This is a genomic window from Catenulispora sp. GP43 (assembly GCF_041260665.1).
Taxonomy (GTDB): domain Bacteria; phylum Actinomycetota; class Actinomycetes; order Streptomycetales; family Catenulisporaceae; genus Catenulispora.
This window is the reverse complement of record NZ_JBGCCT010000001.1, coordinates 516026-571620: the sequence shown is the minus strand read 5'-3', so window position 1 is coordinate 571620 and position 55595 is coordinate 516026. Positions and strand designations below refer to the sequence as shown.

At 70.7% G+C, this 55595-nt stretch carries 61 protein-coding genes and 1 riboswitch (2 of these 62 running past the window's edge); of the genes, 45 read left to right on the top strand and 16 right to left on the bottom strand.

The window, feature by feature from the left end; all coding sequences use genetic code 11:
* Nucleotides 1–8, top strand: partial view of a proline--tRNA ligase gene (gene proS / locus ABH926_RS02575; RefSeq protein ID WP_370363597.1) — the final stretch only. 1435 nt of this gene lie to the left of the window's left edge; only the last 8 of its 1443 coding nucleotides appear in the window; its start codon lies off the left edge, out of view; its stop codon occupies nt 6–8.
* A gap of 57 nt (nt 9–65) precedes the next feature.
* Here proS and ABH926_RS02570 read toward each other — a convergent pair whose 3' ends face one another.
* The 3 genes from ABH926_RS02570 to ABH926_RS02560 all read right to left on the bottom strand — a co-directional run bounded on the left by ABH926_RS02570 (nt 66) and on the right by ABH926_RS02560 (nt 3444).
* Nucleotides 66–887 carry a 1,4-dihydroxy-6-naphthoate synthase gene (locus ABH926_RS02570; RefSeq protein ID WP_370363596.1) on the bottom strand — a complete coding sequence of 274 codons (822 nt, stop codon included), beginning with the start codon at nt 885–887 and terminating at the stop codon, nt 66–68.
* An 8-nt stretch (nt 888–895) separates the two neighbouring features.
* Entirely contained in the window at nt 896–1543 is a 648-nt protein-coding gene (locus ABH926_RS02565) for a futalosine hydrolase (RefSeq protein WP_370363595.1), read from the bottom strand.
* A gap of 104 nt (nt 1544–1647) precedes the next feature.
* Nucleotides 1648–3444 carry an MFS transporter gene (locus tag ABH926_RS02560; RefSeq protein ID WP_370363594.1) on the bottom strand — a complete coding sequence of 599 codons (1797 nt, stop codon included), beginning with the start codon at nt 3442–3444 and terminating at the stop codon, nt 1648–1650.
* A 132-nt stretch (nt 3445–3576) separates the two neighbouring features.
* Between ABH926_RS02560 and ABH926_RS02555 the strand changes: the two genes are divergently transcribed.
* The 9 genes from ABH926_RS02555 (at nt 3577) to ccsB (ending at nt 12871) form a co-directional block, all read left to right on the top strand.
* Nucleotides 3577–4602, top strand: a complete 1026-nt coding sequence (locus ABH926_RS02555) for a DUF3027 domain-containing protein (protein WP_370363593.1) — start codon at nt 3577–3579, stop codon at nt 4600–4602.
* Nucleotides 4603–4619: 17 nt separating this feature from the next.
* The gene (locus tag ABH926_RS02550; RefSeq protein WP_370363592.1) at nt 4620–6059 is read left to right on the top strand and encodes a sugar MFS transporter; all 1440 of its coding nucleotides are present in this window, start codon (nt 4620–4622) and stop codon (nt 6057–6059) included.
* A gap of 18 nt (nt 6060–6077) precedes the next feature.
* On the top strand, nt 6078–6497 hold the full coding sequence (locus ABH926_RS02545) for a hypothetical protein (RefSeq protein ID WP_370363591.1): 420 nt from the start codon (nt 6078–6080) through the stop codon (nt 6495–6497).
* A 52-nt stretch (nt 6498–6549) separates the two neighbouring features.
* Complete coding sequence (gene hemL, locus ABH926_RS02540) at nt 6550–7869, top strand: glutamate-1-semialdehyde 2,1-aminomutase (protein ID WP_370363590.1); 1320 nt, start codon at nt 6550–6552, stop codon at nt 7867–7869.
* 40 nt (nt 7870–7909) lie between these two features.
* Entirely contained in the window at nt 7910–8563 is a 654-nt protein-coding gene (locus ABH926_RS02535; protein ID WP_370363589.1) for a histidine phosphatase family protein, read from the top strand.
* A 106-nt stretch (nt 8564–8669) separates the two neighbouring features.
* Complete coding sequence (locus tag ABH926_RS02530) at nt 8670–9254, top strand: TlpA family protein disulfide reductase (RefSeq protein WP_370363588.1); 585 nt, start codon at nt 8670–8672, stop codon at nt 9252–9254.
* Nucleotides 9255–9264: 10 nt separating this feature from the next.
* A complete protein-coding gene (locus ABH926_RS02525) occupies nt 9265–10089 on the top strand; it encodes a cytochrome c biogenesis CcdA family protein (RefSeq protein WP_370363587.1) in 825 nt (274 codons plus the stop codon).
* 20 nt (nt 10090–10109) lie between these two features.
* The gene (locus ABH926_RS02520) at nt 10110–11825 is read left to right on the top strand and encodes a cytochrome c biogenesis protein ResB (protein WP_370363586.1); all 1716 of its coding nucleotides are present in this window, start codon (nt 10110–10112) and stop codon (nt 11823–11825) included.
* A gap of 47 nt (nt 11826–11872) precedes the next feature.
* Nucleotides 11873–12871, top strand: a complete 999-nt coding sequence (ccsB, locus tag ABH926_RS02515) for a c-type cytochrome biogenesis protein CcsB (protein WP_370363818.1) — start codon at nt 11873–11875, stop codon at nt 12869–12871.
* Nucleotides 12872–12931: 60 nt separating this feature from the next.
* On the opposite strand, the gene ABH926_RS02510 is transcribed toward ccsB, so the two are convergent.
* Complete coding sequence (locus tag ABH926_RS02510) at nt 12932–13630, bottom strand: DUF4230 domain-containing protein (RefSeq protein WP_370363585.1); 699 nt, start codon at nt 13628–13630, stop codon at nt 12932–12934.
* Nucleotides 13631–13909: 279 nt separating this feature from the next.
* Between ABH926_RS02510 and ABH926_RS02505 the strand changes: the two genes are divergently transcribed.
* Nucleotides 13910–15355: a hypothetical protein gene (locus ABH926_RS02505; protein WP_370363584.1), complete on the top strand. Its 1446-nt coding sequence runs from the start codon at nt 13910–13912 to the stop codon at nt 15353–15355.
* A gap of 123 nt (nt 15356–15478) precedes the next feature.
* On the opposite strand, the gene ABH926_RS02500 is transcribed toward ABH926_RS02505, so the two are convergent.
* Nucleotides 15479–15880 carry a PLDc N-terminal domain-containing protein gene (locus ABH926_RS02500; protein WP_370363583.1) on the bottom strand — a complete coding sequence of 134 codons (402 nt, stop codon included), beginning with the start codon at nt 15878–15880 and terminating at the stop codon, nt 15479–15481.
* Between the two features lie 110 nt (nt 15881–15990).
* On the opposite strand from ABH926_RS02500, the gene ABH926_RS02495 reads away from it, so the two are divergent.
* The 7 genes from ABH926_RS02495 (at nt 15991) to ABH926_RS02465 (ending at nt 21340) form a co-directional block, all read left to right on the top strand.
* Nucleotides 15991–17472 (top strand): menaquinone biosynthesis decarboxylase, encoded by a 1482-nt coding sequence (locus tag ABH926_RS02495; protein ID WP_370363581.1) that lies wholly within the window; start codon nt 15991–15993, stop codon nt 17470–17472.
* Nucleotides 17473–17501: 29 nt separating this feature from the next.
* On the top strand, nt 17502–18443 hold the full coding sequence (gene mqnP, locus ABH926_RS02490) for a menaquinone biosynthesis prenyltransferase MqnP (RefSeq protein WP_370363580.1): 942 nt from the start codon (nt 17502–17504) through the stop codon (nt 18441–18443).
* A gap of 38 nt (nt 18444–18481) precedes the next feature.
* Nucleotides 18482–18703 carry a hypothetical protein gene (locus ABH926_RS02485; RefSeq protein ID WP_370363579.1) on the top strand — a complete coding sequence of 74 codons (222 nt, stop codon included), beginning with the start codon at nt 18482–18484 and terminating at the stop codon, nt 18701–18703.
* On the top strand, nt 18700–19035 hold the full coding sequence (locus ABH926_RS02480) for a type II toxin-antitoxin system PemK/MazF family toxin (protein WP_370363578.1): 336 nt from the start codon (nt 18700–18702) through the stop codon (nt 19033–19035). Before ABH926_RS02485 ends, ABH926_RS02480 begins: the two co-directional genes overlap by 4 nt.
* 30 nt (nt 19036–19065) lie before the next feature.
* Nucleotides 19066–19704: a UbiX family flavin prenyltransferase gene (locus ABH926_RS02475; RefSeq protein ID WP_370363577.1), complete on the top strand. Its 639-nt coding sequence runs from the start codon at nt 19066–19068 to the stop codon at nt 19702–19704.
* A 70-nt stretch (nt 19705–19774) separates the two neighbouring features.
* The gene (locus ABH926_RS02470; RefSeq protein ID WP_370363576.1) at nt 19775–20260 is read left to right on the top strand and encodes a DUF3291 domain-containing protein; all 486 of its coding nucleotides are present in this window, start codon (nt 19775–19777) and stop codon (nt 20258–20260) included.
* 609 nt (nt 20261–20869) lie between these two features.
* Nucleotides 20870–21340, top strand: coding sequence for an Lrp/AsnC family transcriptional regulator (locus ABH926_RS02465; RefSeq protein ID WP_370363575.1), 471 nt, complete (start codon nt 20870–20872; stop codon nt 21338–21340).
* An 87-nt stretch (nt 21341–21427) separates the two neighbouring features.
* Here the strand turns inward: ABH926_RS02465 and ABH926_RS02460 are convergent, their stop codons facing one another.
* Complete coding sequence (locus ABH926_RS02460; RefSeq protein WP_370363574.1) at nt 21428–22351, bottom strand: hypothetical protein; 924 nt, start codon at nt 22349–22351, stop codon at nt 21428–21430.
* A gap of 127 nt (nt 22352–22478) precedes the next feature.
* Here ABH926_RS02460 and mqnE point away from each other — a divergent pair, with 127 nt between their 5' ends.
* The 5 genes from mqnE (at nt 22479) to ABH926_RS02435 (ending at nt 26019) form a co-directional block, all read left to right on the top strand.
* The gene (mqnE, locus tag ABH926_RS02455) at nt 22479–23639 is read left to right on the top strand and encodes an aminofutalosine synthase MqnE (RefSeq protein ID WP_370363573.1); all 1161 of its coding nucleotides are present in this window, start codon (nt 22479–22481) and stop codon (nt 23637–23639) included.
* Nucleotides 23640–23812: 173 nt separating this feature from the next.
* A complete protein-coding gene (locus ABH926_RS02450; RefSeq protein ID WP_370363572.1) occupies nt 23813–24040 on the top strand; it encodes a hypothetical protein in 228 nt (75 codons plus the stop codon).
* Nucleotides 24018–24566: an N-acetyltransferase family protein gene (locus tag ABH926_RS02445; protein ID WP_370363571.1), complete on the top strand. Its 549-nt coding sequence runs from the start codon at nt 24018–24020 to the stop codon at nt 24564–24566. Before ABH926_RS02450 ends, ABH926_RS02445 begins: the two co-directional genes overlap by 23 nt.
* A gap of 46 nt (nt 24567–24612) precedes the next feature.
* On the top strand, nt 24613–25026 hold the full coding sequence (locus tag ABH926_RS02440) for a DUF4229 domain-containing protein (protein WP_370363570.1): 414 nt from the start codon (nt 24613–24615) through the stop codon (nt 25024–25026).
* A gap of 102 nt (nt 25027–25128) precedes the next feature.
* Entirely contained in the window at nt 25129–26019 is an 891-nt protein-coding gene (locus ABH926_RS02435) for a menaquinone biosynthetic enzyme MqnA/MqnD family protein (protein ID WP_370363569.1), read from the top strand.
* 47 nt (nt 26020–26066) lie between these two features.
* Here the strand turns inward: ABH926_RS02435 and ABH926_RS02430 are convergent, their stop codons facing one another.
* Both ABH926_RS02430 and ABH926_RS02425 read right to left on the bottom strand, forming a co-directional pair.
* Nucleotides 26067–26318, bottom strand: coding sequence for a type II toxin-antitoxin system RelE/ParE family toxin (locus ABH926_RS02430; RefSeq protein WP_370363568.1), 252 nt, complete (start codon nt 26316–26318; stop codon nt 26067–26069).
* Nucleotides 26315–26572, bottom strand: a complete 258-nt coding sequence (locus ABH926_RS02425; protein WP_370363567.1) for a type II toxin-antitoxin system Phd/YefM family antitoxin — start codon at nt 26570–26572, stop codon at nt 26315–26317. Before ABH926_RS02425 ends, ABH926_RS02430 begins: the two co-directional genes overlap by 4 nt.
* A gap of 157 nt (nt 26573–26729) precedes the next feature.
* On the opposite strand from ABH926_RS02425, the gene ABH926_RS02420 reads away from it, so the two are divergent.
* From ABH926_RS02420 to ABH926_RS02365, 12 genes are all read left to right on the top strand, one after another.
* Nucleotides 26730–27284: a PaaI family thioesterase gene (locus ABH926_RS02420; RefSeq protein WP_370363566.1), complete on the top strand. Its 555-nt coding sequence runs from the start codon at nt 26730–26732 to the stop codon at nt 27282–27284.
* Between the two features lie 66 nt (nt 27285–27350).
* Nucleotides 27351–28313, top strand: a complete 963-nt coding sequence (locus ABH926_RS02415) for a DUF1152 domain-containing protein (protein WP_370363565.1) — start codon at nt 27351–27353, stop codon at nt 28311–28313.
* Nucleotides 28314–28367: 54 nt separating this feature from the next.
* Complete coding sequence (gene mqnC / locus ABH926_RS02410) at nt 28368–29582, top strand: cyclic dehypoxanthinyl futalosine synthase (protein WP_370363564.1); 1215 nt, start codon at nt 28368–28370, stop codon at nt 29580–29582.
* An 84-nt stretch (nt 29583–29666) separates the two neighbouring features.
* The gene (locus ABH926_RS02405) at nt 29667–31211 is read left to right on the top strand and encodes an AMP-binding protein (protein WP_370363563.1); all 1545 of its coding nucleotides are present in this window, start codon (nt 29667–29669) and stop codon (nt 31209–31211) included.
* A 118-nt stretch (nt 31212–31329) separates the two neighbouring features.
* The gene (locus ABH926_RS02400; RefSeq protein ID WP_370363562.1) at nt 31330–31632 is read left to right on the top strand and encodes a hypothetical protein; all 303 of its coding nucleotides are present in this window, start codon (nt 31330–31332) and stop codon (nt 31630–31632) included.
* A complete protein-coding gene (locus ABH926_RS02395) occupies nt 31629–32807 on the top strand; it encodes a hypothetical protein (RefSeq protein WP_370363561.1) in 1179 nt (392 codons plus the stop codon). The genes ABH926_RS02400 and ABH926_RS02395 overlap by 4 nt, the downstream gene beginning before the upstream one ends.
* Before the next feature lie 18 nt (nt 32808–32825).
* Nucleotides 32826–33617, top strand: a complete 792-nt coding sequence (locus ABH926_RS02390; protein WP_370363560.1) for a hypothetical protein — start codon at nt 32826–32828, stop codon at nt 33615–33617.
* The gene (locus tag ABH926_RS02385; RefSeq protein ID WP_370363559.1) at nt 33614–34261 is read left to right on the top strand and encodes a hypothetical protein; all 648 of its coding nucleotides are present in this window, start codon (nt 33614–33616) and stop codon (nt 34259–34261) included. Before ABH926_RS02390 ends, ABH926_RS02385 begins: the two co-directional genes overlap by 4 nt.
* A 175-nt stretch (nt 34262–34436) precedes the next feature.
* A complete protein-coding gene (locus ABH926_RS02380) occupies nt 34437–36110 on the top strand; it encodes an alkaline phosphatase family protein (RefSeq protein WP_370363558.1) in 1674 nt (557 codons plus the stop codon).
* A gap of 140 nt (nt 36111–36250) precedes the next feature.
* Nucleotides 36251–37516 carry an amidohydrolase family protein gene (locus tag ABH926_RS02375; RefSeq protein ID WP_370363557.1) on the top strand — a complete coding sequence of 422 codons (1266 nt, stop codon included), beginning with the start codon at nt 36251–36253 and terminating at the stop codon, nt 37514–37516.
* A 42-nt stretch (nt 37517–37558) separates the two neighbouring features.
* Complete coding sequence (locus ABH926_RS02370; protein ID WP_370363556.1) at nt 37559–38254, top strand: demethylmenaquinone methyltransferase; 696 nt, start codon at nt 37559–37561, stop codon at nt 38252–38254.
* A gap of 4 nt (nt 38255–38258) precedes the next feature.
* Nucleotides 38259–39884 carry a N,N-dimethylformamidase beta subunit family domain-containing protein gene (locus ABH926_RS02365; protein WP_370363555.1) on the top strand — a complete coding sequence of 542 codons (1626 nt, stop codon included), beginning with the start codon at nt 38259–38261 and terminating at the stop codon, nt 39882–39884.
* A 55-nt stretch (nt 39885–39939) separates the two neighbouring features.
* Here the strand turns inward: ABH926_RS02365 and ABH926_RS02360 are convergent, their stop codons facing one another.
* Nucleotides 39940–40401 (bottom strand): dienelactone hydrolase family protein, encoded by a 462-nt coding sequence (locus ABH926_RS02360; RefSeq protein WP_370363554.1) that lies wholly within the window; start codon nt 40399–40401, stop codon nt 39940–39942.
* 112 nt (nt 40402–40513) lie between these two features.
* On the opposite strand from ABH926_RS02360, the gene ABH926_RS02355 reads away from it, so the two are divergent.
* Nucleotides 40514–41824, top strand: a complete 1311-nt coding sequence (locus ABH926_RS02355) for a geranylgeranyl reductase family protein (RefSeq protein WP_370363553.1) — start codon at nt 40514–40516, stop codon at nt 41822–41824.
* A 33-nt stretch (nt 41825–41857) separates the two neighbouring features.
* Nucleotides 41858–41947: riboswitch (ZMP/ZTP riboswitch) on the top strand.
* Between the two features lie 25 nt (nt 41948–41972).
* On the top strand, nt 41973–42812 hold the full coding sequence (locus tag ABH926_RS02350) for a bifunctional 5,10-methylenetetrahydrofolate dehydrogenase/5,10-methenyltetrahydrofolate cyclohydrolase (RefSeq protein WP_370363817.1): 840 nt from the start codon (nt 41973–41975) through the stop codon (nt 42810–42812).
* A 25-nt stretch (nt 42813–42837) separates the two neighbouring features.
* Here the strand turns inward: ABH926_RS02350 and ABH926_RS02345 are convergent, their stop codons facing one another.
* Together ABH926_RS02345 and ABH926_RS02340 are read right to left on the bottom strand one after the other, a co-directional pair.
* Nucleotides 42838–44088, bottom strand: a complete 1251-nt coding sequence (locus tag ABH926_RS02345) for a PQQ-binding-like beta-propeller repeat protein (RefSeq protein WP_370363552.1) — start codon at nt 44086–44088, stop codon at nt 42838–42840.
* 55 nt (nt 44089–44143) lie between these two features.
* Nucleotides 44144–44860, bottom strand: a complete 717-nt coding sequence (locus tag ABH926_RS02340) for an IclR family transcriptional regulator (RefSeq protein ID WP_194909796.1) — start codon at nt 44858–44860, stop codon at nt 44144–44146.
* 129 nt (nt 44861–44989) lie between these two features.
* Here ABH926_RS02340 and leuC point away from each other — a divergent pair, with 129 nt between their 5' ends.
* The 4 genes from leuC (at nt 44990) to ABH926_RS02320 (ending at nt 48250) form a co-directional block, all read left to right on the top strand.
* Nucleotides 44990–46396 (top strand): 3-isopropylmalate dehydratase large subunit, encoded by a 1407-nt coding sequence (gene leuC, locus ABH926_RS02335; RefSeq protein WP_370363551.1) that lies wholly within the window; start codon nt 44990–44992, stop codon nt 46394–46396.
* A gap of 21 nt (nt 46397–46417) precedes the next feature.
* Nucleotides 46418–47017, top strand: coding sequence for a 3-isopropylmalate dehydratase small subunit (gene leuD / locus ABH926_RS02330; protein WP_370363550.1), 600 nt, complete (start codon nt 46418–46420; stop codon nt 47015–47017).
* A 107-nt stretch (nt 47018–47124) separates the two neighbouring features.
* Entirely contained in the window at nt 47125–47409 is a 285-nt protein-coding gene (locus ABH926_RS02325) for a hypothetical protein (protein ID WP_370363549.1), read from the top strand.
* A gap of 130 nt (nt 47410–47539) precedes the next feature.
* Nucleotides 47540–48250, top strand: coding sequence for an HU family DNA-binding protein (locus ABH926_RS02320; RefSeq protein ID WP_370363548.1), 711 nt, complete (start codon nt 47540–47542; stop codon nt 48248–48250).
* Nucleotides 48251–48355: 105 nt separating this feature from the next.
* On the opposite strand, the gene ABH926_RS02315 is transcribed toward ABH926_RS02320, so the two are convergent.
* Nucleotides 48356–48574: a hypothetical protein gene (locus ABH926_RS02315; protein ID WP_370363547.1), complete on the bottom strand. Its 219-nt coding sequence runs from the start codon at nt 48572–48574 to the stop codon at nt 48356–48358.
* A 7-nt stretch (nt 48575–48581) separates the two neighbouring features.
* On the bottom strand, nt 48582–49292 hold the full coding sequence (gene cofC / locus ABH926_RS02310) for a 2-phospho-L-lactate guanylyltransferase (RefSeq protein ID WP_370363546.1): 711 nt from the start codon (nt 49290–49292) through the stop codon (nt 48582–48584).
* 74 nt (nt 49293–49366) lie between these two features.
* Between cofC and ABH926_RS02305 the strand changes: the two genes are divergently transcribed.
* Together ABH926_RS02305 and ABH926_RS02300 are read left to right on the top strand one after the other, a co-directional pair.
* Entirely contained in the window at nt 49367–50167 is an 801-nt protein-coding gene (locus tag ABH926_RS02305) for a lysophospholipid acyltransferase family protein (protein WP_370363545.1), read from the top strand.
* Nucleotides 50164–51171, top strand: a complete 1008-nt coding sequence (locus tag ABH926_RS02300) for an NAD(P)H-dependent glycerol-3-phosphate dehydrogenase (protein WP_370363544.1) — start codon at nt 50164–50166, stop codon at nt 51169–51171. Before ABH926_RS02305 ends, ABH926_RS02300 begins: the two co-directional genes overlap by 4 nt.
* 6 nt (nt 51172–51177) lie before the next feature.
* On the opposite strand, the gene ABH926_RS02295 is transcribed toward ABH926_RS02300, so the two are convergent.
* Nucleotides 51178–52470, bottom strand: coding sequence for an MFS transporter (locus tag ABH926_RS02295; RefSeq protein ID WP_370363543.1), 1293 nt, complete (start codon nt 52468–52470; stop codon nt 51178–51180).
* A gap of 53 nt (nt 52471–52523) precedes the next feature.
* Here ABH926_RS02295 and ABH926_RS02290 point away from each other — a divergent pair, with 53 nt between their 5' ends.
* Complete coding sequence (locus ABH926_RS02290) at nt 52524–53696, top strand: D-alanine--D-alanine ligase family protein (protein ID WP_370363542.1); 1173 nt, start codon at nt 52524–52526, stop codon at nt 53694–53696.
* Nucleotides 53697–53741: 45 nt separating this feature from the next.
* On the opposite strand, the gene ABH926_RS02285 is transcribed toward ABH926_RS02290, so the two are convergent.
* On the bottom strand, nt 53742–54329 hold the full coding sequence (locus ABH926_RS02285) for a DUF3515 family protein (RefSeq protein WP_370363541.1): 588 nt from the start codon (nt 54327–54329) through the stop codon (nt 53742–53744).
* A gap of 57 nt (nt 54330–54386) precedes the next feature.
* Nucleotides 54387–54626, bottom strand: a complete 240-nt coding sequence (locus ABH926_RS02280) for an Lrp/AsnC family transcriptional regulator (RefSeq protein ID WP_370363540.1) — start codon at nt 54624–54626, stop codon at nt 54387–54389.
* Nucleotides 54627–54757: 131 nt separating this feature from the next.
* On the opposite strand from ABH926_RS02280, the gene ABH926_RS02275 reads away from it, so the two are divergent.
* Nucleotides 54758–55595: the 5' portion of a thiamine-phosphate kinase gene (locus ABH926_RS02275; RefSeq protein WP_370363539.1), read on the top strand. Its footprint extends 170 nt past the window's final position; the window shows 838 of its 1008 coding nt (coding positions 1–838); it begins with the start codon at nt 54758–54760; the stop codon falls past the right edge of the window.

The window sequence follows — 55595 nt, the reverse complement described above, 5'->3', positions numbered from 1 at the left end:
CCTACTGAGCCGTGCGGAAAGCCGCGGCCCCGACGCCGATCCTGTCGGGGCCGCGCTGCGAGCGGCTACTTCGCGAGCAGCGCCTCGACCGCCGCGAGCCCGTCCGGGCCCAGATCCCGGGTGAAGTCGTTCACGTACAGCCCGATGTGCTGCCGCGCGACCTCCGGGTCCATCTCCTGCGCGTGCTCCATCACGTACTCGTGCGAGGCCTTCGGGTCGGCCCAGGCCGCGTCCACCGAGGCCCGGATGAGCCCGCTCAGCTCGGCCAGCGCCTCGGCCCCGAGATCCCGGCGGGCCACGATCGCGCCCAGCGGGATCGGCAGGCCGGTCTCGGCCTCCCACCATTCGCCGAGGTCGGCGTGGCAGGTCAGGCCGAAGTTCTGGTAGGTGAAGCGGGCCTCGTGGATCACCAGGCCGGCGACCGCCTCGCCGGCCGCGACGGCGGGCATGATCTCGTGGAACGGCAGGACCTTGATGTCCACGCCGCCCGGCACGTTCTTCTCCGCCCACAGCTCGAACAGCCGGTAGGCGGTGGACAGCAGGCTCGGCACCGCGACCGTGCCGCCGGCCAGGTCCTGGGCCGACACCGCGCCCTGGGACAGCACCAGCGGGCCGCAGCCGCGGCCCAGCGCGCCGCCGCAGTGCAGCAGCTCGTAGCGGTCCCGGACCAGTGGCAGGGCCGGGAAGGAGATCTTCAGGACGTCGGGCGCGTCGTCCTTCTGCACCCAGTAGTTCGTGACGTCGATGTCCGCGAAGGTCACGTCGAACGCCGGCGCCCCGGGCACCAGGCCGTGGGTCAGTGCGTGGAAGACGAACGTGTCGTTGGGGCACGGCGAGTAGGCGATGGACAGCTTCTCGGGCAGGACGGTCACTGGAGCGTCAGACATATCGCCGATTATGCGACGCCCGGCGCCTGGAGGGCGGCCAGGGTCTGCCCGACGGTCGCCAGGACGTCCATGGCTTCACCGATCCGCCACGATTCCCGGTCCCGCGGCCCGACCACGTTGGAGATCGCGCGGATCTCCACGAAGGGCAGCTCGGCCATCGTCGCGGCGCTGGCCACGCCGAAGCCCTCCATGCCCTCGGCGGCCGCGTCCGGGTGCCGGGCCAGCAGTTCCTCGGTGCGCTCGGCGGTGCCGGTCACCGTGGCCACGGTCAGCACGGCGCCGTTGACCACGTGCAGGCCGGCGCCGCTGAGCGCCGAGCCGATCAGCGCGGCCCAGGCCTCGTCCGGCTGCTCCACGTGCGGGGCGAAGCCCAGCTCCTCGATCGGCAGGAAGCCCTCGGGGGAGTCCGCGCCCAGATCGGCGGCGACCACCCGGGTGGAGACCACGACCGAGCCGATCGGGGCGCGCGGGGCGAAGCCGCCGCCGATGCCGACTGAGACGGCCAGTTTGTAGGGCTCGGAGGCCAGGACCCAGGCCGCGCCGGTGCCCGCGGCCGCGGGGCCCGCGCCGGTGACTATCACCGTCAGGCCGTCGGCGTGCCTTTGGAGCGCGTCGCGCTCGGCCCCGACGGCCGTCGCCAGCAAGAACTCGTACATTCGGTCACTCCCCGTCGTCCCGTGGATTGCATGCGTGTCCGTGTCCGGCCATGCCGGAAACGTACCCGGCATCCGGGCTCCGTCCCCACATGTCCGCCGAGTCTTTAGACTCCGAGACTCTGCGCGGGGTTGGGCGCCACGAAACGCAAGTCCGACAGAGCCTTCAAGGTCACCACGCAGACCGCCAGCAAAGCCACGGCCGCGACGACGAACGCGAAGGTCCCGTTGCCGTTGCCCGGGAACGACATGGCGATCCCCAGGCCTCCGCCGACCACCCAGGCCAGCTGCAACAGTGTCTCAGACCGGGCGAAGGCCGACGTGCGCACACGTTCGAGGGTGTCGCGCTGCAAAAGGGCGTCCAGGGACAGTTTGGCCAGCGCAGCGCTCATGGCCGCGACGGCCGCTACGGTGAGTACCGTGATCAGGTTGTAATAGAACGCGCACGCCAGGACCGCGCCGGTGGTCAGCGCCAGCATCGCGGAGATCACGCCCTCCGGGGCCCGCGCCTTCAGCATCGAGCCCAGCGAGGTGCCCACCAGGTTGCCGACGGCCGCGGCGCCGGCGATCAGGCCGATCGCGACCAGGTCCTTGTAGCCGGCCAGCGGGTGGTAGCGGACCAGGAACGCCATGAAGATGGTCAGGAACCCGGAGAAGCAGCGGAAGGCGGCGTTGGCGCGCACGGCCAGCATGACCGCCGGGCCCACCGAGCGCAGCCGCAGGTTCGGCATGGTCTCCTCCAGGCGGGGATCCATGTTCCGGTCCTTCTTCTTCAGCTGTGCCTTCTGCTCGCCCTCGGCGGAGTCCACGTGGGCCGGCAGCCGGATCGCCAGGAAGGCGCCGAGCGCGAAGACCGCCGCCGCGCCGATCAGGCAGTAGGCCGCGCCCGTCTTCACCAGCAGGCCGCCGATCGGGGCGAAGACGAAGGTGGCGATGATGCTGGCCATCGAGGTGCGCGAGTTCGCCTTGATCAGCGTGCTGCCGCGCGGGACCAGCCGCGGGATCACCGCGCTGCGGGTCACGCCGTAGGCCTTGGACGCCGCCAGGCAGCCGAACGCGGCCGGGTACAGCGCCAGGTTGGCGTCCCCGCTCACGGTGCGCGCCATGATCAGCGCCAGCACCAGGCGCGCGGCCATGGTCACCGCCATCGCCAGCCGCCGGCCGTGCCCGAAGCGGTCCAGCAGCGGGCCGATCACCGGCGCCAGCAGCACGAACGGCACCATCGTGATCACCAGGTACAGCGCCACCTTGCCGCGCGCCTGCCCCGGCTGGACCCCGAAGAACACCGACTGCGCCAGCGCCAGGGTGATCAGCAGGTCGCCGGCGGTGTTCACGGCGTGCAGCTCGATCAGGCGGGACAGCCCGGACTCCCGGGCGCCGCCGGCCTCGGTGTACCGGCGGATGCGGTGGCCGACGAAGCCGCCGACCCGGCCCATCGCGCGGCCGGTCGCCTCGGTGCCCTCGCCGACCCGGCGCAGGATGCGGGCCGCGTCGGACTCCGGCCGCGCCGGGCCCACCGGGGTGAGCATCTCCAGGTCGGCCGCCGACAGGTCGGGGGCGACCTCGGCCAGCTCCGGCAGGGTCGCGGCCAGGTCGATGGTCGCTACCGGCACCTCGCCGGGCTGCTGGGCGGCCATGGTGCGGGTCGGGACCGGATCGCGGTGGCCGGCCGGTCCGCCGTGCGGCGCCGCGGAGGCCGCGGACGCTGACAGGGCCGAGGATGCCGAGGGACCGCCGGTCGGCAGCGTGTCGGCGAGCCCGGCGTCCCCCGGCGCCGCGGCGCCCCGAGGGCGCTTCGGCGGCAGCGGCGGGGGCTGCGGGATCAACGGCCGCGTCGCCTCCGGGGCGTCGAAAACCCGCGTCCGTTCCTCGCCGTCCCGATTCGGCGTCTGATCCTTGGCCACGCCCCTATCCTGCCCGGAAAAAGTGAACGTGGGGAGCCGGTGATTCATTTGGGACCCCGGTGGACCGGCCCGGATGCACCAACAGGCGAACCGCTGTCACATGAACACCTCCGGATAGGGGAGAATCGAGGCGTGAACGCCGCGACCGCCACCCCAGCCCGCTCCACAGACAGCCGGCCGCGCGGACGCCAGCCGGTCCTCGACCAGGTCTGCGCCGACGCGGTCGACCTGGCCCTGGCCGCGGCCGAGGACGTCGCCGGGATCGGCGAGGTGGGCCGGCACGTCGGCATGCTCGCCGAGGGGGACCGCGTGGTCACCCACCTGTTCGAGTGCAAGGAGCGCGGCTACCGCGGCTGGAACTGGGCCGTGACCGTGACCCGCGCCCCGCGCACCAAGTTCGTCACCCTGGACGAGACGGTCCTGGTCGCCGGCCGGGAGTCGGTCCTGGCCCCGGACTGGGTGCCGTGGAGCGAGCGCCTGCGCCCGGGCGACCTGGGCCCCGGCGACCTTCTGCCGATCGCCGAGGACGACGCCCGCCTGGTCCCGGCCTACACCGGCCAGGACGAGGAGGAGCCGCGGCCCTACCGCGAGATCACCCGCGACTCCCTGCCCCTGGTCGCCTACCAGCTGGGCCTGGGCCGCCCCCGCGTGCTCTCCCGCGAGGGCCGCGAGGAGGCCGCCGAGCGCTGGCACGAGGGCGAGTTCGGCCCGCACTCCCCGATGGCCCAGGCCGCCCCGGCCCGCTGCTCCGGCTGCGGATTCCTGGCGCCCCTGGCCGGGATGCTGGGCCAGGCCTTCGGCGTGTGCGCGAACGAGATCGCCCCGAGCGACGGCCGCGTGGTCTCCCTGGACTTCGGCTGCGGCGCGCACTCCGAGGCGGCCGTGGTCCCGGCCGCGCACCCGACGTCGGAGCCGGTGGTCGACGAGTACGTCTACGACACCGTGACCTTCAACGAGCGGGTGGTGCCGGCGCCCGGCGAGGCGACGCGGGCCGCCGAGGCGGCGGCCGCCGCGGTGGTGGACGCGACCGCGGCCGCGGCCGAGGTCGCGGACGCCGGATCCCCGGACGTCGAGGCCGCTGAGCCCACAGAGCCCACTGAGCCCACTGAGCCCGCGGTGGTGGAAGCAGCAGTGGAAGAGCCCGTCGATGAAAGCTGACCCGCGATGCGTGACATGTGAGCGCCACCCCTCCTGAGCCCGTCCTGCGGGTCCGGCACGACAGCTGGACCCGCTTGCTCTACCTCCAACTCGGCGCCTTCGCCTTCTTCCTCTACGCCTTCAGCCCCTCCATCGCCCTGCTCAAGGACGACCTCCACCTCTCCGCGGGGGTGGCCGGGCTGCACAGCACCTGCTACGCCGCCGGCGTCACCGTCGGCAGCCTCAGCGCGCCCTGGTACATCCGCCGCACGGGCGGCTTCCGCCCCGCACTGTGGTGGGGCCTGGTCGGCCTGGCGCTGTCGGTGGGTCTGTTCTGCGCGGTGCCGTCTTTGACGGTAACGCTTCCGGCGGCTGTGATCTGCGGAATCTTCGGCTCCCTGCTGTGCATAGCCGTACCCGCGGCCCTGTCCCGGGCGCACGGCCCCGAAACCGGCCCGGCGGCGATCACGGAGGCGAACGCGGTCGCGGCGTTCGTGGGCATCGCCGCGCCGCTGGCGGTCGGCGGCGCGGACGCGGCCGGGCTCGGCTGGCGTACGGCGCTGCTGTCGGTGGCCCCGCTGAGCGCGCTGCTGTACGTGGTGCTCGGGCGGGTGCGCGAGCCGGATTGGTGCGCGAACGAGCCGGAGTCGGTGGCCGTCGGCGAGGGCGTTGAGGCTTATGGGCTCGGGATGGTGGACACGGCCGGTGCGGCGGACGAGGTCGGCGGGGCGGCCGGCCGGTTCGGTACTGGCGCCGAGACCGGTGGCGTGACCGTTCAACTCGCCGAATACGCCGCCGCGACCCGCGCTGCCGAAGTGGCCGGCTCGTCTGGCGGTACCACCGGGACCAGCGCTCTGTCCGCGACCGTGCCGCCGCCCCGCGCCGCCGTCGACCCTCCCGCCACCCGCGCCGCGACCTTCCGCGACCTCCCACGCCGCTTCTGGCTGAACCAGGTCGCGGGCGTCTGCGCCGGGGCCATCGAGTTCTGCCTCACCCTCTGGTGCGCGACCCTCCTGCGAGACCGCGCGCACCTGTCGGCGGGCGTCGCGGCGACCGGCGTCACAGCCGTCGTCGCGGGCATGGCCCTGGGCCGCGCGATCGGCGGCCGCCTGGCGCTGCGGGTCCCGATCGACCGCCTGATCTTCGCCGCCTTCGGCACCAACCTCGTCGGCTTCGCCCTCTTCTGGGCCACGCCGAATCCGGTGCTCATGTTCGGCGGCCTGGCGGTCGCCGGCCTCGGCGTGTCACTCCAGTTCCCCCTGCTGTCGGCCCGCGGCATCGAGATGTCCGGCGGCGAGGCGGAACTGGCCGGCGCGGTGAACATGTTCGGCAGCGGCATCGCGGTGGGCACGGCCCCGTTCGCGCTCGGATTCCTGTCCGACCGCGTCGGCATCCACACCGCCTACCTGCTGCTCCCGGCGTTCATCGTGGCGGCGGTGGCGGCTGTGGCCGCGTCGCGGCAGACGGCTACGGGCTGATCCGGGCATCATCCCGCCATGACGTACTACCCCGACCTGGCGCCCTACGACTACCTCCCGGACACGGTGTCGGCCGGCGTGGAACTCCTCACCGTCGGCTGGCTCGAACCAGGCCATGACTTCCCGACCGCCGACGAGGAGCCCGATCCGGTGTTCTGGCAGAACCTCGTCACCTTCGTCGCCGACCACCCCGTCGCCGTCACCCGCAGCGTCCACGGCTGCCGCTTCCGCCACCTCTTCGAGGCCGACTACCAGTACCGCGCCGTCTACGGCACCCGCGTCCTGTACCTCGGCAGCGCCGAGATCCGCGTGGTCGCCGCCGACGGCCGGCAGCTCACCGCCCCGACGCTGGTCGTCCACTACGTCCGCGACCACGGTTACCGGCCGCCGGCGGCGTTCGTCGAGGCCGTGACCGCGATGCGGGTCGCCCCCGAGTGAGCGGGGCCACCGCGATAGCGGCCGCGGCTTCCGGATCTGAGAGCATGGCGGCATGAGCGCGCATCCGTACGAGCCCCCCGAGACCCAGTCCCAGCACCTGTTCGACCGGGCCCGGGCGGTGACGCCGGGCGGGGTGAACTCCCCGGTGCGGGCGTTCGGCGCGGTCGGGGGGACGCCGCGGTTCATGGCCTCCGGCGACGGTGCGTACCTGACCGATGTCGACGGCAACCGGTACGTCGACATGGTCTGCTCCTGGGGTCCTTTGATCCTGGGTCACAACCACCCCGCGGTGACGGAGGCGGCTGTCAAGGCGCTGCAGAGCGGTGCCAGCTACGGTGCGCCGTCGGCCGGCGAGGTCGAGCTCGCCGAGGAGATGGTCGCCCGGATCGCGCCGCTGCAGCAGGTGCGGCTGGTGTCCTCCGGGACCGAGGCGACGATGAGCGCGATCCGGCTGGCCCGCGGGTTCACCGGGCGGACCAAGATCGTGAAGTTCGCCGGCTGCTACCACGGCCACGTCGACTCGCTGCTGGCCGCGGCCGGCTCCGGGGTCGCCACGTTCGCGCTGCCGGACACCCCCGGGGTCACCGGGGCGCAGGCCGGCGACACGATCGTGCTGCCCTACAACGACGTCGAGGCGGTCACGGCCGCGTTCCAGGCGCACGGCGGCGAGATCGCCTGCCTGATCACCGAGGCCGCGCCGGGCAACATGGGCATCGTCCCGCCGCAGCCGGGCTTCAACCAGTTCCTGGCCGACATCTGCCGCGAGCACGGCGCGCTGTTCATCTCCGACGAGGTGATGACCGGCTTCCGGGCCTCGCGCGAGGGCATGTACGGCATCGACGGCGTGGTGCCGGACCTGATGACCTTCGGCAAGGTCATGGGCGGCGGTTTCCCGGCGGCGGCGTTCGGCGGGCGGGCCGACGTCATGGGCCACCTGGCCCCGGTCGGCCCGGTCTACCAGGCCGGCACCCTGTCCGGGAACCCGGTCGCCACCGCCGCGGGCCTGGCCACGCTGCGCCACTGCACCCCCGACGTCTACAGCCACCTGGACGCCACCGCGCACCGCATCGCCGACCTGGCCTCCGAGGCGCTGGCCAAGGAGGGCGTCCCGCACACCGTCCAGTTCGCCGGCACCATGTTCTCGGTCTTCTTCACCGGCGAGCCGGTGCGGAACTACGAGGACGCCAAGAAGCAGGACACGAAGGCCTACGCGGAGTTCTTCCACGCGATGCTGAACCGCGGCGTGTACCTGCCGCCGAGTTCCTTCGAGGCCTGGTTCGTCTCCGCGGCGCACGACGAGGCGGCGCTCGAGGCGGTCGCCGAGGCGCTGCCGTACGCCGCCCGGGCCGCCGCCGCGGCCGAGAAGTCCTGACCGTCCCCATATCCAGTCCCCGAGAGGAAAAGCCACGAAGATGGCCTCGACCACGACGACCGTCCACCTGATGCGCCACGGCGAGGTCTACAACCCCGACGGCATCCTCTACGGCCGCCTGCCCGGCTTCCGCCTGTCCGACCTCGGGCAGAAGATGGCCGAGCGGGTCGCCGACCACCTGGCCGGCCACGACGTCAAGGCGGTCGTCGCCTCGCCGCTGCAGCGCGCGCAGGAGACCGCGGCGCCGATCGCGGCCCGGCACGACCTGACGGTCGGCACCGACGAGCGGCTGATCGAGGCGGCGAACTTCTTCGAGGGCAAGAAGTTCTCGGTCGGCGACGGCGTGCTCAAGCGCCCGGCGGTCTGGTTCAAGCTGTGGAACCCGTTCAAGCCGTCCTGGGGCGAGCCGTACAAGGAGCAGGTCACGCGGATGCACGCGGCGCTGATCGACGCCGCCTCGCTCGCCCTGGGCCACGAGGTGGTCCTGGTCAGCCACCAGCTGCCGATCTGGATCAGCCGGCTGGCCGCCGAGAACCGCTCCTTCTTCCACGACCCGCGCAAGCGCGAGTGCACGCTGGCCTCGCTGACCTCCTTCGAGATCACCGACGGCCGGATCACCGGGGTCCGGTACAGCGAGCCGGCCAAGGATCTGCTGCCGGTGAAGAACACGAAGAAGTTCGTCGCCGGGGCGTAGCCCGGCGGCGCTGCGCAGGGTCTCCCGGCATGGGCGGAGCGCGACGCTTCGTCCGATTCGGGGACCCTGCCGCAAGCCCGTACGACGCTCATGCGAAACTTTTCACATGCTGCGCAGGACGGATGGAACACGCAGGTCGGTCGTCGTGACGGCGGCGATGACGGCCGCCGCACTGGCCCTCGGCCTGGCCGCCTGTGGCGGGTCGAGCCCGAAGAACAAGGACGGCCTGGGCACCGCCGCCGCGTTCTCCGTCAAGGACCGCAAGGCGTTCCCCATGCTCTCCGGGAGCACGCTCGACGGCTCCAAGCTCGACATGGCCTCCTTCAAGGGCAGGGTCATGGTCGTGAACATCTGGGGATCCTGGTGCGACCCGTGCCAGGCCGAGGCGCCGTACCTGGAGCACGCCAACGAGGCGTACCAGGCCAAGGGCGTGCAGTTCGTCGGCATCGACACCCGTGACAACACCGCCCAGGCCCAGGCGTTCGTCAAGGCCAAGCAGATCAGCTACCCGAACCTGGTCGACGACGGCAACGAGACGCTGCTGACCAAGCTGGCCGGGATCACCTCGCTGGGCTCGGTCCCCTCGACGCTGATCATCGACAAGAACGGCGACCTGGCCTGGCGCGCGCTGCGCCCGGTGAACTACGCCGACCTGTCCGCGGCGCTCGACACCGTCCTGTCGGGCAAGTGAGCCCCCGGCTATGAGTGCCACCGCCGCCGTCCTCACGCACCTGGCCTCCAGCTACACCTCCACCGAGTCGCGGGTGGAGTACGGCAGCTTCCTGGTCGCCGTGCCGATCGCGCTGGCGGCCGGGCTCATCTCGTTCATGTCGCCGTGCGTGCTGCCGCTGGTGCCGGGCTACCTGTCGTATGTGACCGGACTCACCGGTGTCGATCTGGGCAACCAGACGCTCGACGAGGCGGCGCGGGCCCGGCGCGGCCGGATGACCGCCGGCGCGCTGCTGTTCGTCCTGGGCTTCAGCATCGTGTTCGTGCTGATCCAGGCGCTGGCCGGCTGGAGCGCGCCGTTCATGCTGGAGAACAAGCGCACCATCCAGATCGTGCTGGGGAGCCTCACGGTCCTGATGGGCCTGTCCTTCGCCGGCGTCCTGCCCGGTGTGATCAGCCGGGTGTTCAACCGCGAGGCCCGGTTCCACACCGACCCGCGGGTGGGCCTGGCCGGCGCGCCGCTGCTCGGGATCCTGTTCGGGTTGGGCTGGACGCCGTGCCTGGGCCCGACGCTGTCGGCGGTCTCCTCGCTGTCCATCGACTCCGGGAACGCCAGTCGTTCGGTTCTCATCGGAGTGGCGTACTGTCTGGGGCTGGGTCTTCCGTTCGTCCTCACCGCGATCGCGTTCCGCAAAGCGATGGGGGCGTTCGGCTATGTGAAGCGCCACTACCAGGCCGTGATGCGGATCGGCGGCGGCATGCTCGTGCTGATCGGCGTCCTATTGGTGACCGGGCAGTGGGACCACCTGGTGACCTGGCTCCAGGGCCAGACTCCCGGGTTCCAGTCCCCGATCTAGGCAGAACGAGACGTTATCGAATGGCATCGCCCACAGAAGTGCCCGAGATGGACGCGGACAGCCTGACCACGGCGCCGCGGGAGGACGACGCCGGCGGCACCGGCGGCGGTGCCGTCACTGTGCCCAGGCTGAGCTCGCTGGAGATGCTGCGCTGGGCGTGGCGGCAGCTGACGTCCATGCGCGTGGCGTTGATCCTGCTGTTCCTGTTGTCGCTGGCGGCCATCCCCGGGTCGCTGCTGCCGCAGCGCAGTGCCAACACCGACCCGTCGCTGGTGGTCGACTGGATCGCCAAGCACAAGACGCTCGGTCCGCTGCTGGACCACCTGCAGTTCTTCACCGTCTACAAGTCGGCGTGGTTCTCCGCGATCTACCTGCTGCTGTTCGTCTCGCTGATCGGCTGCATCCTGCCGCGCACCGCTCAGCATCTCAAGGTGCTGCGCAAGCCGCCGCCGGCCGCGCCGCGCAACCTGGCGCGCATGCCGGCCCACTTCCGCTGGAACGACACCTCGGGCACCTCCGTCGAGGACAAGCTCGGTGCCGCGGAAGCGGAGCTGAAGAAGAAGCGCTTCCGCGTGGTGCGGGGGACGGACGCCGACGGCGGCGGGTGGGTCTCGGGGGAGAAGGGCTACCTGCGCGAGGCCGGCAACCTGGTCTTCCACCTGTCGCTGGTGGGCATCCTGGCCGGGTTCGCGGTCAAGGGCTACTTCGGCTACCAGGGCAAGGTCGTCATCACCGAGGGCGACGGGTTCACGAACATCTCGATGAACTACGACGACCACACCTTCGGCGGCGGCGTCGACCCCGACAAGCTGCCGCCGTTCGGGCTGACCCTGGACAAGTTCACCGCGACCTACGAGCCCAACCACGACGCCCCGGACTACGGTCAGGCCCGCTCCTTCACGGCCGACGTCACCTACAACTCCTCGCCCACGGCGCCGAAGAAGAAGGCGACGCTGAAGGAGAACAGCCCGCTGAGCGTCGACGGCGTCAACATCTACCTGAGCAGCCACGGCTACTCGCCGATCATCACGGTCCGGGACAAGACCGGCAAGGTGATCGTCGACCACCAGCCGGTGGAGTTCTTCGACTCCGGCGCGATGGGCCTGGGCTCGGGGATCTACAAGGTCAAGAACGGCTACATCGACAAGTACGGCAGCCCGCAGCAGCTGGGGCTCTCGGGCATCTTCATCCCGGACTACCCCGGCGAGATGGTCCCCGGCATGGGCGCGGTCTCCCTGTTCCCGACCGCCTCGAACCCGGCGCTGGTGCTGAGCGCGTACTCCGGCGAACTCGGGCCGAACCCGGGCGTGTACACGATGGACGTGACCAACGCGCAGCGGGTGAAGCTGCCGAACGCGCAGGACCCGACGAACCCGTCGGTGATCCTCACCCTGGACAAGGGCAAGAACACGGTCCAGCTGCCCGACGGCACCGGGAGCATCGAGTTCGACGGCGTGCGGCAGTGGGCGCAGTTCGACCTCAACCACGACCCGTCGAAGATGCTGGTCTTCGTCTCGGCCATCGGCATCATCGTCGGGCTGCTCGGGTCGCTGGGGATACGGCGGCGCCGGGTGTTCGTGCGGGTCCGGCCCGCCGAGGAGAAGTCCGGCCAGGGCCAGAACGCGGTGCGGGTCGAGGTGGCGGGGCTGGCGCGGGCCGAGGACGCGCGGTTGCGGGACGAAGTGCGGGGCGTGGGCAGAAGCCTGCGTCCTCCGAAGGCGGGAGTCCGGAAGTGATCAACGAGTCCCTGGCGAGGTTCTCGAACTACGCCATCTACGGCGCGATGTTCGTGTACCTCATCGCGTTCTTCGCCTACACCGCGGAGTGGGTGTTCGGGCGGTCGTCGTCGTTCGTGGTGGAGAAGGCCGCGAAGGTTCCGGCGCAGGCCGCGGTGCTGGTCGGGGCCGGCGGCAAGAGCACCGTGCCGGACGATTTCGACGGCCTGGACGATCTGGACGATCTGGACGACCGGGCGGACGCCGACGAGCCGAACCCGGCCATCGACGGCGGCAACGTGCGCGCCATCACCGCGGGCGGCATCGCGGTCAGCACCACGGTGCTGGGTTTCGTGCTGCACGTGATCGGCGTGGTCTGCCGCGGCCTGGCCGCGCACCGCGTGCCGTGGGGCAACCTGTACGAGTTCACGATCGCCGGCTCCGCCGTCGCGATGGCGCTGTACGTCGGACTGCTCTTCCGCAAGAACGCGCGCTGGCTCGGGGTGTTCGTCACCGGCGTGATCGTCGCGATCCTCGGCCTGGCCATGGAGGTCCTGTACAAGGACGCCGAGCAGCTGGTCCCGGCGCTGCACTCGCCGTGGCTGGTCGTGCACGTGGCCGCCGCGGTGCTGTGCTCGGGCATGTTCACCGTCGCCACGGTCGCCACGGTCCTGTACCTGTTCAAGACGAACTACGAGACCAAGGCGAAGCTGGGCACCGCGAAGCCGAACTCGATGTGGAAGCGCGTGCCCTCGGCGATGAAGCTGGACCTCACCGCCTACCGGATCCTGGCGTTCTCCTTCCCGGTGTGGACCTTCACCGTCATCGCCGGCTCGATCTGGGCCGAGCGGGCCTGGGGCCGCTACTGGGGCTGGGACCCGACCGAGACGTGGGCCTTCATCACGTGGGTCGTCTACGCCGCCTACCTGCACGCGCGCGCCACGCGCGGCTGGAAGGGCCGCGGCGCCGGGATCATCGCGCTGCTGGGCTACGGCTGCTTCATCTTCAACTACTTCGTGGTGTCGATCTTCGTGAACGGCCTGCACTCCTACGCCGGGGTGAAGTAGCCGCGCGAACGTGGAGCGGCGCCGGGCGGATCGCCCGGCGCCGCTTCGTTCTCGCTGTTCCTACGAGAAGTTCACCGTGACCGTGCCGGTGAATCCCAGCGACGTCAGCAGGCTCTGCAGCATCTGCTTGGTGTCCTTCTCGGCGACCGACACCAGGGAGCTCTTCGCGGCCGCGCCGTCGATCTGCTTGGTGGCCTCCACCAGCAGCGGCTGCACCTGGTTCGGATCGCTGTTGAAGAGCCGGTCGAAGACGCCCTGCTGTTGGCCGATCACGTACGACTTGTGCACGTCCAGCGCGGTCGGGTCCAGCACCGGCTTGGGCAGCGTGATGGTCGCCGATAGCCGATCGGGGGACACCTTCACATGATTCGCGTCCAGGTTGCTGAAGTCCACGAAGGCGTCCACGGTGCCGTCGCCGAGGAAGAACGTGTCGCTGCCGGCCAGGAACGACGGCAGCCACGAGGAGTTCTGGACCTCGACCACGACCTGGAACTCGCCGCTGGCCGCCTCGAACCGCTTGAGTTCGGTGATGGACTTCAAAAGCACTGGTCCGCTGCGGGTGGTGGTCGTCTCGCCGAACGGGTTGCTGAAGTGGATCAAGTTCGTGAGGGATCCGAGGACCGCGAGCAGCACCACGACGACGACACCGCCCAGGCCCCAGCGCAAAAGGGTTGAACGCAGTCCGCCACCCTGGGTGCGGACGATGATGCGAGTCTCGTTCTTGGAGCCTTCTCCGGAAGGCTCGACCTTGGCCGCCACAGGCACCCCCTATCACAGTTATCTTATGACCTATGGCCGTTACCCGTGGACGCGCAAAGAGACGCGAGGAGCGTTATGAACGGCGAGAACGTCGGTACGGGACGCCCGGGTGTTTATGGTTCGCCCTGATCTTTCTGGTCGCCATGCTGCTGCTGTCCCTGATGTTCGGCGGCTTCCGCAAAGGCCACCTCCATCCGAATGGGTTGCCGGCGCGCTCTGTGGTGGCCTGTGTCGGGGATTGCCCACATCCGGGCTTCCGTGATCTGAGAGCATGAGTAGGTGAGACCCAAGCCGCGTCGTCAGCCCCACCACTCCTCGCGTCCCGGTGCGCCGAACCGGCGGGCGCATCCGCCCTCGCCGTCCCGGCAGCCGGAGCTGCCCCCGGAGTTCGGGCAGCTCTTCGACGCCCTGGACGAGGTCTACGGCGATCCGCGGACGGTCCGCACCCCGCTGGACGCCGAACTGTGGGCCTCGGCCTTCCTGGGCGGGCTGTGGACCGCGGCGCTGCAGCAGGACGACGAGCCCGAGGGCGCCGAGCTCGGCCTGGTCGAGGTCCTGGAGCTGGTCGGTTCGCCCCGGACGCAGGCAGTGCTGTGCGCCCTGGCGTCGGTGGCCTCCCCGGAGGTCGCGGCCCGCGCCGCCGAGGCCTCGGAGCGGCTGGTCCAGAAGGGCGTCAGGCGCCCGGACTGGTACGGCGCGGCCCTGCAGCAGGTGGAGTTCCTGGAGGCCTGGTCGGTCTCCGACGTGTTCGCCGACGGGGAACTGCTGATCGCGGCCTTCAAGCGGGGCAAGGACCGCTACGCCTTCACCGCGACGGTGGCCAACAACGCCCAGGGCACCGTGGTGGAGGTCCTGCTCGTCGACCCGGCGGACCTGCCCGACATCCTGGCGGAGATCCGCGCCGAGTTCTCCGAGGGCCCCGACGGTGTCTTCTCCCTGGACCGGCTGGAGGCCGGCGAACTGCGGCGCCGGCTGGAGCCGGCGGTCCGCGAGACCCTGGTCGACGAGGACGACGACGAGGAGTACGAGGACGAGGACGACGACGAGGGCCTGGACCAGCTCGAGCAGCTCGACGAGGATCTCGAGGCGGACCCCCGTCTGCAGACCGAGGCGGTCGAGGAGGCCTTCGCCGAGCTGGACGCCCTGGTCGGCGAGAACGAGCCGCACGGCTACCGCGCCGACCTCGTCGACGACGAGGACGAGGAGGAGGACGAGGGCGACGACTTCGCGGCCCTGCGCGCCCTGATGCTCTCCCGCCTGGCGGTCCTGCCCGAGCCCGCGGAACTGCCCGGCGGCGCCGACTTCGGCTACGACCTGGACGACCTGCCGCCGCTGCTGGACGAGTTCACGTCCTCCGACGAGGTGCGCGACCTCCCGCACGCGGCCATCGTCCGGGAGTGGGGCGAGGTGTTCGCCCGTCTCGGCCTCACCGAGTTCGCCGGCGATCCGCCGCTGTACGGCCCGGAGAAGTTCGACACCCTGATCAACGTCCTGATCCCGGCCCGGGTGAACGCCGACGACGCCCAGCTGGAGCTCCTGGAACCGACCGCCTTGGCCTGGGCCCGCTGGTCCACCCGCCGGTTCGGGCTGGCCGAGCCGGTCGCCGAGTACCTGGTCGAGGCGGTCGGCGAGAGCTTCGAGGACTTCCCGCAGTCCTACGCGGACCCGGTGTTCACGATGGACCGGCACATGTTCGGCTTCACAATGCAGTCCTCGGCGGACTGAGCAGCCTTCGGTGAGGAGGAGGGCTGCGGCGAGTAGGGCTGCGGCGAGTAGGGCTGCGGCGAGAAGGGCTTCTGCGAGGGTCGGCGGGCGCCGGCCCTTAGCCCTGGCCCTTAGCCCTGGCCCTCAGCCCTCCGGCCGGTCCTTCTTCAGCTGCTCGCCGAGCCGCCGCAGGAATTCCGGGTCGTCATCCGGCGCCACCGTCCAGGTGCTCGGCGCCGTCCCGGTCCGGCTCCTGCGGCCCGGCGTGTCGACGATCCGCGGCCGCGCCTGGTGCGTCCCGCCGCGCCCCAGCGAACTGAGCAGCCCGGGATGGCTGTCCGTGGCCCGCCGCCGGGGATCGCGCGGCTGCGCGGTCCGGCCACCGAAGATCCACAGCAGCGCGCCGACGTACGGCACCGCGATCAGCACCGCCCAGACCACCTTGGGCAGGAAGCGGACCCAGGGGCGCGGAGTGAGCAGGCAGTCGACCCAGGCAAAGATCGCCAGTGCGATCGGCACCAGCCACTGGACGACGAAACGGAGCAACGCCCACCCTCCCGGGAAGTCGTGGGTTATCCATGTTCAACAGTAACGGTCAAGTGTTCACTGCGGGACCGGTACGGGGGTCTTCCCACCTCTGACACATACTGGTCACCATGGCCTACGACGATCTGCGCTCCTTCCTGAAGGCCCTCGAAAAGCGGGGACAGCTCAAGCGTGTCCGCGCGGAGGTCGACCCGCACCTGGAGGTCGGAGAGATCACCGACCGGGTGCAGAAGGCTCCGCGGGAGGACCACCACGCAAACAGCGCGTTGTTGTTTGAGAACGTGCGCGGCGCGCGGACCCCCGACGGCACGCCGATCCCGCTGGCCATGAACGTCTTCGGCACCGAGGAGCGCCTGTGCCTGGCGCTGGGCCTGAAGAACCTGGACGAGATCGGCGAGCGCATCGGCGACCTGCTCAAGCCCGAGCTGCCGCACGGCGTCTCCGGCCTGCGCGACGCGCTGGGCAAGGCCGCGCAGCTGAAGTCCGTGCCGCCCAAGCACGTGAAGAAGGCCCCGGTGCAGGAGGTCGTGCTCACCGGCGACGACGTCGACCTGGACCTGCTGCCGGCCCTGCACACCTGGCCGGACGACGGCGGCTCGTTCTTCAACCTGGGCCTGACGCACACCAAGCACCCCGAGACCGGCGGCCGGAACCTGGGCCTGTACCGGCTTCAGCGCCAGGACAAGCGCACCATCTCGATGCACTGGCAGATCCACAAGGACTCCACCAACCACTACGCGGTCGCGCAGCGCCGCGGCGAGCGGCTGCCGGTCGCGGTCGCCTTCGGCTGCCCGCCGGCGGTCACCTACGCCGCCACCGCGCCGCTGCCCTCGGACATCGACGAGTACCTGTTCGCCGGCTTCGTCCAGGGCAAGCGCGTCGAGCTGGTGGACTGCAAGACGGTCCCGCTCCAGGTGCCGGCCAACGCCGAGGTGGTGCTGGAGGGCTGGCTGGAGCCCGGCGTGACGCTGCCGGAGGGTCCGTTCGGCGACCATACCGGCTTCTACACGCCGGTCGAGCCGTTCCCGGCGCTGACCGTGACCGCGATGACCATGCGCCAGGCGCCGATGCTCCAGTCGATCGTGGTCGGCCGGCCGCCGACCGAGGACGGCCCGCTGGGCCGGGCGACCGAGCGGTTCTTCCTGCCGCTGCTGAAGATCATCATCCCGGACCTGGTGGACTACGCGCTGCCCGAGGCCGGCGGGTTCCACAACTGCGCGATCGTCTCGATCGACAAGCGGTACCCGAAGCACGCGCAGAAGGTGATGCACGCCATCTGGGGCGCGCACCTGATGTCCCTGACCAAGCTGATCATCGTCGTGGACGGCGACTGCGACGTCCACGACTACGCCGAGGTGGCGTGGCGGGCCTTCGGCAACGTCGACTACTCCCGCGACCTCACTGTGGTCGAGGGGGTCGTCGACCACCTGGACCACGCTTCCTATCAGCAGTTCTACGGTGGAAAGGCGGGAATCGACGCAACCCGTAAGCTTCCCGAGGAGGGCTATCACCGCGGTTGGCCGGAGATGATCACCTCCGACCCGATGACCGCGGCGAAGGTCGACCGCCGCTGGAAGGAGTACGGCTTCTGATGTCCGCAGCTCTACCGTCTGCGTCCCCTGTGGAACCCGCGGAACCCACCGGCACCACCCGGGAGGTCAACGAGGCCCCCGAGACCGCCCGGGGCGTCGTCGGCGGCACCCGCGCCTTCCTGCGCCTGGTGCTGATCGAGCACTCGGTGTTCGCCCTGCCCTTCGCCTACATCAGCGCACTGTGGGCGATGTCGGAGACCACCGGCCACGTGAACTGGGCGAAGCTCCTGCTGATCACCGTCGCGATGGTCGGCGCCCGCACCTTCGCCATGGCGATGAACCGCATCATCGACCGCGAGATCGACGCCCGGAACCCGCGCACGCAGATGCGCGAGCTGGTGACCGGCGCGGTGTCGGTGAAGACGGCGTACCTGGGCGCCTTCGCGGCCCTGGCCGTCTTCCTGGCCGCCGCCGCCTCGCTGAACCGGCTCTCGCTCTTCCTGGCCCCGGTGGCCGTGGTCCCGCTGGTCCTGTACCCCTACGGCAAGCGGTTCACGAACTACCCGCACGCCATCCTCGGCATCGCGCAGGCGATCGGCCCGATGGGCGCCTGGATCGGCGTGACCGGCCACTGGTCGTGGCAGGCGACGCTGCTGGGCCTGGCGGTCGGCTTCTGGATCGGCGGCTTCGACCTGATCTTCGCCTGCCAGGACGTCGCGGCCGACCGGGTGATCGGCGTGAAGTCGGTCCCGGCCCGGTTCGGCATCGCCGCGGCGCTGCGCGCCTCGATCGCCACCCACGTGATCACCCTCGGCCTGCTGGTCTGGTTCGGCGTGGTCGCGCACGGCGGCGCGTTCTGGTGGACCGGCATCGCCGTGGTCGCGGCGGCGTTCTGGTACGAGCACTCGCTGGTGAAGCCGGACGACCTGTCGAAGGTGAACCGGGCCTTCTTCACGACCAACGGGTTCGTGGGGATCTCGCTGTTCTGCTTCGCGCTGGTGGACCTGATCGTGGGCGGGCTGGGGGCCTGAGCGGGCGTAGAAGCGTCTACCTCGGGTATACCCGCGGTATGACGACGACGACGATGAAGATCACCACGCGGAACCGGGACAGGCTGGCCGCCATAGCGTCGTCGGAGCTGAACGGCGCGAGCCTTGACAGCGCACTGGAGATGCTGCTGTTCGAGCACGAGTCGTTCGCGGCTCTGGCCCGGCTCACGCCTGAACAACTCGCCGAGATGCGGGCCGAAGCCGAGACTCTCGCCGAAGTCGGCGTCGAGGTTCACGGATGAGCCCAGTCGTCACACCATGGTCGGTGTGGTGGATGAACTTCGATCCGCAGGCGGGCGGGGAGCAGGCTGGTCGGCGTCCGGCGATCGTCGTCGGCTCACAGTTCGCCTGCGCCCTCCCGAACGGACTGATGCTGGTCGTGCCGTGCACGAGTACGGACCGCGGGCTGCCGTTCCATCCCCGCGTCGAGCTGGACGGCCGGGCCGGTTTCGCCATGTGCGATCAGGTCGAGGCGCTGTCGCGAGGGCGGATCGTGGGTCCGCATCGCGGCGTCCTGGCCGATTCCGAAATCGAGCGGATCAAGTTCGTGCTCCGCCGGATCCTTGATGTCTGACCGCCTGCCGACCTGACGGACAATGGATCGGTGACCGCTTCCCGCACCCCCTGGATCGTCGGCGTCTCCGGCGCCTCCGGCACGCCCTACGCCGCCGCCACCCTCCGCGCGCTCCTCGACGCCGGGGAGGCGGTGGACCTGGTGGTGAGCCGGGCGGCGCGGCTGACCATCCTGGACGAGACCGGGGTCTCGTTCCGGGACGGGCACTGGCGGCAGGACCTGGCCGAGTGGCTCGGGTGGGCGCCGGAGGACCCGCGGCTGGACGCGGTGCGGTACTGGCCCGCCGGCGACTTCGCCGCCGGGCCGTCCTCCGGGAGCTACCCGGCCAAGGGGATGGTGGTGGTGCCGGCCTCGACCGCGGCGGTTGCCGGGATCGCCCTGGGGCTGTCCAAGGACCTGCTGCAGCGGGCCGCCGACGTGAACCTCAAGGAGCGGCGGCCGGTCGTGGTCTGCGTGCGGGAGACGCCGCTGAACCGCGGCACGCTGCGGCACATGGTCGAGCTGGACGAGGCCGGGGCCGTGGTGCTGCCCGCGGCGCCGGGGTTCTACGCCGGGCTCAAGGACGTGCAGCAGCTGGTGGACTTCGTGGCGGGCAAGATCCTGGACGTGCTCGGCGTCCCGCACACGCTCTTCCAGCGCTGGCGCGGCGATCTGGGCTCGGCGCGCTGAGGCCGCATAGAGCTGAGGCCGCATGAAGCTGAGACCACACAGACGTGAGCCCTCTGAGTAGCCTGCGCCCATGGACACTCCCGACGCTCTTCTGGGCCCTTTCGAGGGCTTCCACCTGGCCCAGCTGAACATCGGCCGGCTCGTCGCGCCGCTGGACGACCCGGCGATCGAGGACTTCACCAAGAACCTGTCCCGCGTCAACGACCAGGGCAGAGCGATGCCCGGGTTCGTCTGGCTGCTGGAGGGCAGCGATCCCGAGCTCGGCGCCACCGACGTGGCCTGGCCCGGCGACCCCGAGATGTTCGTCAACCTGACCGTCTGGGAGTCCGTGGAGGCGCTGCGCGCCTTCGCCTTCTCCGGGGAGCACCGCACGCTCCTGGCGCGCCGCAAGGAGTTCTTCCAGAAGCTGCCGGAGGCCACCGCGACGATGTGGTGGATCCCGGCCGGCACCATCCCGGCGATCCAGGAGGCGCACGACCGGCTGGCGCACTTCCGCGAGCACGGTCCCACGCCGCACGCCTTCTCGTTCCAGCGGCTGTTCGCGCCGGAGGGCTGAGCCCGCGGGCAGACATCGGAGCGCACGGCAAAGGAGCGCCCTTTCCAGTCCCGGGGGGACGGACTGGAGGGGCGCTCCCGTGGTTCCCGGCCGCCGATCACCCGAGCGCCGATCCCGGGGGGGTGTTGGATCAGCGCGTATGGTCGAGCGTTCGATCACGGGGGGGAGTTGATCGAACGCGACCGGCGGCCGGAGCTCTAAGAGGTGGTACTGGGAATGGTGTGAAGCCGCACCGATTGGTGTCGCCGCAGGTCAGGCCTTGCGAGAGGCCTTCGCGGTGCGCGCCAGCCGGGCCTTGGCCGCCTGCTTGCGCAGGTCGTTCAGGCGGTGGTTCGCGGCCTGCAGCTCGTAGGGGGCGAAGTTCATCGTTGACTCCTTTGATCCCTTGGGCCTAATCTGTTCTACGCCTTAGATTCTAAGGGGTTCGACGCCTTGTGTCCAATTGTTTGAAGGTGAACACGGTCACAGATCGTCAACAGGGGGCGACCGGCGTCCCCGGACGGCCCCGCGCGGGGGCCGGGGTCGCCCGGGGAGCCGATACGCTCGCACGCAGGTGTTGCGGACGCCCCGCGGGTGCGTCCATCGATGCGGATGAGGTGATCAGGAAGCATGGACGCGGTGGACCGCGCCTTGATCGACGCGCTGCGGACCAACGGCCGCATGTCGTACGCAGAGCTGGGACGCCTGGTCAGTCTGTCCGGGCCGTCGGTGACCGACCGGATCAACCGGCTGGAGGGCAACGGCGTCATCACCGGCTACCGGGCGATGGTCGCCCCCGAGCAGCTGGGCCTGAACGTGACGGCGATGATCGGCATCCTGCTGTCGGACTCCGCCGAACTGGACGACGTCGCCTGGCGGCTGCGCGACGTGCCGGAGATCGAGGACTGCTTCTTCGTCGCCGGCGAGGAGTCCTTCCTGCTGAAGGTGCGCGCCGGGCACCCGGAGGACCTGGAGCGCATCATCGGGCGCCTCACCCGGATCCGCGGCGTGGCCCGGACCCGGACCACGGTCGCGCTGTCGACCAAGTGGGAGGACCGGCCGATGCCGCTGGCCGAGCTGGAGGAAGAAGACACCAAGTAGGCCCCGCCGGACGCGGAGAAGGCCGCGCCGGACGATTCGGAAGCGAATCGTCCGGCGCGGCCTTCGTCGCGGCCGTCCGGGTGGCGCTCAGGCCAGCACGATCGTCACCACGATCGCCACGATGCCGATGTGCGAGGCGATCACCGCGGCCAGGCAGGCGTAGCGCCCGGTCGCCGTGGTGTTCTCGTCGGTCAGGTAGGCCGCGGCGGCCACCGCGGCGCCGGTCACCAGCGGCACGGTCAGCAGCGGGGTCAGGTGCGGGATCACCTTCTCCATCTGCGCGGCGAACAGCAGGGCCAGCCAGCTCAGCCCGGCCACCACGGTGAAGCCCCAGGTCAGCCCCAGCGGGTTGAGCCGGCGCCAGCGCAGCAGCCCGCCGATGATCAGGATCATCGCCGGGATCGCCAGCGCGGACAGGGACAGCAGCTGCGAGTTCAGCGTGATGCCCGCGATCGAGCGCGAGGAGCCGCCGCTGGAGGCGGCGCCGCAGGCGAAGGCGATCAGCAGGGACGGGATCGCGCCGATGGCGAAGGCCGTGCCGATGCGCGGACCCAGGGGGAGCGCCGGTCCGCCGGCCGCCGCCGCGGCACCGCCGCCGCTGCCGCCGCCCGCGCGGCGTGCGCCGCCGGAGCGGGCCGGAGCGGCCCGCCGGGAGCCGCCGCGCGGCGGGGCGTCGTCATAGTCGTCGTCGTAGCCGTCACGGCCGTCACGGGCCCCGCGCGGGTCGCGCAGGCCCTCGTCCCCGTCGTAGCGCTCGTAGCCGTCCTGCGCGGGCCCCCTGCCGCGGCTGCCGCCGCGCCCCCGGGCCGGCCCGGGGGCGGCCGGGAGTTCCTCGCCGTAGCCGGTCGGCCGGGGCTGGCCGCCGGAGCGTGGCCGTGGTTGCTGCCCGTACCCGTCGTCATAGCCCCGACCTGCGGGTTGGCGGTCGTAGCCGTCGTATTGCCCGCGGGCACCCCGGTCGTCTCCGGGGTGGGGTCGGCCGGTGGCTCGTCTGGAGGGTGTTTCGGACATGATGACGACTATCCGCTGTCCGGGCGCCGGACCGCAACGTGATCACGCAATCCAGACGAGGTCGTTACGGAAGCCTGCCGTACTCTGCTGTGTGATCAGGACGACGTCGGACGGAAAAGGTGAGGCCATGGACGCCGGGCTCAAGCGCGAGATCGAGGAGAAGGTCCGCGCCGGCTCGCGGCTGTCCTTCGAGGACGGCGTGGCGCTGTACGACACCGATGAGGTGGCCTGGCTCGGCGAGCTCGCGCACGAGGTGCGGACCCGGAAGAACGGCGACAAGGTCTTCTTCAACGTCAACCGGCACCTGAACATGACGAACGTCTGTTCGGCCTCCTGCGCGTACTGCTCCTTCCAGCGCAAGCCGGGGGAGAAGGACGCGTACACGATGCGCATTGAGGAAGCCGTCCGCCTGGCCAAGGACATGGAGCCGGACGGCATCACCGAGCTGCACATCGTGAACGGCCTGCACCCCACGCTGCCGTGGCGCTACTACCCGAAGTCGATCAGCGAGCTGAAGGCCGTGCTCCCCGGGGTGTCGATCAAGGCCTTCACCGCCACCGAGATCCACTGGTTCGAGAAGATCTCCGGCCTGGGCGCCGATGAGATCCTCGACGAGCTGATCGAGGCCGGCCTGGAGTCGCTGACCGGCGGCGGCGCGGAGATCTTCGACGAGGAGATCCGCTCGCAGATCGTGGACCACGCCACGCACTGGGAGGACTGGTCCCGGATCCACCGCCTGGCACACGCCAAGGGCCTGCGCACCCCGGCCACCATGCTCTACGGCCACATCGAGGAGCCGCGCCACCGGGTGGACCACGTGCTGCGGCTGCGCGAGCTCCAGGACGAGACCGGCGGCTTCGCGGTCTTCATCCCGCTGCGCTTCCAGCACGACTTCCACGACAGCAAGGACGGCAAGGTCCGCAACCGGCTGATGAACCAGCCGATGGCCACCGGCGTGGAGGCGTTGAAGACCTTCGCGGTGTCCCGCCTGCTGCTGGACAACTTCGACCACGTGAAGTGCTTCTGGGTCATGCACGGCCTGTCCACCGCGCAGCTGGCGCTCAACTACGGCGCCGACGACCTGGACGGCTCCGTGGTGGAGTACAAGATCACCCACGACGCGGACGACTTCGGCACCCCGAACAAGATGACCCGCGACGACCTGCTGGACCTGATCCGCGACGCCGGCTTCACGCCGGTGGAGCGCAACACGCGCTACGAGGTCATCCGCGAGTACGAGGGGCCGGAGCTCGGGCGGCGGGAAGAGCCGCAGCTGATGACGTTCTGAGCACAGCGGTCTGGTTCGATCACTCGGCGGGATCGGACGATCACGGGCGGCGCACTTCCTTCGGGGTGCGCCGCTCGCGTGCTGTCAGGGGCGCGCCCGGGGTCCGGGAATGATTTGGGAAGCGGCGGCACAGATTTGGGAATCGGCCAACCCGTGCCGCATAGTCCTATCTTGTGAACTTCCGTGATCGTCCCCGCCGTCCCTTCAGCCTGGCCGCCGAGCTGCGCGTGCTGGCCGTCGGCCTGTTCGCGGTGGCCGGCGGCGCGCTGCTGCTGAGCCGGTCGGAGCCGGTGGTGCCGTCCGAGGTGGCCGGCGCGGCGCTGATCGTGGTCGCGGCCACGGTGCTGAACGTCGCCGTGGGCCTGCGCCGGGCCCGGCGTGCCGACGCCGTCGAGCGCTGAGCGGGGCGCGATCGTCGTGGCGCTGACCTTCCGGACCCTCCCCGAGATCGACGACGCCCTGCGCGCGCGGCTCGTCGACATCTGGACCGACGCCACCAACGCCGGCGGCGCCATCGGCTACGTCGCCCCGGTGGAGCGGGAGAGCGTGGACGCCGAGGCGTTCAGGTCCTTCGCGGTCGGGCGGGACCTGTTCCTGGTCGGCTTCCAGGACGGGGAGCCGGTCGCGTTCCTGGTCCTGGTGGACCACCGGTTCCCGCTCAAGGACCACGCGCGCCTGCTCAAGACCGTGGCCGTGGACCCGAAGCACCAGGGCCGGGGCTACGGGGTGGAACTGCTGCGGGAGGCCGAGCGGGTGGCGCGTACCCTCGACGGTGTCGAAATGCTCCACCTCACCTGCCGCGGCGGGCTCGGGCTGGAACACTTCTACAGCAAGTGCGGATACACCGAGGTCGGCCGCATCCCGCGCATGTTGCGGGTCGGTGCGGACGACTACCGGGACGAGATCCACATGGCGATGAGCCTGTAGACCCCGCCCGTGGCTGGTCTCTCATACCGATGGAAGGAGTCGGCGGATGTCTGCCGACAACAAGACGGCTGACAAGGCCGGGCTGAAGGAGGCGGCGGACGCCGCCGGCACGACCACCGTCGACCCGGCCGTCGCCGACGAGCCGACCGAGTCCGAGGTCCTGGCGGCCGGCGCCGCGGCGGCGCAGGGCAAGCACGCCACGATGCGCTACGCGACGCTGCGCATCGGGATCTTCCTGCTGTCGCTGGCGGTGCTGTGGGGCGCCGTCGCGGCGACCGGGCACATCGTGACCGGCAACGGCGTGCTCTACCTGATGATGGGCGCGCTGCTGGTCTCCGGCGTGGCGTCCTTCTTCCTGCTCTCCCGCCAGCGCGACGCGATGTCCGTGCAGGTGACCCGGCGTACCGAGCGCCTGGCCGGGCGGTTCGAGGAGAACGCGGCCATGGAGGACGAGGACTGACACGGCGGGCGCGGCGTGCCGGGGGGCGCGTGTCCGGCTCGCCGCATTAGTCCGAGTGCCCCGGCACTGGACTCCTGATCACGCGGTCGTAACCTGAACCCCGTGGACGAACTCTCCGACGCGCGGCTTGAAGCGCACCTCTCCCAGTGCCGGCGGCGACCCCGCGTCGGGCACATCCAGTTCCTCAACTGCCTGCCCATCTACTGGGGCCTGGTCAACTCCGGCGCGATCCTCGACATGGAGCTGATCAAGCAGAGCCCTGACGTGCTGTCGAACATGCTGGTGGCCGGCGACCTGGACATCGGCCCGATCAGCCTGGTCGAGTACCTGCGCAACGCCGAGGACCTGGTGGTCCTGCCCGACGTCGCGGTCGGCAGCGACGGCCCGGTGACCAGCTGCAACCTGGTCAGCAAGGTCCCCTTCGAGGCCCTGGACGGCGCCCGCGTGGCCCTGGGCTCCACCAGCCGCACCACGGTCCAGCTGGCCCAGCTCATCCTGCGCGAGAAGTACGGGGTGCGCCCCGACTACTTCCACTGTGCCCCCGACCTGGAGCTGATGCTCCGCGAGGGCGACGCCGGCGTGATCATCGGCGACCCGGCGCTGCGCGCCTGGCTGTACGACTCCAACCGCCTCGGCACCAACCTGCTGGACCTGGGCCAGGCCTGGAAGGACTGGACCGGCCTGCCGATGGTGTTCGCGGTCTGGGCGGTCCGCAAGGAGTACCTGGAGCGCTGCCCGGACATCGTCCACGAGGTGCACCAGGGCTTCCTGCGCTCCCGCGACATCTCGCTGGAACACGTCGACAAGGTGGCGCGCCAGGTCGAGCGCTGGGAGCAGTTCCCGGCGGCGCAGCTGGAGGACTACTTCACGACGCTGGACTTCTCGCTGGGCGAGCGCCAGCTGGCGGGCCTGCGGGAGTTCGCGCGGCAGATCGGCGACCAGATCGGCGTGCTGGAGGTGCCGGAGGTCCTGCTGCTGCCGCAGCAGAACTGAGCCGGGGCCGCCGGGCGGCGCCGGAGGGGAGCCGGCGCCGAGGGGGGTTATTCGACGCGGCCGAGGTGGATGACAGTGATGGTGGCGGCTGTCTCATCGATCTCGTAGACCATGCGATACCAGCCGATGCGGATGCGGCGAAGGTCCGGTGAGCCGTATGGCGCGGACCCTTCGGGACGAGGCTCGGAGCGAAGAAGGCCCGCAGCCGCGAGAACCTGCTTCAGGCCCTCCGAGTCGTCGTCGAGGAAGCGGGAAGCCGCGGCGACAGCGCGAGGCTCCCAGATGATCGACCAGGTCATTCCGGCGGCAGCCCGAGCAGCCGGAGGACTTCGTCGTGCGGCACCGGAGTGTCAGGCGTGCCGTTGGCCCGGCGAAGTTTGTACTGTGCCACAGCGAGCGCTTCTTCGATCTCAGCGAGCTCGCTCGGGTTGATCAGTATCGCCGCCGTGTGTCCGTGGTCGGTGATGGCGATCCGCTCACGGCCGTTGGCGGTGCGGCGGACCAGGTTGCCGAAGTTGGCGCGGGCCGTGGTCATCGGGTAGGCGTCACTCATGGATTCATGGTACTGAATCGCGCATATCTCGCAACTTGTGTACACATTTGCTCACTGGACATCCCACCTCCGCTCGGGAACCGCGCGTGGACTAAACTCGTTGTTACTCAGTAGTAGCTAACTGTCCAGTCCACTCGCACCCGGGAGGTACGCGGCCATGACCGAGACCATGGACGGCATCGAGGGTGTCGAGAACACCAGCGCCGACGCGGAGGCCGAACGCAGCCGCACCTACAGCTGGGACGACCCGATGGCCTCCTTCGCCGAGGGCGCGGGCCTGTCCGGCGTGGAGTACCTGCGGGCCATGGCCGAGGGGCGGATACCCAAGCCGCCGATCTCGGAGACGTTGGGCTTCGACGGGCTCAGTGACGTCGCGGAGGGCCGCGTGGTCTTCACCATGACCCCGGCCGAGCACCACTACAACCCGATCGGGTCGGTGCACGGCGGTGTCTTCGCGACTCTGCTGGACTCCGCCTGCGGCTGCGCGGTGCAGTCGCTGCTGCCGGCCGGCGACTTCTACACCTCGCTCGACCTGTCGGTGAAGTTCCTGCGCGGCATGACCAAGGACACCGGCCAGGTGCAGTGCATCGGCACGGTGACGCACATGGGGCGGCGTACCGCGCTGGCCGAGGCGCGGATCGTGGACGGGAACGGGAAGCTGTACGCCAGTGCCACGTCGACCTGCATGATCTTCCGGGCCGGGGACAAGTAGCACCGGACGGCGCGGGGGCGGGAATCGCAGCGCACAGTCCTCAGCCCGCGGTTATCGTCCTCTGCCATGACCACCAGCCTGCGCGAGCTGCCGCTGTTCTCCGCCCTCGCCGACTCCCGCCGCGTCCTGATCGCCGGGGCCGGCGGCGGGTTCGACGTCTTCGGCGGACTCCCCCTGGCCCTGGCGCTGCGGGAGCGCGGCGCCGAGGTCTTCCTCGGCAGCCTGACCTTCGTCTCCTCCGGCTTCAGCCTGGACGCGTGGCTGGCGCCCGACGTCGCGGCCATCACGCCGGCCAGCGGCGGGTTCGCCGAGTACTTCCCGGAGCGCACCCTGGCGCGCTGGTTGAAGACCGTGGGCGAGCCCTCGACGGTCTACTCCTTTCAGCGGACCGGGGTCGAGCCGCTGCGCGCGGCGTATCGGGCCCTGATCGCGCACCTGGACCTCGACGCGATCGTGCTGGTCGACGGCGGGACCGACATCCTGATGCGCGGGGACGAGGCCGGGCTGGGGACGCCGGAGGAGGACATGCTGAGCCTGGCCGTCGTGGCCGGGCTGGACGAGGTGCCGGTGCGGCTGGTTGTCAGCGTCGGCTTCGGGATCGACGCGTACCACGGCGTGAACCACGTGCAGGTGCTGGAGAACCTGTCCGACCTGGACGCCGACGGCGCCTACCTCGGCGCGTTCTCCATCCCGCGCTCCAGCCGCGAGGGCTCGCTCTACCTCGACGCTGTCGCGTACGCGCAGGAGAACACCCCTATGCGGCCCTCGATCGTGCACGGCCAGATCGCCTCGGCGATGCTCGGCGTGTCCGGGAATGTCCACTTCACACAACGCACACACAACAGTGTGCTTTTTGTGAACCCGCTCATGGCGATGTACTTCACAGTCACCGTCGAAGGACTCGCTGCTCGGCACCTCTACTTGCCGCAGTTGGAAGGTACTCGGACCTTCGGACAGATCACCACGATCATCGGGGCCTTCCGCGACGGCCTCGCCGAGCGGCGGATACCCAGACAGTTCCCGCACTGAAGCTCCGAAGTACCCTGGAGAGGCACTTAAGATCCCGGACGAAGGGCACGCCCGATGAGCAAGCAGATCTCCGCGGAGCTCCAAGACGCCCTCGACCGGGCCGCGGACGGTGGTCGGATCGAGTACGAGGAAGCGCTGGAACTGTACCGCCACGCGCCTTTGCACTCGCTGGGTACCGCCGCGGACAATGCGCGCCGCAAGCGCTACTCCGGCGTCTACGGCGAGCACGGCGAGATCGCCACGTACATCATCGAGCGGAACATCAACTACACCAACGCCTGCGTCACGGCGTGCAAGTTCTGCGCGTTCTACGCGGCGCCGAAGTCGGACAACGTGTGGACCCGTCCGCTGGAGGACATCCTGCGCCGCTGCGCGGAGACCGTGTCCCTCGGCGGAACGCAGATCATGTTCCAGGGCGGCCACCACCCGGACTACGGGGTCGAGTACTACGAGGAGAACTTCCGCGCCATCAAGGCCGAGTTCCCGCAGCTGGTCATCCACTCCCTCGGTGCCTCCGAGGTGCAGCACATGGCCAAGGTCTCCGGCGTCACCATCGAGGAGGCCATCACCCGCCTGAAGGAGTCGGGCCTGGACTCCTTCGCCGGCGCCGGCGCCGAGCTCCTGCCGGCCCGTCCCCGCAACGCCATCGCGCCGCTGAAGGAGTCCGGCGAGCGCTGGCTGGAGATCATGGAGACCGCCCACGGCCTCGGCCTGGAGAGCACCTCCACGATGCTGATGGGCACCGGCGAGACCAACGCCGAGCGCATCGAGCACCTGCGCATGATCCGCGACGTGCAGGACCGCACCGGCGGCTTCCGCGCCTTCATCCCGTACACGTACCAGCCGGAGAACAACAAGCTCAAGGGCCAGACGCAGGCCACGATGTTCGAGTACCTGCGCCTGATCGCCGTCGCCCGGCTGTACCTGCACAACGTCGCGCACATCCAGGGCTCCTGGCTCACCGTCGGCAAGGAGGCCGGCCAGCTCTCCCTGCACTACGGCGCCGACGACCTGGGCTCGGTGATGCTGGAGGAGAACGTGGTCTCCTCCGCCGGCGCCAAGCACCGCTCCAACCGCATGGAGCTGATCCACCTGATCCGCGCCGCCGGCCGCGTCCCGGCCCAGCGCAGCACCACCTACGAGCTGATCACCGTGCACGACGACCCGGCGAACGACCCGGTCGACGACCACGTGATGAGCCACATCGCCTCGACGGCGATCGAGGGCGGGACGGCGCATCCGGAGCTGAAGCTGGTGGACGTGCGGTAGCCGACCGCTCGCTGATCCCGATCAGTTCGGCGACACGCCGAGCAGCCTCTATGCAGAGCTACTCGGAAGTAAGACAGTGAGGGGATGCAGATTCCCCTCACTGTCTCCGACTTCCTGGACCGCGCAGAAGCCGTCTACGGTGACCGTGCCGCGGTCGTCGACGAGCCCGACCAGCCCGCGCCGTCCTGGGGCACCCTCACCTACAAGGACATCGCCCGGCGGGCGCGGGCGCAGGCGGCGGCGTTGGACCGGTTGGGCGTCGGCGCGGGGGCGCGGGTGGCGGTGGTGTCGCACAACTCCGCGCGCCTGCTGACCTCGTTCTTCGGAGTGAGCGGATACGGGCGGGTCCTGGTCCCGGTGAACTTCCGGCTGCGGGCCGACGAGGTCGCCTACATCGTCGAGCACAGCGGGGCGGAAGTGCTGCTCGTCGACCCCGAGGTCGACGACGCGCTCAAGGGCGTGACGGCGCGGCACCGCTTCGTCATCGGCGCGGAGACCGACGCGCTGTTCTTCGAGGGCGACCACGAGCCGGTGCGGCACGCCGTCGGCGAGAACGACACCGCGACCATCAACTACACCTCGGGCACCACCGCGCGGCCGAAGGGCGTGCAGCTGACACACCGCAACATCTGGCTGAACGCCGTCCTTATGGGTCTGCACCTGGGCGTCAGCGACCGGGACGTCTACCTGCACACGCTGCCGATGTTCCACGCCAACGGCTGGGGCATGCCCTACGTCGTGACCGGCCTCGGCGCCGAGCAGATCGTGCTGCGCAAGGTCGACGGGGCCGAGATCCTGCGGCGGATCGAGCAGCACGGCGTCACGCTCCTGAACGGCGCCCCGACCGTCATCGCCATGGTGCTGGCGGCGGCCGAGGAGTGGGACGGCGAGATCCCCGGCCGGGACCGGGTCCGGGTGGTCGTGGCCGGCGCGCCGCCGCCGAGCACCGTGATCCAGCAGGTCGAGGACGTGCTGGGCTGGCAGTTCAACCAGATCTACGGTCTGACCGAGACCGCCCCGCTGGTCACCGTGAACCGGACCCGGAAGGAGTGGGACGGCCTGTCGAGCCTGGAGCGCGCGCAGAACCTGATGCGCGCCGGCGTCCCCTCGCTCGGCACCCGCATGGTCACCGACGACGAGGGCGAGGTCCTGGTGCGCTCCAACGTGGTGCTCCAGGGCTACTGGCAGCAGCCCGAGGAGTCCGCGCGGGCGCTGGCCGAGGACTGGTTCCACACCGGCGACGGCGGCGCGATCAGCGGCGACGGCTACCTGACCATCTCCGACCGCAAGAAGGACGTCATCATCACCGGCGGCGAGAACGTGTCCTCCATCGAGGTCGAGGACGCGCTCTACAAGCACCCGGGGATCGCCGAGTGCGCGGTGATCGGCGTGCCGGACGAGAAGTGGGGCGAGACCATCAAGGCCCTGGTTGTCCTGAAGGAGGACCACTCCTCGCGGGCCACCACCGAGGCCGAGGTGATCAAGCACTGCAAGGGGCTGATCGCCGGCTACAAGGCGCCGACGACCGTGGAGTTCCGGGAGTCGCTGCCGCGCACCGCGACCGGCAAGCTGCAGAAGTTCAAACTGCGCGAACCGTACTGGGAGGGACGGGAGCGCAAGGTGAACTGAGCCCCGCGGGTATCATCAGTGTGCTTGTGGACGACGGGGTTATCTGGCTACGTTGTCCCGGATAAAGCCGGGGGGCACACGACTATCGCGCAGGTTCGCCTGCGACGGGGGGTGGGTCATGTCAGGGACGTTGAAGCTGGACGACGCCACGCTGAGCGCCATCGTGTCGGCGCTCAACCAGGCGGCCACACGGATGCAGACGCTGAGCAAGTCGGTGCAGGGGAACGACGTCGACGTGGTCGGCGCCGATCCGCTGATCGAGGGCATCACCAAGATGCAGGAGAACCTCGGCGGCCGGGTGGGCCTGCTCGCGATCTGTGTGAACGACCTGGCCGGCAAGGTGAAGGACGTGGGCACCACGTTCGACGCCGCTGACCGGAACCTCGCGCACAGCGCGGGCGGCCACCGGGTGATCGCGTGAGCGCGCACGCCCGGCCGATGCCGAACCTGGGCTGGGACCCGACGCCGGGGGACGTCGCGGGCACCCAGACCCTGGCCCGCAAGCACGACGCCGCGATCACCGAACTGAACTCGATCATGACCCTGCTCAAGGGGATCGACACCGGGCCCTGGCAGGGCGACGCGGCGCAGCGCACCGAGGTCGAGGTCTTCCAGAAGGTGATCCCGGCGCTGCAGTCGGTCATCGACGACGCGCAGAAGATGGCCGACGCCTCCAAGGCCTGGGTGGGCCAGCTCTCCGGGTTCCAGTCCGAGGCCGCCACGCTGGAGAACCAGGCGAAGGGCGCCGCCGCCGACCTCGCTTCCGCCCAGCAGGAGAAGGCCGGCCCGGGGCACCTGAAGCAGCAGGACGTCTCCGACGCGCAGACCGCCGCCTCCGGCGTCCAGGCGAAGGCGCACGAGCTCAACGACCGCTACAACGAGGCGGCGAAGAAGGGCTCCGGCGAGGAGGAGAGCAAGCCCTTCTCCGAGCAGATCGAGCCCTACCGCATCATCCTCGAGGGCATCCTGTCGCCGCTGGACATCGTGGCCGCCGACAAGTGGATCGACATGCTCAAGGAGGTCGCCGGCCAGCCCTCCGAGTGGGTCAAGGGCGTGGACGAGGCGGTCGAGGCCGCCGAGGGCCTCAAGGCCGAGGGCAAGTCCGCCGTCGAGGCCCTGATCGAGGCGGCGCAGCTGGCCGAGCGGGCCGGCGGCGAGATCGACGCCTTCGAGGCCTTCTCCCCGGGCTGGCTGTCGCTGGCCGCGCGCGGCATCGTCGGCATCCGGGGCCTGAGCGCCGGGCTGAGCGGGCTGGGCCTGCTGGCCGACGGCCTCACCGTCGTGTGGCCGCCGGACAAGGGCGCCATGGGCTGGGTGGACCGCGGCGCGGCCGGCATCAACGGCGGACTGATCGCGGCCAACCTGATGATGGACGAGATCCCGGTGGCCGGCGAGGTCGTGATGATCGGCACCGGCCTGTACCTGGCGGGCAATTTCCTGTACCACCACTGGAAGCCGTTCACCAACGTCTGCAACGCGGTCGGCCACGGTACTGTCGTCGCGGCGAAGGACGTCGCGCACGGCGTCGTGACCGGGGCCAAGGACGTCGGCCATGCGGCGAAGTCGGCGTGGCACGCCGTCACCAGCATCTTCTAGCGGCGGCACGAGGACGACATGGACACCGAGGCATTGATGACACCGCGGGAACGCGAGGCGGCGGCGGTCCGGCTCTTCGAGCGGGCCGCGGCCGGGGAGACGGTCGATCTGGCCGTGCTGTCGGCGATGGAACGCTGTGTGTTGGGCGGCCCGAAGCAGGCGCTGTTCGAGCAAGAGGTCGTCCAGGCCTGGAACGAGTTCGGCGAGAAGCGCCGGACGAAGGCCATGGACGCGAACCTGGCGACCCTGCGCGAGCGCGGTCTGCTGCTGGACGACGCCCCCGAGGGGCCCGGCGTGTCGGCCTGGAGCGTGTCGCCGGAACTGGGCATCGTTCTGGCGGCGTGCGAGCGGCCGACCTATGTGGCGGCGACCGAGGTCGAGGGCCGGCAGACGCGCTGCCTGCAGTTCTTCGCGGTCGGCGACATCGAGCAGCCGGTGCGCGGCGTCGTGGTCGAGGAGCCGGTGGCGCTGCCGCCGGGGGCGTACAAGCACCTCAAGAACCTGGGCCCGCTGGGCTGGATGACGCGCTATCGCCTGGTCTCCGAGGCCGCGGCCGTCGGCATCCTGGCCGAGGTGGCCCTGGTGCCCCGGCAGGACAAGGACGGGACGTATCCGTACACCGTCCGCCGGTTCAAGCACAACGACGGCAAGCCGGTCACCGAAGCCGGGCTCTCGGTCATCGGCGCCGGCGCGTCGGCGCGGGTCCGGCTGTTCAAGGGCGATCCGCGGAACCCGGACGACGTCGTGCTGGTGGATGCCGAAGGCCTGCGCGGCCTGCTCACCCGGCTCCTGGCCACCGGCGCCTGGTGAGTGCTCCCGCGACGGCCGAGTACCGGGAGACCCGCGCCGCCTTGACCTGGCCCCTGATCGCGGCCGGAGGTGTCGTCCCGGCCGTGCTGATGCTGGCCGGGGCGGTGCTCGGCGTCGCGGTGGACCCGGTGTGGTTCGTCGCCGTGGTCGCCGTACCCCTGTGTCCGCCGTTCATCGCCTATATCAGCCTGCTGTGGCGGAACCGCCGCACCGGGATCGTGATGGACGACGCGGGAATCCGGGTCGGGGCGCTCGACGGCGGCCCCGACTCGTATCAGGCCCCGTGGGCCGTCGTGCGGTCGGCGCGGATCGAGACCAGCGCGGGGTTGGTCGACGCCATGCTGAAGGCCCGCCGGATCTTCAGCGCCAACCGGTACTGGGGCGTCCCGCGCGGCCACTCGCACTACACGCTCGCCGCCGGCGTACTGGTCCCGCCGTTCGCCCGCGCTGTGCTGGTCGTCGAGCTCGGCGAGCTCACCGGCGTTCAGGCTCGGCCGCCGCGGCCCCGGCGGTACTTCGGCAACTATCTGAACGTCGCCTCGTTCTCGCGGCGGTACGAGGCGCGGGAGAGCACTTTGTGGCTGGCGCCGACCCGGCGTCCGGAGGACCTCGCGGCGGCTCTGGCAGCGCACGGACTCGGCTGATCAGGCCTCTGTCAAACCCGGTGTCCGGCGTTTGTCGCCCCGGTCATCGTCTGGCGGCGCTCCGTTGGGACGCTGTTCAGCCACCGGTGCGGCCTGCGGCCACCTTCGCCTCGCAGGATACCTCGCGGCGACCGGCCATCCCGGGCTGGTCGCGCATCACGAGGAGGCCCCTGCCTTGTCCCGCACCGTCACCCGGCTCGCCGTCGCCGGCGGCCTGACCGCCCTGCTCGGCGGGGTTCTGGCCGCCGCCCCGTCCCAGGCAGCCTCGCACGGCAAGACGCACGCTCCGGCGAAGCACGTACTGCTCATCTCAGTGGACGGCCTGCACCAGTCGGACCTCGCCTGGTACGTGAAGCAGCACCCGAACTCGGCGCTGGCCGCGCTGGTCAAGGGCGGCGTGGACTACTCCGCGGCCTCGACCCCGGTCCCGTCGGACTCCTTCCCGGGCATGACCGCGCAGGTCACCGGCGGCGACCCGGGCACCACCGGCGTCTACTACGACGACACCTACAACCACGGCCTGCTGCCGGCCGGCACCACGAAGTGCGACGGCAGCGTCAAGCCGGGCGCCGAGGTGGACCTCACCGAGGACCTGGACTGGAACAAGGACTCGATCGACGCCGGCCAGGGCCTGACCGGCCTGCCGAACTCGATCCTGAACCTGACCGGCGACGCCAAGAGCCTGATCAACCCGGCCAAGCTCCCGGTGGACCCGAAGACCTGCAAGCCGGTCTACCCGAACAACTACCTTCAGGTGAACACGATCTTCAACGTGATCGCCGACGCCGGTCTGCGCACCGCGTGGTCCGACAAGCACGCGGCCTACGACATCCTGTCCGGCCCGCAGGGCAACGGCATCCAGGACCTGTTCACCCCGGAGATCAACAGCCAGGACCCGGCGCTGGCCGCGGGTCAGGACTGGACCACGGACAACGCCGCGACCCGGCAGTACGACAACTACAAGGTCCAGGCCGTCCTGAACGAGATCGACGGCTACGACCACAGCGGCAAGACCAAGGTCGGCACCCCGGCGATCTTCGGTCTGAACTTCCAGTCCGTCTCCACCGCGGAGAAGCTGCCGACCTCCGAGGGCCAGGCCGGCGGCTACCTCGCCGACGGCCAGACCCCCGGCCCGCTGCTGTCCGGTTCGCTGGACTTCGTCAACAGCGAGGTCGGCCGGTTCACCGCCGAGCTGAAGAAGGACGGCCTGGCCAAGAGCACCACCATCATCCTGTCGGCCAAGCACGGCCAGTCGCCGAAGAACCCGGCCGCGCTGACCCGCATCGACGACGGCCCGCTGCTCGACGGTCTGAACGCGGCGTGGAAGAAGGCCCACCCGGGCGCCGGCGACCTGGTCGCGTTCTCCGTCGACGACGACGCGATGCTGCTGTGGCTGAACGACCGCAGCCAGGCCGCGGCGGACTTCGCCAAGAACTACCTGCTCGCGCAGAGCGGCACGGGCAACGGCATCACCGGTGCCGCGAAGCCCTTCACGCACGGCGGCCTGACCACCGTCTACGCCGGCGCCGCGGCCCGTCAGTACTTCCACGTGCAGCCGGGCGACAACCGGGTGCCGGACCTGTTCGGCATCGCGCAGCACGGCGTGGTGTACACCGGCGGCAAGGGCAAGATCGCCGAGCACGGCGGCGCGGCCGCGGACGACCGCGACGTGCCGATCGTGGTGTCCGGCGCGGGTGTCAGCGCGCGCGGCGTGAACAGCCGGCAGGTCGAGACCACGCAGATCGCCCCGACCATCCTGCGCCTGCTCGGCCTGGACCCGCAGCGCCTGCAGGCGGTGCGGATCGAGCACACGAAGGTGCTGCCGGAGCTCGGCCGCGACTGCGACTGAGGCTGTTTCCACCAGAACCGCGTCTGATCCGAAGCTGCATCTGATCTGAATCCGTCTGATCAGGGGCTGCGATCAAGCGACAGGCCGTCGGGCCGGTGCCATGGCGCACCGGCCCGGCGGCTTTGCCTTAACCTCGAACGGTGCTGACCCTCCACGCCGCCCCGCTCGTCCTGCCCATGACCTCCGCCCCGATCGCCGACGGCGCGATCGTCGTCGACAACGACCGCGTCGTCGCGGTCGGTACCCGTGCCGATCTCGTCGCGGCGCACCCGCGGGCGCGCGTGCGCGACTGGCCGGGCATCCTCACGCCGGGACTGGTCAACAGCCACGCGCACACGCAGTACTACGACTTCGGGGACCTGGCGTCCTCCGGCCTGCCGTTCCCCGAGTGGCTGCACCAGATGGTCGCGCGCCGGGCGACGTTCACCGACGCGATGTGGCAGGAGTCCACCCGGCGCGGGCTGCACGCGTATCTGAAGACCGGGACCACGGCGGTCGCCGACATCGTGACCGAGCCGGTGGTGCTCTCGGCGATCGCGCGCAGCGGGATCCGCGGCGTGGCCTACATCGAGGCGGTCTTCGCCGACGAAGCCTCGTGGGCGGCCGGCAAGCGGGCGGACTTCGTGGCGGCGGTCGACGGGGCCGGCGGCCCGGTCCGCGGCGTCTCGCCGCACACGCCCTTCACCATCAGCACCGGTGTCTACGAGGACTGCGTCGCCATAGCGCACGGGGGCGGCAAGCGCCTGCACCCGCACATCGCCGAGACCACGCAGGAATCGGAGTACGTGCTGACCGGCACCGGCCCCTTCGCCGACAACGCCAAGCAGTTCGGCCTCGACTTCTCCGACATCCTCGACCGCGGTACCGGCATGACGCCGGTGGAGTGGGCCGACGCGCGCGGCGCGCTCGGCGCCGACTGCCACATCGCGCACGGCGTCCATGCCAGCGAGTCCGACCGTGCGCTGCTGCGGGAGCGCGGCACCGCCGTGGCGTTGTGCGTGCGCTCGAACCGGATCCTGGAGGCCGGGGAGCCGCCGGTGGCCGCCTATCTGGCCGAGGGCTCGCCGATCGGCATCGGTACCGACTCAGCCGCCTCCTCGCCCTCGCTCGATCTGCTGGACGAGGCGCGGGCGTTGAAGGCCGTGGCCCGGGCCCAGGGCTACGCCGCGGACGATCTGGACCGGCGCATCGTGGAGGCGGCGACGCTCGGCGGCGCGGCCGCGCTCGGGCTCGGCCAGGGGCCGGACCGGGTCGGGCGGCTGGAGCCCGGGGTCCGCGCGGACTTCGCGGTGTTCTCGGTGGCGGGCGGCGCGGACGGTGACGGCGATCCCCACACGCGGCTGATCGACCACGGCACGTGTGTGGCCACGGTGCTCGGCGGCACGATCGTGCACCGGACTGTCTGAGGCGGTACGGGCTCCGGCGACCCCGGGTGAGAGAATCGCCCCGTGAGCCGAGCATCCCTGGACAAACAGCCGCACGAGGTCGCCGCCATGTTCGACGGCGTGGCCGAGCGCTACGACCTGACCAACGACGTGCTGGCGCTCGGCCAGACGCGGCTGTGGCGGCGCGCCGTGCGCCAGGCGGTGGACGCCGGGCCCGGGCAGCGGGTCCTGGACCTCGCGGCCGGCACCGGCACCAGCACGCAGCCGTTCCACGCCGCCGGGGCCGAGACCGTCTCCTGCGACTTCTCCCTGGGCATGCTCCAGGTCGGCAAGCGCCGCCTGCCGCACCTGACCTTCGCCGCCGGCGACGCCACCCGGCTGCCGTTCCGGGACGGCGTCTTCGACGCCGTGACCATCTCCTTCGGGCTGCGCAACGTCCAGGACACCGAGGGCGCGCTGCGCGAGATGCTGCGCGTCACCAAGCCCGGCGGGCGGCTGGTGGTCTGCGAGTTCTCGCACCCGACGGTCGCGCCGTTGCGCACGCTGTACATCGAGTACCTGATGAAGGCGCTGCCCGCGGTGGCGACGAAGGTGAGTTCGAACCCGGACGCCTACGTCTACCTCGCCGAGTCCATCCGGGCCTGGCCGGACCAGCGGGAGCTGGCGGCCGTGATCGGCGGCGCGGGCTGGCGGCGGGTCGCGCACCGTAACCTGACTGGCGGAATCGTCGCATTGCATCGCGCATATAAGGAAGACTGAGCCTGTGAAGGCTCGAATAAGCAGGGCGGCAGCGCTCGTCACCGCGGTGCTGGTCCTGGCCTCGGCCGCGGCGTGCTCGGGGGGCGGTTCGAAGCATTCGGGCCCGAACAACGGCGGAGGTCCCGGCGCCGCGCAGAGCAGCAGCCCGGGCGCTTCCGGCGACGGTCCTACTGGGGCTCCCGCTGGGGCTCTGGACGTCGCGGCGGAGAACGCGCAGCCCGGGGCGCCCAACTGGAACCACGGCATCGACTCCGGCGCCGACCACGGCATCGAGGGCTACGCCGACCAGATCGCGGTGACCTCGGGGCAGAGCTTCAAGCTGTATGTGAACACCACCGCGCCGCAGTTCACAGCCACGGCCTTCCGGATCGGCTACTACGGCGGGACACAGGCCCGGCAGGTGTGGAAGTCCCCGGCGACCGCAGGCAAGGTGCAGCCGGCGGCCACGGTGCAGGCACAGGTGAACACGGTGAGCACGAAGTGGGAGCCGTCGATGACGGTCACCACCAGCGGGTGGCCGGAGGGCTCCTACCTGGTCCGGCTGGACGCCGTCGGCGGCAAGGTGAAGGGCTCGCGGTTCGTGCCGGTCACCGTCAAGTCCACCACCACGGCCGGCAAGGTGGTGCTGCTCAACGGCGTCACCACGTGGCAGGCGTACAACGAGTACGGCGGCTACGACCTCTACAGCGGCGGCCCGAGGAACGACTACGCGCACCGGGCCCGCATCGTGTCCTTCGACCGGCCCTACGACACCACCGGCGCGGACCGCTTCCAGACCTACGAGCAGTCCTCGATCGTCTTCGCCGAGAAGCTGGCGGCCGCTCATGGCCTGCAGCTCGCGTACGCCACCGATCTGGACCTGCACGAGAACCCCGGCATGTTCCAGGGCGCGCGGGCGATCATCTCGCTGGGCCACGACGAGTACTACTCGACCCAGATGCGCCAGACCCTGACGCAGGCGCGCGACGCCGGGACGAACCTCGCCTTCCTCGGCGCGAACGCGATCTTCCGGCACATCCGCTTCCAGGACTCGCCGCTGGGCAAGGACCGCATCCAGGTGGACTACAAGGACGCGGCCGAGGACCCGATGCACGTGACCAACCCGGAGGAGTCGACGCAGGACTGGCGCTACCCGCCGGATCCGCGGCCGGAGAACGTGCTGACCGGGGTGTACTACGAGTGCAACCCGGCGAACGCCAACATGGTGGTGTACGACCCGACGTCGTGGCTGCTGGCCGGCACCGACGCGCACGCGGGGCAGTCGTTCAAGGGTCTGATCGGCGTGGAGTACGACCGGGTGGTGTCGGACTCGACCACGCCGCACCCGATCGAGGCCCTCACCCATTCGCCGATCACCTGCCAGGGCAAGGCCTCCTACGCGGACTCGGCGTACTACACGGTCCCCTCCGGCGCGGGCGTCTTCGCGACCGGCACCATGCGCTGGAACTGCGCGCTGGTCAGCGGCGGCTGCACCGACAAGATGGACGCCGCCGCCCACACCTTCGCCCAGCAGGTGACGGCCAACATGCTCCTGGCCTTCGCCGCCGGCCCGGCCGGCAAGGAGCACCCGGCGGTGGACAACACGGCGAAGCTGAAGCCGGCGCCCAGCCGGGGCGGGGTGGCGCCGTAGCGGGGACGCTTCGTAGCGCTATTCGTAGTGCTGGACGACTGATCCCAAGGGGCGGTCAGCGGTCGAGCCGGTCGAGCAGGAACCGGGTAGCTGCCGCCATCACCTCGTCGAAGTAGTTGCCGTCGGGGTAATGGAAGGCGTGTTCGGCGCCCTGGTACTCCACCAGCGCACACTCGTTGCCGGCGTTCGTCATCGCGTCCCGGAACCTGCGTACCCCGTCGATCGGCTGGATCTCGTCGTCGGTGCCGTGCTGGATCAGCGTCGGCGGCGAACCCGGCCGGACGAACTCGATGGCTGAATAGTCGGTCAGCCGGCCCGCCGCGATGCCGACCCGCTCTTCGAGGCGGCGCCGGTCCTCCGGCTCCATGGCGCCCAGATCCAGACCCGCGGGGTTGAGCGCCACGACCGCCGCGACACCCGGGTCGGCACTGTTCAGCACCGAGAGCAGCGCGAGGTGGTGGATGACGCCGGCGCGCGGCGCTGTGCCGCCGGCCGGTTCGAAGGTCAGCACCGTCACGGACGTCTCATCCGACCACCGTGCGCGGCGCCGGGCAAGCGGCCCGGCGCCGTGCCGCGCTCGCACCGGCCTGACCGCAGGTCCCGTACCGCCTGCGCTTAGAATCGGGCGGGTGACCGCGCAAACCTCTTCCGCCGCTCCGAGCGAGGCCGTGCCCTCGGAGAACGTCGCCGACGTCATCGTGGTCGGGGCCGGGCCCTCGGGCTCGGCGACGGCCCACCATCTGGCCACCGCGGGCCTGGACGTCCTGCTGCTGGAGAAGTCCCAGTTCCCGCGGGAGAAGATCTGCGGCGACGGCCTGACGCCGCGCGCGGTCAAGTCGCTGGTGCGGATGGGCATCGACACCTCCGAGGAAGCCGGCTGGCTGCACAACAAGGGCCTGCGGATCATCGGCGGCGGCATGCGGCTGGAGATGCCGTGGCCGGAGCTGGCCGCGTACCCCAACTACGGACTGGTGCGGCCGCGTGCCGACTTCGACCAGATCCTGGCGCGGCAGGCGGAGAAGTCCGGGGCCCGGCTGCACGAGAACACCAACGTCACCGGCCCGATCGTGGACCCGCGCAGCAACCGGGTGATCGGCGTGACCGCGCGCATCACCGACGGCGACGGCGCCAAGCGCGAGACCGCTTTCCACGCCCCGCTGATCGTCGCCGCCGACGGCAACTCCACCCGGCTGTCCATCGCGCTGGGCCTGCACAAGCGCGACGACCGCCCGATGGGCGTCGCCTACCGCACCTACTACAAGTCGCCGCGCACCAACGACGACTACCTCGAGTCCTGGCTCGAGCTCTGGGACGGCGAGCGCCTGCTCCCCGGCTACGGCTGGGTCTTCGGCATGGGCGACGGCACCTCCAACGTGGGCCTGGGTATCCTGAACACCACCAAGTCCTTCCGCAACGTGAAGTACCCCGACCTGCTGCGCGCCTGGCTGAAGAACACCCCCGAGGAGTGGGGCTTCAACGAGGAGAACCGCACCGAGCCGATCCGCGGCGCCGCGCTGCCCATGGGCTTCAACCGCCAGCCGCACTACACCCGCGGCGTGCTGCTCGTCGGCGACGCCGGCGGCATGGTGAACCCGTTCAACGGCGAGGGCATCGCCTACGCGATGGAGTCCGGCGAACTCGCCGCGGACGTGATCGCCCAGGCCCTGGCGCGTCCGGCCGGCCCGGAGCGGGAGCTGGCGCTGTCGGCGTACCCGCGCGCGCTGAAGGAGACCTACGGCGGCTACTACACGATGGGCCGCCTGTTCGTCCGCCTGATCGGCAACCCGAAGGTGATGCGCCTGGCCACCCAGCGCGGCCTGTCGCACCCGATGCTGATGCGCTTCACGCTGAAGACGCTCGCCAACCTCACCGACCCCAAGGGCGGCGACGCGATGGACCGCATCATCAACGCGATGGCGAAGATCGCGCCGGACGCGTAGTCTGCCGCGTCATTCTGCTCGTGACGTAGAGTGCTGTCAGGCCGTGACTGGCGTTCAGGTGGGACACCACCGGGGAGCGGCCTGACACTCGCTGTGTCTATGCCGTGCGCCTGGGCGACTTCCTTCAAGCCGCCCAGGAGGCGTGCCCATGCTCATGAACGGCACCGAAGCAGCCCGGCACATCGTGGAGAAGGCCGCCGCCGACGCGGCCGCCCTGACGGCCGCCACCGGGGTGACCCCGTGTCTGGCCACCGTGCTCGTCGGCTCGGATCCGGCTTCGGTCACCTACGTCCGGATGAAGCAGAACCGCAGTGCGAAGGCCGGGATCGGTTCGTGGCACGTGGAGCTGCCCGACACCATCACCACCGGGACGCTGGTCGCCGCGCTCACCGAGCTGTCGCAGGACCCGGACGTGCACGGCATCCTGCTCCAGCACCCCGTGCCCGCGCACATCGACGAGCGCACCGCCTTCGAGGCCATCGCGCCGGAGAAGGACGTGGACGGCGTGACCATGCACTCCTTCGCCGCCATGGCCTTCGGCGAGCCCGGCTTCGCCTCGGCCACCCCCGGCGGCATCCTGCGGCTGCTGGACGAATACGAGGTCGAACTCGCCGGCAAGCACGCGGTGGTGGTGGGCCGCAGCCCGATCCTCGGCAAGCCGGTGGGCATGCTGCTGCTGGCCCGGGACGCGACGGTGACGTACTGCCACTCCAAGACGGTCGACCTCGCCGCGCACACGCGCGAAGCCGACATCCTCATCGCCGCGGTCGGGCGGCCGAACTTCATCAAGGGCGCCGACATCAAGCCCGGCGCCGTCGTCGTCGACGCCGGCTACAACCCCGGCAACGTCGGCGATGTCGACTTCGCGTCGGCAGTGGAGAAGGCGAGCCTGATCACGCCGGTGCCCGGAGGCGTCGGGCCGATGACGATCGCAGTGTTGTTGGAGCAGACCGTTGAAGCGGCGCGGCGGCAGGTCACGGGGCGGTAGCCGAAGCCGCGGCGGCGGTCGGGTTTTATGACCGCACGCCGATGATCGCCACACCCTTCGCCGTTCCCAGGAACAGCTTGTCCCCGACGACGGCCGGCGTGGCGAAGTGCGGCAGCGCTCCGACGGCGATCTGCCGGGCGGCATGGCCGGTGGCCGGATCGAGCGCGTACAGCACGCCGCTGTCGTAGTCGGCGGCCCAGACCAGGCCGCCGGCCAGGACCGGCTGCCCGTTGGTGTGCGCGGCGTGCCAGAGCGGCGTCACCTGATCCCCGATCCGGAAGGCGCGCGTGCCGTCCGCGCACGGCAGATACACCACGTCCCCGTCCGCCGCGGCCGCCCCGAACGCCGAGCACGCCTGGAACGGGGTCCCGCCGCCGATGCCGCCCAGGGCGGCCGGATCCAGCAGGTATCCCTGCCCTGATTTACCGGCGATGATCACATGCCCGGCCGCCAGCACCGGATTCATCGACCCCAGGTCCAGGTCGGCCCCGTTGTCCTGAGCCCAGGACGCCGGGGCGAAGAAGTCCACCCGTTTGGCGTTCACATCCAGGGCGACCACCGAGTCGGTGCCGTCATAGGGCTGCCCGGCCTGCACCGCGTCGCCGTTGCCGATCGAGAAGTACAGGCGGTCCGTGCCGATCGCCGGCGCGCCGGGGGCCCACATGCCGCCGCGTCCGCTCGACGAGGCCTCGAACCAGTTCACGGATCCCGAGGCGGCGTCTACGGACGCGACCGCTCCGGTGTAGGTTCCGCAGTCCCCGAACAGGCCGCCGAACGTCGCGAACACGTGGCCGTGCCAGAGCGTCAACGCCGAACGCTGTTGCAGGTAGGCGCGGTCGCCGACCGGGGGATCGACCGCGACGTGCGAGACGACGTGCCCGTCCGCCGCGCTGAGTCCGTACAGCACGTGGTGCGCGTCCGCGTCCTCCGCGACCACGTACACAAGATGAGAAGCGGGATCGTAGGCGGGCGCGCCCGTGATCCCCAGCGGATTGATGTTCCCGCAGGTGTGCGGCCGAAAGGGCTCGGCCAGGTGCTTGCTCCACATCACCGACCCGTCGGCCGGTGAGAGCGCGTAGACCGTGTCGTTCTCCGTCGCGGCGAACACCGCGGTGCCGCCGTCGGCGGGCTTTCCGTAGACCGGCCCGTCGAGTTTCACCGGGGAGACGGCTGTCGGGGACGGCTTCGCCGGGGCTGTGCTGTGCGCCGCACAGCTCGCTGTCGTCGCCGCCATGCCGAGGGCCAGCAGTGCTCCCATGGCGCGGGCGACGGACACGCCGTTGTGTCGTCGACTCCGAAAGGGTCTCACCCGTCCAGTGTGCCTCCCGTGCCTAGGAGCCGCGCTTCACGGCCTCGCTCAGCCGGGCCGCGGCCTCCACCACCGACTGCGCGTGCAGCCGTCCGGGCTGGCGCGTGAGCCGCTCGATCGGGCCGGACACCGACACCGCGGCGATGACCCGGTTGTTGGGGCCGCGCACCGGTGCCGAGACCGAGGCCACGCCCTGCTCGCGCTCGGCCACCGACTGGGCCCAGCCGCGGCGGCGCACGCCGGCCAGCGTGGTGGCGGTGAACCGCGCGCCCTGCAGCCCGCGGTGCAGCCGGTCCGGCTCCTCCCAGGCCAGCAGGATCTGCGCCGCCGAGCCCGCGGTCATCGGCAGCGCCGAGCCGATCGGCACGGTGTCGCGCAGCCCCGACATGCGCTCCGCGGCGGCCACACAGACCCGCAGGTCGCCCTGGCGGCGGTAGAGCTGCGCCGACTCCCCGGTGTGGTCGCGCAGCGCGGCCAGGACCGGTCCGGCGGCGGCCAGCAGCCGGTCCTCGCCGGCCGCCGAGGCCAGTTCCTGCAACCGGGGGCCGAGGATGAAGCGGCCCTGCATGTCCCGGGATACGAGACGGTGATGCTCAAGGGCCACGGCCAGCCGGTGAGCGGTCGGGCGCGCCAATCCCGTGGCCGTGACCAGGCCCGCCAAGGTGGTGGGGCCCGCTTCCAGGGCGCTCAGTACGACGGCGGCCTTGTCCAGGACGCCGACTCCGCTAGAGTTGTCCATAGACCGAATTCTGCCGTCTCAGATCCCGAGACGCAAGGCGTGCGCCGCGAATGATCCTTCCCGCTGCGCGCTCCCCGGCCGCGAGACGCCGACGACAGAGCCGACCGTAGTGGGAAGACAGGAGCGACGATGTCCCACACCCTGGCCGAGAAGGTGTGGGCGGACCATGTGGTCCGCTCGGCCGACGGCGAGCCCGACCTGCTCTACATCGACCTGCACCTGCTGCACGAGGTGACCTCGCCGCAGGCCTTCGACGGGCTCCGCCAGGCGAACCGGGCCGTGCGCCGCCCCGACCTCACCATCGCCACCGAGGACCACAACACCCCGACGCTGGAGATCGACAAGCCGATCGCCGACCCGGTGTCCCGGCTGCAGATCGAGACGCTGCGCAAGAACTGCGCCGACTTCGGGGTGCGCATCCACTCTCTGGGCGACGCCCAGCAGGGCATCGTGCACGTGGTCGGGCCGCAGCTGGGCCTGACCCAGCCGGGCATGACCGTGGTGTGCGGCGACTCGCACACCTCCACCCACGGTGCCTTCGGCGCGCTGGCGTTCGGCATCGGCACCAGCGAGGTCGAGCACGTGCTGGCCACCCAGACGCTGCCGCTCAAGCCGTTCAAGACGATGGCCGTCACGGTCACCGGCGAGCTGGCCGAGGGCGTCACGGCCAAGGACATCGTCCTCGCGGTCATCGCGAAGATCGGCACCGGCGGCGGACAGGGCTACGTCCTGGAGTACCGCGGCGACGCCATCGAGAAGCTGTCGATGGAGGGCCGGATGACGGTCTGCAACATGTCCATCGAGGCCGGTGCCCGCGCCGGGATGATCGCCCCGGACGAGACCACCTTCGCCTACCTGAAGGGCCGCGCGCACGCGCCCTCCGGCGACGACTGGGACGCCGCGGTCGCGTACTGGAAGACGCTGCGCACCGACGACGGCGCGGCCTTCGACGCCGAGGTGGTCATCGACGGCGACGCGCTGACCCCCTACGTCACCTGGGGCACCAACCCCGGCCAGGGCCTGCCGCTGTCGGCGTCGGTGCCGGACCCGGAGACGGACTTCGCCGCCGAGACCGACAAGGTCGCGGCCCGCAAGGCGTTGGAATACATGGGCCTGGAGGCCGGCACGCCGCTGCGCGAGATCAAGGTGGACACGGTCTTCCTCGGCTCGTGCACCAACGGCCGGCTGGAGGACCTGCGCGCCGCCGCCGCCGTCATCAAGGGCCGCAAGGTCGCCGAGGGCGTGCGGATGCTGGTGGTCCCGGGCTCGGCGCGGGTGCGGCTGGAGGCCGAGGCCGAGGGCCTGCACGAGGTGTTCACCGAGGCCGGCGCCGAGTGGCGGTTCGCCGGCTGCTCGATGTGCCTGGGCATGAACCCCGACCAGCTGGCCCCCGGCGAGCGCTCGGCGTCCACGTCCAACCGCAACTTCGAGGGGCGCCAGGGCAAGGGCGGCCGCACGCACCTGGTGTCGCCGCTGGTGGCCGCCGCCACCGCGGTCCGGGGCACGCTGTCGTCCCCGTCCGATTTGGCCGCCTGAGCCCGAGGAGGAGTTTCAGTCATGGAGAAGTTCACCACGCACACCGGGCGCGCGCTGCCGCTGCGCCGGTCCAACGTCGACACCGACCAGATCATCCCGGCGGTGTACCTCAAGCGCATCACCCGCACCGGTTTCGAGGACGGGCTGTTCGCCGCCTGGCGCGCCGACCCGGAGTTCATCCTGAATCAGGAGCAGTACCAGGGCGTCTCGGTGCTGGTCGCCGGCCCCGACTTCGGCACCGGCTCCTCGCGCGAGCACGCGGTGTGGGCGCTGAAGGACTACGGCTTCAAGGTGGTGCTCTCGGCGCGGTTCGCCGACATCTTCCGGGGCAACTCCGCCAAGGACGGCTTGTTGACCGCGGTGCTGAAGCAGGAGGACATCGAGATCCTGTGGAAGCTGGTGGAGGAGAACCCGGAGCTGGAGGTGACGGTGGACCTGCAGGCGCGCGAGGTGCGCGTCGAGGGCCACGTGTTCACCTTCGAGGTGGACGACTACACGCGCTGGCGGCTGCTGGAAGGGCTGGACGACATCAGCCTGACGCTGCGCCACGGTGAGGAGATCGACGCCTTCGAGGAAGAGCGTCCGAGGTTCAAGCCGAAGACGCTGCCCGCGGCAGTCTGAGCCATCCCGCGGCAGTCTGAGCCATCCCGCGGCAGTCTGAGCCATCGCTTGACGCCATCGCTTGATCAGTTTTGGGTTGGGCGGGGTCGAGGGGCACTATTGGGTGGATGCCACCGGACGTGCCTCTTCGGCCCCGCCCTTCTCGCTACGCGGCCTTCGCCACGCGGCTGAAGGACGTCCACAAAGCGCTCGGGGATCCGCGGATCCCGGCGCAGCGGCGTGCCGAACTCACCAAACGGGTGCTTGCCATCACCGCTTTGTCGCGCCATGACGTGACCGTCGCGGCACACCGTTTGGAAGAGTTTTTCAGCGAACTCGCGGTGCTCGCTCCAGGGGCCGTTTCGAGCCCCGTAGACCCCCTTTCTGGGAAAAACACTGCGACACAAGGGTGATTTAACCCCTAGGTATTTGATTCGCCCTCTGGCGCCCCATACGGTGCGATTGGTTCTGATACGGAGCAAGCTTGCGACGTACGGCCGAAATCAGAGCAAGACGTACCAACAGCCCCAAGGGTAGGTAGACATGAACAAGGCCCAGCTGATCGAGGCCGTCGCCGACAAGCTCGAGGCGTCCAAGAAGGACGCCGGGGACGCGGTCGACGCGGTTCTGGACGCGATCATCGCCACGGTGGCCTCGGGGACCAAGGTCTCCATCACCGGCTTCGGCTCCTTCGAGAAGGTCAAGCGCCCGGCGCGCACCGCCCGCAACCCGCGCACCGGCGAGTCGGTGAAGGTCAAGGCGTCCTCGGCGCCGAAGTTCAAGGCGGGCCAGGGCTTCAAGGACATGGTCAACGGCGACAAGAAGGCCCCCGCGGCCGCCAAGGCCGCCGCCAAGAAGACCACCGCGAAGGCCACCGCCAAGAAGGCGGCCCCGGCCAAGAAGACCGCGGTCAAGGCCACCGCCGCCAAGACCGTCGCCAAGAAGGCGCCGGCCAAGAAGACCGCGGTGAAGGCCACGGCGAAGAAGGCGGCCCCGGTCAAGAAGACCACCGCCGCCCGCAAGACCACCCCGGCCAAGAAGACCGCGGCGAAGAAGGCGACCGTGGTGAAGGCGGCGGCGAAGAAGGCCGCCACCGCCAAGAAGGCCCCGGCCAAGAAGGCCACCCCGGCCAAGAAGGCGGCGGCCCGGCCGGTCGCGAAGAAGGTCGCCAAGGCGCCGGCGAAGAAGGCCGCCCCGGCCAAGCGAACCACCGCCAAGAAGGCCCCGGCGAAGAAGACCGCCGCGAAGCGGTAGTCGAAGCCGGGTTCTTGAGGCGGCTGGGACACCAGTCCCAGCGGTCTGATTCACGAGGCGGTGCCCTGGTCGGGCGCCGCCTCGTCGGCGTTCTTCCCCGGAGGGCTACTCCGGCAGCGCCAGGGTCACCAGCGTCACCGCCGTGACGCGCCCGTCTTCCACGCTCATCTTCACGCGCTGGCCGATCCGCAGCAGGCGCAGGCCGCCGGCGTCGAAGGCGGCGGCGTCGTAGGCGACCTCGGTGCCGTCGTCCAGCAGGACGGTGCCGGTGCGGGTCGTGGGGTCGAAAACCCTGGCGGTGCCTTGGGCCTCTTTGCGCGTCACGCACTGTTTATACACCCGAGCACACCTGCTCCCGTGCGCTCCAGGCCGCTGTCGTGTGCGGTCCGACGCCCAGGAGCAGGGCGTCGGCGAGGTCTTCGGCGGTGTCCACGTCGCGTCGCAGTGAGCTGATGCGGTCGGGCGGGAGTTCCAGCGCGCCGCTGGCGGTGTGGGCGGCGCGGGAGGGTCCGCCGAAGCGGGGGTCCAGGTCGGAGCCGGGCGGGGCGAAGAGCATCGTGGTGCCGATGTCGTGGGCGTCGGCGATGAAAGAGCGGGCTTCGCCGTCAATTTGTGCCAATGCGATATCCAACTCCGGGCCGCGTAATGCCGGGAGATCGGCGGTGCAGGCGGCGATACCCATTCCTGTTCCGAATTCCCGGCGGGCGGTCGCGGCTCCGAACAAGAATGCGGCATTCAATCCGGCATCCGGTTCGTCCGGGACGATCGTCGCGCCGATCGCGGCCAGGACTTCCGAAGCCCGCGGGTCGTCCGTCACCACGACGGCGTGGGCCACGCGGGCCGCCGACAGGGCCGCGGTCACGGTGTCCGCGGCGAAGGCCAGGGCCAGTCGCTCGCGCAGCGGCGCCGGGACGCCGGGGCCGGCCAGGCGGGTCTTGGCGAGCCCCAGTCGTTTCACCGGCACCACCAGGCACCAGCTGGTGTTTCCCTCGGTACGGACCGTGGCGTCCGTGCCGTGCTCGAAGAGGTCTGACCGGGGCATGACTTGATCCTGTCACGCCGGAACGACGACCGGCGTACTTGTTCGGACGCCCCGCACTCGGGGACACTTGGGGGATGTCCTCGAGCACCCCCTACCGGCCACCCAGGAAGCAGGGCGCGGCCTTCCGCTTCATCGTCGTGGTCCTGGTGCCGCCGCTGCGCGTGCTGATGAAGCGGGACTGGCGAGGCGGCGAGAACATCCCGAAGACCGGCGGCGTGGTGATCGCGGCCAACCACATCTCGCATGTGGACGCGCTCGCGTTCGGCCATTACATCTACGGCAACGGCCGGGTGCCGCGGTTCCTGGCCAAGTCCGGGGTGTTCAAGAACAAGTTCGTCGGCGGTGTGCTGCGCGCGGCCAAGCAGATCCCGGTCTACCGGGACAGTGCCGACGCCGCCAACGCTTTGCGTGACGCGATCTCGGCGGTGGAGAACGGCCAGGCGGTCGCGGTGTATCCGGAGGGCACGATCACGCGCGACCCCGGGATATGGCCGATGCAGGCCAAGAGCGGCGCGGCGCGCATCGCGCTGGCCACCGGCTGCCCGGTGATCCCGGTGGCACAGTGGGGACCGCAGGAGATCCTGGCGTACCACGAGAAGCGGCCGCACCTGCTGCCGCGCAAGCGGATGATCATGCTGGCCGGGCCGCCGGTGGACCTGGACGACCTGCGCGGGCTGCCGCAGACCGCCGACACGCTGCGGGAGGCGACCGATCGCGTCATGGACGCCATCACCGAGCTGCTGGCCAAGCTGCGCGGCGAGGAACCGCCGACCCGGCGTTACGTGCCGGTGAACGGGACGGACAATGAGAACGGAAACGAGTACGGAAACGAGTACGGCGAAGACGACAGCGGAAAGCAGGTAGAGAGCGCATGAGGCGTTGTGCCGTCTTCGGTACCGGTATGTGGGGCACGGCGATGAGCATCGTGCTGGCCGACGCCGGCAACGAGGTCGTGATGGTCGGACGCCGCGAGGCACAGATCGCCGCGGTCAACACCGAGCACGAGAACGCCGAGTACTTCCCCGGCGTCCGGCTCCCCGACACGGTCCGCGCCACCACCGACCCCGGCGGGGCGCTGGCCGGCGCGGAGTTCGCCTACCTCAGCATCCCGGCCCAGACCCTGCGCGCGAACCTCACGGTCTGGAAGGACCTCATCGACCCCGACACCGTCCTGGTCTCGCTGATGAAGGGTCTGGAGGTCGGCACCGCCAAGCGGATGACCGAGGTGATCCGCGAGGTCACCGGCTTCGGCCGCGAGCGCGTCGCGGTCGTGTCCGGTCCCAACCTGTCGCCCGAGATCGCCCGCCGCCAGCCCGCCGCCTCGGTGGTCGCCAGCCGCGACGAGGACGTGGCGCTGCGCCTGCAGGCCGCTACGAACGGCCCCTACTTCCGCACCTACACCGCCAGCGACGTGACCGGCGTGGAGCTCGGCGGCGTGGTGAAGAACGTCATCGGCTTGGCGGTCGGCATCGCCGACGGCATGGGCTTCGGCGACAACACCAAGGCCACCCTCATCACGCGCGGCCTGGCCGAGACCGCGCGCCTCGGCGCGGCCCTGGGCGCCGACCCCTACACCTTCTCCGGCCTGGCCGGCCTCGGCGACCTGGTGGCCACGTGCGCCTCGCCGCTGTCGCGCAACCGCAGCTTCGGCGTCCACCTCGGCCGCGGCCTGACGCTGGAGGAGGCGCAGGCGGAGGTGAAACAGACCGTCGAGGGCGTGAAATCCTGCGAGGCGGTGCTGGAACTGGCGGACCGGCACGGTGTGGAGATGCCGATCGCCGAGACGGTGGTCGCGATCGTGCACGACGGACGCGCACCGGCGGAGATGCTCAAGGAGCTGATGACGCGCCCGCTGAAGGCGGAGCGCCACGGGCACTAGCCGTTCTCACGAAGAGGCGGCGACCTCTGCCGGCCGGGTGCGTTCCGCCCACCGGGTGACCGCCGGCCCCGTCAACCCGGCGGCGGCGAAGCCCACCCCGACGACCACCCAGCCGGGCCCGCCGAGTCCGAGCACCACCGCGGTCAGCAACGCCGGTCCCACCGCGCCCGCGGCATCGAGCCCGAGCAAGGTGAGTCCTTGGTATTGCCCTTGAGCATGCGCGGGAGCCAGTCCGAAACTCAGTGAGAAGCCCGCGGCCGTCACCCACACCCCGGCCGCGCACAACACCGCCGCACCACCGAACAACACCAGCGTCTGGGACCACCGCGGTCCCGAGTCGCTTCCCGCCAGCACCACACACCCGGCAGCGATCGCGAGCCCGGCGACGCGCAGTGCCTTGCCGCCTTGCTCCGTGGTCTCTATCCGGCGCCCCACCGGCTGCATCAGAGCTGTTCCCAGGACGAAGTTCAGCCCGAAGACAGCAGCGGCGGCCCAGTGCGGGATGTGCGTCCGCGACGCGATCCACAGCGGAATCAGCAGCGTCACCACGACCGCCTGCAGGTTGATCAGACCATTGAGAATCGCGAACGCCGCGTACGGCCGGTCGGCCAGCGCCGCGAAACGCCGCGCCCCCTCGGGCTTGGGCAGGGCCCCGAAGCTCGGAACCCGCAGGAGCAGTAGTGCGCAGACCACATACGACACCGCGTTCACCAGGATCACCGTGACATACGCCCCGCGCGTCCCGATCTGGATCGCGACCGCCGCGAGCAGCGTCCCGGCCACCACCCCGACGCTCACGAACGTCCGCAGCTTCGCCCGGAACAACGCCGGGCGCTCGCCGCCGATCCGGCCTATCAGCGCTCCGCGGGCCGCGTTGTTCGCCGCGTCCGCGACGTAGTCGAAGGCGGCCACGACGGTGAAGGCCCACCACGAGTGCACGACCACGAACAGCGCCATCGTCACGGTCTGGACGGCGAGCGTCACCAGTTGGACGGTGCGCGGGCCGACCCGGTCGGCCAGGGTCCCGGCGGGCACCGAGCCCAGCAAGGCGGCCATCCCGGCGATGCTCAGACCGGTGCCGACCTGCCGCGCCGGGATGCCCACGATCACCGTGAAGTACAGCGCCGAGGTGGCCAGGAACATGCCGGTGCCGACGCGGTTCACGAAGCTCGACATCACCAGCGCGCGCTGGGGTCCGGTGTCCGGCAACGCCCTGCGCAGCCAGCCCGCCCGGCCCTCCGGAGCGCCGTGACTGGCCACGACACCGTCCGCCCCCGGATCCCCACCCCGTTCGATCATGCACCGGACGTTACCCGCCGTCGGCGGGGCCAGTCTTCGGTAGGGTCAGTCCCATGAGCGATCAGAAGCGGATCCGGGTGGCCGTCGTGTTCGGCGGGCGCTCCAGTGAGCACGCCATCTCCTGCGTCACCGCCGGTTCCGTCCTGGACGCCCTGCGCAACGGCCCCGATCCGGCGCGCTACGAGATCGTGCCGATCGGCATCGCCGCCGACGGCCGCTGGGTGCTGGCCGACCTGCCCGAGGGCGGCGACCTGAACCTGGCCATCACCGACGGCCGGCTCCCGGAGATCGGGCTGCCGGCCTCGGCCGAGCGCGCGAACCTGGTCACCATGGCCGGCGACCCGACCGCCCGCGAGCTGACCGTGCACGAGCCCGGCGCGGTGCCCAAGTCGCTGGGCGAGGTGGACGTGGTGCTGCCGCTGCTGCACGGCCCCTACGGCGAGGACGGCACGCTGCAGGGCCTGCTGGAGCTCGCCGGCGTCCCCTACGTCGGCTCCGGGGTGCTGGCCTCCGCGGTCTCCATGGACAAGGAGTTCATGAAGCGGCTGCTGACCCAGGCCGGGTTCGAGGTCGGCCCGTACGAGGTCGTGCGGCCCCGGGACTGGGGGACCGAGGACGGCCGGGCCGCGGTGCGGCTGGCCGTGGAAGAGCTCGGATACCCGGTGTTCGTCAAGCCGGCGCGGGCCGGGTCCTCGATGGGCATCACCAAGGTGGACGCGCCCGAGGACCTGGACCAGGCAATCGAGGCCGCCCGGCGGCACGACCCGAAGGTCCTGGTGGAGGCCGCGATCGTGGGCCGGGAGATCGAGTGCGGCGTGCTGGAGGGTCTCGGGCCGCAGGACCCGGCCGAGGCCTCGCTGCCGGCCGAGCTGCGGGTCACCGGGCCGCACGCGTTCTACGACTTCCAGGCCAAGTACCTCGACGGCAGCACCGTGGTGGACATCCCGGCGCGGCTGAGCGCCGAGGAGATCGAGGACATCCGGGGCCAGGCGGTCGGCGTCTTCGAGACGCTGGGCTGCGAGGGCCTGGCCCGGGTCGACTTCTTCTACCAGGAGTCGGCCGACGGCGGGCCGGGGCGGTTCGTCGTCAACGAGATCAACACCATGCCGGGCTTCACGCCGACCTCGATGTTCCCGCAGATGTGGCAGGCCGCCGGGCTGTCCTACCCGGAGCTGATCGCGCGGCTGATCGACACCGCGCTGCGCCGGCCGGAGGGGCTGCGCTGAGACGGGCCCGGCCCCCCGCGCCGCCGTCGCGGCCGACTGCTGCTGCTACTGCTGCTGGCTCTGGTCCTGGTCGCTGACGAACCGCCCGGCCTTGGTCGGGACGGTGTGCACGATCGTCGGTGCCAGGTCCACCAGGACGTTCGACGCGCTCTGCTTCTGGAGCGCGCCGTCGTAGGGGACTGTGACCTCGACGTAAAGAGCGCGGTCGGTGGTGGTGTAGGTCGCCCGGTCGCCGTGGTCCTCGATCAGCCAGTTGACCTGGTAGGTGCCGGTGACGTCGCCGATCCCGACGTACTGGTTGGACAGCGGCGTGTAGTCCGGACCGCCGACCACGATCGCGGCGGGCTCGTCCACTCCGCAGCGCAGGACGGTCGCCGGCGCGCCCCAGGCCGCGGCGCGCTGCTCGACGTGGCTGTCGTCACCGACCGCGCCGCGCAGGTGCCCGCCCTCCACGTCGGCCGGCAGGGCCCTGACGAGGTTCGCGCAGGCGGCGAGAACGGCCTGGTCCGAGCTCTTGGGCAGGTCGACGTGCACCGCCCCGGTGCGCCCGGCGTGATACCCCCACACCGCGCCCGCGCACGCCAAAACCGCGGCTGTAGCGACAGCCGCGGCCGGTATCCAGCTCTTCGTCATATCTCGTCTGTCCCAGGATCCGCCGCGAACGCTTCCACGGAAGACCGGTCTACCACATCAATCGAAGTGCACGATGGGGCAGGTCAATGTGCGTGTGATGCCGTCGATGACCTGGATCTTGGCGATCACCAGCCGGCCGAGCTCGTCCATGGTCGCGGCCTCGGCGCGCACGATGACGTCGTAGGGCCCGGTCACGTCTTCGGCGGTGGTGATGCCGCTCTCGAGTTCGGCGATCGCCTGCGCCACGGCGCCCGCCTTCCCCACCTCGGTCTGGACCAGGATGTACGCTTGAACCACGTGTCCTCCTACTGTCGGAAACGCCACCTTAGCCTGCGGTTCCCCCATAACGGGAGTCCATGCCCGTTGGGCGGACCGCCGCGGTTCACCCGAACGAGTAGTGCGGGACCGGGGCGGGTTACCGTACCGGCGTGGAGACCATCGACGACGTCGGCGAGTTCGGGCTGATCGCCCGCGTCCAGGCGCGCCTGCCCCTGACCAGCCCCGACACCCTGGTGCCTGCCGGCGACGACGCCGCGGTGCTGGCGGCCCCCGACGGCCGCCTGGCCGTGAGCTCCGACGTGCTGCTGGAGGGCCGGCACTTCCGCCGCGACTGGTCCGGCCCCCGTGACATCGGCCACAAGGCCGCGGCGCAGAACTTCAGCGACATCGCCGCGATGGGCGGCGTCCCCACCTCGCTGCTGCTGTCCATGGTGCTGCCCGGCGACCTGCCGGTGGCCTGGGTCGAGGAGTTCGCCGAGGGCGTGGCCGCCGAGTGCGCGCCGCTGGGCGTCATCGTGGCCGGCGGCGACATGGTCCGCGGCGACCTGATCACGATCTCGGTGACGGTCCTCGGCACGCTCGAAGGCCGGCCGCCGGTCCTGCGCTCGGGGGCGCGCCCGGGGGACACCGTGGCGGTCGCGGGGCGGCTCGGCTGGTCGGCCGCCGGACTGGAAATGCTCCAGTCCGGCGAGGAAATCGGGCGTGAACCGGGTGACGGCGCGGCGCAAGCGAAGGGTGGCGCGACCGAGGCGCAACCGGAGGACTCATCGGCACCGCAGCCCGCTGACTATCTGGCCGCGCACCTCCGCCCGAGCCCGCCCTACGCGGCCGGCCCCGAAGCCGCCCGAGCCGGCGCCACGGCGATGCTCGACGTCAGCGACGGCCTGCTGGCCGACCTCCGGCACCTGGCCGTGGCCAGCGGCGTCGCGGTCGACGTGGACAGCACCCGGCTGGCCCTCGCCCCGGGCCCGCGCCTGGACCAGATGC

Bases quoted from the DNA above. Each gene is read 5' to 3' on its own strand.
- ABH926_RS02570 (WP_370363596.1), bottom strand. From the start codon at position 887: ATGTCTGACGCTCCAGTGACCGTCCTGCCCGAGAAGCTGTCCATCGCC.
- ABH926_RS02565 (WP_370363595.1), bottom strand. From the start codon at position 1,543: ATGTACGAGTTCTTGCTGGCGACGGCCGTCGGGGCCGAGCGCGACGCG.
- ABH926_RS02545 (WP_370363591.1), top strand. From the start codon at position 6,078: ATGACGTACTACCCCGACCTGGCGCCCTACGACTACCTCCCGGACACG.
- hemL (WP_370363590.1), top strand. From the start codon at position 6,550: ATGAGCGCGCATCCGTACGAGCCCCCCGAGACCCAGTCCCAGCACCTG.
- ABH926_RS02535 (WP_370363589.1), top strand. From the start codon at position 7,910: ATGGCCTCGACCACGACGACCGTCCACCTGATGCGCCACGGCGAGGTC.
- ABH926_RS02530 (WP_370363588.1), top strand. From the start codon at position 8,670: ATGCTGCGCAGGACGGATGGAACACGCAGGTCGGTCGTCGTGACGGCG.
- ABH926_RS02525 (WP_370363587.1), top strand. From the start codon at position 9,265: ATGAGTGCCACCGCCGCCGTCCTCACGCACCTGGCCTCCAGCTACACC.
- ABH926_RS02520 (WP_370363586.1), top strand. From the start codon at position 10,110: ATGGCATCGCCCACAGAAGTGCCCGAGATGGACGCGGACAGCCTGACC.
- ccsB (WP_370363818.1), top strand. From the start codon at position 11,873: ATGTTCGTGTACCTCATCGCGTTCTTCGCCTACACCGCGGAGTGGGTG.
- ABH926_RS02495 (WP_370363581.1), top strand. From the start codon at position 15,991: ATGGCCTACGACGATCTGCGCTCCTTCCTGAAGGCCCTCGAAAAGCGG.
- ABH926_RS02485 (WP_370363579.1), top strand. From the start codon at position 18,482: ATGACGACGACGACGATGAAGATCACCACGCGGAACCGGGACAGGCTG.
- ABH926_RS02480 (WP_370363578.1), top strand. From the start codon at position 18,700: ATGAGCCCAGTCGTCACACCATGGTCGGTGTGGTGGATGAACTTCGAT.
- ABH926_RS02470 (WP_370363576.1), top strand. From the start codon at position 19,775: ATGGACACTCCCGACGCTCTTCTGGGCCCTTTCGAGGGCTTCCACCTG.
- ABH926_RS02465 (WP_370363575.1), top strand. From the start codon at position 20,870: ATGGACGCGGTGGACCGCGCCTTGATCGACGCGCTGCGGACCAACGGC.
- ABH926_RS02460 (WP_370363574.1), bottom strand. From the start codon at position 22,351: ATGTCCGAAACACCCTCCAGACGAGCCACCGGCCGACCCCACCCCGGA.
- mqnE (WP_370363573.1), top strand. From the start codon at position 22,479: ATGGACGCCGGGCTCAAGCGCGAGATCGAGGAGAAGGTCCGCGCCGGC.
- ABH926_RS02440 (WP_370363570.1), top strand. From the start codon at position 24,613: ATGTCTGCCGACAACAAGACGGCTGACAAGGCCGGGCTGAAGGAGGCG.
- ABH926_RS02430 (WP_370363568.1), bottom strand. From the start codon at position 26,318: ATGACCTGGTCGATCATCTGGGAGCCTCGCGCTGTCGCCGCGGCTTCC.
- ABH926_RS02425 (WP_370363567.1), bottom strand. From the start codon at position 26,572: ATGAGTGACGCCTACCCGATGACCACGGCCCGCGCCAACTTCGGCAAC.
- ABH926_RS02420 (WP_370363566.1), top strand. From the start codon at position 26,730: ATGACCGAGACCATGGACGGCATCGAGGGTGTCGAGAACACCAGCGCC.
- ABH926_RS02415 (WP_370363565.1), top strand. From the start codon at position 27,351: ATGACCACCAGCCTGCGCGAGCTGCCGCTGTTCTCCGCCCTCGCCGAC.
- mqnC (WP_370363564.1), top strand. From the start codon at position 28,368: ATGAGCAAGCAGATCTCCGCGGAGCTCCAAGACGCCCTCGACCGGGCC.
- ABH926_RS02405 (WP_370363563.1), top strand. From the start codon at position 29,667: ATGCAGATTCCCCTCACTGTCTCCGACTTCCTGGACCGCGCAGAAGCC.
- ABH926_RS02400 (WP_370363562.1), top strand. From the start codon at position 31,330: ATGTCAGGGACGTTGAAGCTGGACGACGCCACGCTGAGCGCCATCGTG.
- ABH926_RS02390 (WP_370363560.1), top strand. From the start codon at position 32,826: ATGGACACCGAGGCATTGATGACACCGCGGGAACGCGAGGCGGCGGCG.
- ABH926_RS02350 (WP_370363817.1), top strand. From the start codon at position 41,973: ATGCTCATGAACGGCACCGAAGCAGCCCGGCACATCGTGGAGAAGGCC.
- ABH926_RS02340 (WP_194909796.1), bottom strand. From the start codon at position 44,860: ATGGACAACTCTAGCGGAGTCGGCGTCCTGGACAAGGCCGCCGTCGTA.
- leuC (WP_370363551.1), top strand. From the start codon at position 44,990: ATGTCCCACACCCTGGCCGAGAAGGTGTGGGCGGACCATGTGGTCCGC.
- leuD (WP_370363550.1), top strand. From the start codon at position 46,418: ATGGAGAAGTTCACCACGCACACCGGGCGCGCGCTGCCGCTGCGCCGG.
- ABH926_RS02325 (WP_370363549.1), top strand. From the start codon at position 47,125: ATGCCACCGGACGTGCCTCTTCGGCCCCGCCCTTCTCGCTACGCGGCC.
- ABH926_RS02320 (WP_370363548.1), top strand. From the start codon at position 47,540: ATGAACAAGGCCCAGCTGATCGAGGCCGTCGCCGACAAGCTCGAGGCG.
- cofC (WP_370363546.1), bottom strand. From the start codon at position 49,292: ATGCCCCGGTCAGACCTCTTCGAGCACGGCACGGACGCCACGGTCCGT.
- ABH926_RS02305 (WP_370363545.1), top strand. From the start codon at position 49,367: ATGTCCTCGAGCACCCCCTACCGGCCACCCAGGAAGCAGGGCGCGGCC.
- ABH926_RS02300 (WP_370363544.1), top strand. From the start codon at position 50,164: ATGAGGCGTTGTGCCGTCTTCGGTACCGGTATGTGGGGCACGGCGATG.
- ABH926_RS02295 (WP_370363543.1), bottom strand. From the start codon at position 52,470: ATGATCGAACGGGGTGGGGATCCGGGGGCGGACGGTGTCGTGGCCAGT.
- ABH926_RS02290 (WP_370363542.1), top strand. From the start codon at position 52,524: ATGAGCGATCAGAAGCGGATCCGGGTGGCCGTCGTGTTCGGCGGGCGC.
- ABH926_RS02285 (WP_370363541.1), bottom strand. From the start codon at position 54,329: ATGACGAAGAGCTGGATACCGGCCGCGGCTGTCGCTACAGCCGCGGTT.